This window comes from Acidovorax sp. SUPP3434, assembly GCF_030159015.1.
GTDB lineage: Bacteria > Pseudomonadota > Gammaproteobacteria > Burkholderiales > Burkholderiaceae_C > Paracidovorax.
In genome coordinates this window covers 56,061-110,887 of sequence record NZ_BQXL01000012.1, presented here as the reverse complement: position 1 = coordinate 110,887, position 54,827 = coordinate 56,061, and the positions used below count along the sequence as shown (strand labels likewise).

At 67.8% G+C, this 54,827-nt stretch carries 53 protein-coding genes and 2 riboswitches (2 of these 55 cut by a window edge); of the genes, 26 read left to right on the top strand and 27 right to left on the bottom strand.

Going from position 1 to position 54,827, the window contains the following annotated elements; translation table 11 throughout:
• From AVKW3434_RS17940 to rlmH, 5 genes are all read left to right on the top strand, one after another.
• Window positions 1–137: the final stretch of a YebC/PmpR family DNA-binding transcriptional regulator gene (locus AVKW3434_RS17940; RefSeq protein ID WP_284400361.1), read on the top strand. Its footprint begins 583 nt before the window's first position; only the last 137 of its 720 coding nucleotides appear in the window; the start codon falls outside the window, past its left edge; its stop codon occupies window positions 135–137.
• Window positions 138–219: 82 nt separating this feature from the next.
• The gene (gene purD, locus AVKW3434_RS17935; RefSeq protein ID WP_284400358.1) at window positions 220–1,500 is read left to right on the top strand and encodes a phosphoribosylamine--glycine ligase; all 1,281 of its coding nucleotides are present in this window, start codon (window positions 220–222) and stop codon (window positions 1,498–1,500) included.
• Window positions 1,500–2,465, top strand: a complete 966-nt coding sequence (gene hemF, locus AVKW3434_RS17930; protein ID WP_284406923.1) for an oxygen-dependent coproporphyrinogen oxidase — start codon at window positions 1,500–1,502, stop codon at window positions 2,463–2,465. Before purD ends, hemF begins: the two co-directional genes overlap by 1 nt.
• A gap of 192 nt (window positions 2,466–2,657) precedes the next feature.
• A complete protein-coding gene (rsfS, locus tag AVKW3434_RS17925; RefSeq protein ID WP_284406922.1) occupies window positions 2,658–3,485 on the top strand; it encodes a ribosome silencing factor in 828 nt (275 codons plus the stop codon).
• A gap of 19 nt (window positions 3,486–3,504) precedes the next feature.
• Window positions 3,505–3,972 (top strand): 23S rRNA (pseudouridine(1915)-N(3))-methyltransferase RlmH, encoded by a 468-nt coding sequence (gene rlmH, locus AVKW3434_RS17920; RefSeq protein WP_054255308.1) that lies wholly within the window; start codon window positions 3,505–3,507, stop codon window positions 3,970–3,972.
• 24 nt (window positions 3,973–3,996) lie between these two features.
• On the opposite strand, the gene AVKW3434_RS17915 is transcribed toward rlmH, so the two are convergent.
• Window positions 3,997–4,659, bottom strand: coding sequence for a GNAT family N-acetyltransferase (locus tag AVKW3434_RS17915; RefSeq protein ID WP_284406920.1), 663 nt, complete (start codon window positions 4,657–4,659; stop codon window positions 3,997–3,999).
• 80 nt (window positions 4,660–4,739) lie between these two features.
• Here AVKW3434_RS17915 and AVKW3434_RS17910 point away from each other — a divergent pair, with 80 nt between their 5' ends.
• The 5 genes from AVKW3434_RS17910 to AVKW3434_RS17890 all read left to right on the top strand — a co-directional run bounded on the left by AVKW3434_RS17910 (window position 4,740) and on the right by AVKW3434_RS17890 (window position 8,697).
• Entirely contained in the window at window positions 4,740–5,357 is a 618-nt protein-coding gene (locus tag AVKW3434_RS17910) for a Maf family protein (RefSeq protein ID WP_284406932.1), read from the top strand.
• Window positions 5,358–5,433: 76 nt separating this feature from the next.
• Window positions 5,434–6,921: a ribonuclease G gene (gene rng, locus AVKW3434_RS17905; protein ID WP_284400347.1), complete on the top strand. Its 1,488-nt coding sequence runs from the start codon at window positions 5,434–5,436 to the stop codon at window positions 6,919–6,921.
• A gap of 103 nt (window positions 6,922–7,024) precedes the next feature.
• Entirely contained in the window at window positions 7,025–7,651 is a 627-nt protein-coding gene (locus AVKW3434_RS17900) for a TetR/AcrR family transcriptional regulator (protein ID WP_284406919.1), read from the top strand.
• Complete coding sequence (locus tag AVKW3434_RS17895) at window positions 7,648–7,989, top strand: DMT family transporter (RefSeq protein WP_284406918.1); 342 nt, start codon at window positions 7,648–7,650, stop codon at window positions 7,987–7,989. Before AVKW3434_RS17900 ends, AVKW3434_RS17895 begins: the two co-directional genes overlap by 4 nt.
• A gap of 6 nt (window positions 7,990–7,995) precedes the next feature.
• A complete protein-coding gene (locus tag AVKW3434_RS17890; RefSeq protein ID WP_284406917.1) occupies window positions 7,996–8,697 on the top strand; it encodes a pentapeptide repeat-containing protein in 702 nt (233 codons plus the stop codon).
• 143 nt (window positions 8,698–8,840) lie between these two features.
• On the opposite strand, the gene AVKW3434_RS17885 is transcribed toward AVKW3434_RS17890, so the two are convergent.
• The 6 genes from AVKW3434_RS17885 to lptF all read right to left on the bottom strand — a co-directional run bounded on the left by AVKW3434_RS17885 (window position 8,841) and on the right by lptF (window position 14,610).
• Window positions 8,841–9,452: a hypothetical protein gene (locus AVKW3434_RS17885; protein ID WP_284406916.1), complete on the bottom strand. Its 612-nt coding sequence runs from the start codon at window positions 9,450–9,452 to the stop codon at window positions 8,841–8,843.
• A 243-nt stretch (window positions 9,453–9,695) separates the two neighbouring features.
• Complete coding sequence (locus tag AVKW3434_RS17880; protein ID WP_284406915.1) at window positions 9,696–10,868, bottom strand: pyridoxal phosphate-dependent aminotransferase; 1,173 nt, start codon at window positions 10,866–10,868, stop codon at window positions 9,696–9,698.
• Window positions 10,869–10,956: 88 nt separating this feature from the next.
• Window positions 10,957–11,898: a CysB family HTH-type transcriptional regulator gene (locus tag AVKW3434_RS17875; protein ID WP_092743937.1), complete on the bottom strand. Its 942-nt coding sequence runs from the start codon at window positions 11,896–11,898 to the stop codon at window positions 10,957–10,959.
• Between the two features lie 125 nt (window positions 11,899–12,023).
• Window positions 12,024–12,398 carry a sirohydrochlorin chelatase gene (locus AVKW3434_RS17870; protein ID WP_284406914.1) on the bottom strand — a complete coding sequence of 125 codons (375 nt, stop codon included), beginning with the start codon at window positions 12,396–12,398 and terminating at the stop codon, window positions 12,024–12,026.
• 17 nt (window positions 12,399–12,415) lie between these two features.
• Window positions 12,416–13,519 carry an LPS export ABC transporter permease LptG gene (gene lptG, locus AVKW3434_RS17865; RefSeq protein WP_272563755.1) on the bottom strand — a complete coding sequence of 368 codons (1,104 nt, stop codon included), beginning with the start codon at window positions 13,517–13,519 and terminating at the stop codon, window positions 12,416–12,418.
• Window positions 13,516–14,610: an LPS export ABC transporter permease LptF gene (gene lptF, locus AVKW3434_RS17860; RefSeq protein WP_284406913.1), complete on the bottom strand. Its 1,095-nt coding sequence runs from the start codon at window positions 14,608–14,610 to the stop codon at window positions 13,516–13,518. The genes lptG and lptF overlap by 4 nt, the downstream gene beginning before the upstream one ends.
• A 23-nt stretch (window positions 14,611–14,633) precedes the next feature.
• On the opposite strand from lptF, the gene AVKW3434_RS17855 reads away from it, so the two are divergent.
• From AVKW3434_RS17855 to AVKW3434_RS17840, 4 genes are all read left to right on the top strand, one after another.
• Window positions 14,634–16,145, top strand: coding sequence for a leucyl aminopeptidase (locus AVKW3434_RS17855; RefSeq protein ID WP_284406912.1), 1,512 nt, complete (start codon window positions 14,634–14,636; stop codon window positions 16,143–16,145).
• 19 nt (window positions 16,146–16,164) lie between these two features.
• Window positions 16,165–16,599, top strand: coding sequence for a DNA polymerase III subunit chi (locus AVKW3434_RS17850; RefSeq protein ID WP_284406911.1), 435 nt, complete (start codon window positions 16,165–16,167; stop codon window positions 16,597–16,599).
• Window positions 16,599–17,123 (top strand): hypothetical protein, encoded by a 525-nt coding sequence (locus tag AVKW3434_RS17845; protein ID WP_284406910.1) that lies wholly within the window; start codon window positions 16,599–16,601, stop codon window positions 17,121–17,123. The genes AVKW3434_RS17850 and AVKW3434_RS17845 overlap by 1 nt, the downstream gene beginning before the upstream one ends.
• A gap of 160 nt (window positions 17,124–17,283) precedes the next feature.
• Window positions 17,284–18,414, top strand: coding sequence for a branched-chain amino acid ABC transporter substrate-binding protein (locus AVKW3434_RS17840; RefSeq protein WP_272563750.1), 1,131 nt, complete (start codon window positions 17,284–17,286; stop codon window positions 18,412–18,414).
• A 133-nt stretch (window positions 18,415–18,547) separates the two neighbouring features.
• Here the strand turns inward: AVKW3434_RS17840 and AVKW3434_RS17835 are convergent, their stop codons facing one another.
• The gene (locus tag AVKW3434_RS17835; RefSeq protein WP_272563749.1) at window positions 18,548–19,555 is read right to left on the bottom strand and encodes a D-2-hydroxyacid dehydrogenase family protein; all 1,008 of its coding nucleotides are present in this window, start codon (window positions 19,553–19,555) and stop codon (window positions 18,548–18,550) included.
• 350 nt (window positions 19,556–19,905) lie between these two features.
• Between AVKW3434_RS17835 and AVKW3434_RS17830 the strand changes: the two genes are divergently transcribed.
• Window positions 19,906–21,609, top strand: a complete 1,704-nt coding sequence (locus tag AVKW3434_RS17830) for a long-chain fatty acid--CoA ligase (protein ID WP_284406909.1) — start codon at window positions 19,906–19,908, stop codon at window positions 21,607–21,609.
• Between the two features lie 18 nt (window positions 21,610–21,627).
• Here AVKW3434_RS17830 and AVKW3434_RS17825 read toward each other — a convergent pair whose 3' ends face one another.
• On the bottom strand, window positions 21,628–22,011 hold the full coding sequence (locus AVKW3434_RS17825; protein WP_284406908.1) for a PilZ domain-containing protein: 384 nt from the start codon (window positions 22,009–22,011) through the stop codon (window positions 21,628–21,630).
• 120 nt (window positions 22,012–22,131) lie between these two features.
• Between AVKW3434_RS17825 and AVKW3434_RS17820 the strand changes: the two genes are divergently transcribed.
• Window positions 22,132–22,881, top strand: a complete 750-nt coding sequence (locus tag AVKW3434_RS17820) for a 2OG-Fe dioxygenase family protein (protein WP_284406907.1) — start codon at window positions 22,132–22,134, stop codon at window positions 22,879–22,881.
• Between the two features lie 135 nt (window positions 22,882–23,016).
• On the top strand, window positions 23,017–23,454 hold the full coding sequence (locus tag AVKW3434_RS17815; protein WP_272552433.1) for a universal stress protein: 438 nt from the start codon (window positions 23,017–23,019) through the stop codon (window positions 23,452–23,454).
• A gap of 125 nt (window positions 23,455–23,579) precedes the next feature.
• On the opposite strand, the gene AVKW3434_RS17810 is transcribed toward AVKW3434_RS17815, so the two are convergent.
• The 10 genes from AVKW3434_RS17810 to gcvT form a co-directional block, all read right to left on the bottom strand.
• Window positions 23,580–24,563 carry a Bug family tripartite tricarboxylate transporter substrate binding protein gene (locus AVKW3434_RS17810; protein WP_284406905.1) on the bottom strand — a complete coding sequence of 328 codons (984 nt, stop codon included), beginning with the start codon at window positions 24,561–24,563 and terminating at the stop codon, window positions 23,580–23,582.
• A 126-nt stretch (window positions 24,564–24,689) separates the two neighbouring features.
• Complete coding sequence (locus AVKW3434_RS17805) at window positions 24,690–25,448, bottom strand: SDR family NAD(P)-dependent oxidoreductase (protein ID WP_284406904.1); 759 nt, start codon at window positions 25,446–25,448, stop codon at window positions 24,690–24,692.
• 133 nt (window positions 25,449–25,581) lie between these two features.
• Window positions 25,582–26,283, bottom strand: coding sequence for an RluA family pseudouridine synthase (locus AVKW3434_RS17800; protein ID WP_284406903.1), 702 nt, complete (start codon window positions 26,281–26,283; stop codon window positions 25,582–25,584).
• Window positions 26,267–28,462: a PAS domain-containing hybrid sensor histidine kinase/response regulator gene (locus AVKW3434_RS17795; RefSeq protein ID WP_284406902.1), complete on the bottom strand. Its 2,196-nt coding sequence runs from the start codon at window positions 28,460–28,462 to the stop codon at window positions 26,267–26,269. The genes AVKW3434_RS17800 and AVKW3434_RS17795 overlap by 17 nt, the downstream gene beginning before the upstream one ends.
• Window positions 28,463–28,653: 191 nt before the next feature.
• Window positions 28,654–30,015: an MFS transporter gene (locus AVKW3434_RS17790; RefSeq protein ID WP_284406901.1), complete on the bottom strand. Its 1,362-nt coding sequence runs from the start codon at window positions 30,013–30,015 to the stop codon at window positions 28,654–28,656.
• An 80-nt stretch (window positions 30,016–30,095) separates the two neighbouring features.
• Complete coding sequence (locus AVKW3434_RS17785; RefSeq protein WP_284406900.1) at window positions 30,096–31,115, bottom strand: MerR family transcriptional regulator; 1,020 nt, start codon at window positions 31,113–31,115, stop codon at window positions 30,096–30,098.
• Between the two features lie 22 nt (window positions 31,116–31,137).
• Complete coding sequence (locus AVKW3434_RS17780; RefSeq protein ID WP_442867280.1) at window positions 31,138–31,485, bottom strand: FKBP-type peptidyl-prolyl cis-trans isomerase; 348 nt, start codon at window positions 31,483–31,485, stop codon at window positions 31,138–31,140.
• A 174-nt stretch (window positions 31,486–31,659) separates the two neighbouring features.
• Window positions 31,660–34,581, bottom strand: coding sequence for an aminomethyl-transferring glycine dehydrogenase (gene gcvP, locus AVKW3434_RS17775; RefSeq protein WP_284406899.1), 2,922 nt, complete (start codon window positions 34,579–34,581; stop codon window positions 31,660–31,662).
• 49 nt (window positions 34,582–34,630) lie between these two features.
• Entirely contained in the window at window positions 34,631–35,005 is a 375-nt protein-coding gene (gcvH, locus tag AVKW3434_RS17770) for a glycine cleavage system protein GcvH (protein WP_284406898.1), read from the bottom strand.
• An 80-nt stretch (window positions 35,006–35,085) separates the two neighbouring features.
• Window positions 35,086–36,219 carry a glycine cleavage system aminomethyltransferase GcvT gene (gcvT, locus tag AVKW3434_RS17765; RefSeq protein WP_284406897.1) on the bottom strand — a complete coding sequence of 378 codons (1,134 nt, stop codon included), beginning with the start codon at window positions 36,217–36,219 and terminating at the stop codon, window positions 35,086–35,088.
• 47 nt (window positions 36,220–36,266) lie between these two features.
• Window positions 36,267–36,380, bottom strand: a riboswitch (glycine riboswitch).
• Between the two features lie 23 nt (window positions 36,381–36,403).
• Window positions 36,404–36,491, bottom strand: a riboswitch (glycine riboswitch).
• 280 nt (window positions 36,492–36,771) lie between these two features.
• Between gcvT and AVKW3434_RS17760 the strand changes: the two genes are divergently transcribed.
• Window positions 36,772–37,230 (top strand): Lrp/AsnC family transcriptional regulator, encoded by a 459-nt coding sequence (locus AVKW3434_RS17760; protein ID WP_272563736.1) that lies wholly within the window; start codon window positions 36,772–36,774, stop codon window positions 37,228–37,230.
• 121 nt (window positions 37,231–37,351) lie between these two features.
• Here the strand turns inward: AVKW3434_RS17760 and AVKW3434_RS17755 are convergent, their stop codons facing one another.
• Window positions 37,352–37,954 carry a lipocalin family protein gene (locus tag AVKW3434_RS17755; RefSeq protein ID WP_284406896.1) on the bottom strand — a complete coding sequence of 201 codons (603 nt, stop codon included), beginning with the start codon at window positions 37,952–37,954 and terminating at the stop codon, window positions 37,352–37,354.
• A gap of 194 nt (window positions 37,955–38,148) precedes the next feature.
• On the bottom strand, window positions 38,149–39,855 hold the full coding sequence (locus tag AVKW3434_RS17750; RefSeq protein ID WP_284406895.1) for an electron transfer flavoprotein-ubiquinone oxidoreductase: 1,707 nt from the start codon (window positions 39,853–39,855) through the stop codon (window positions 38,149–38,151).
• A gap of 139 nt (window positions 39,856–39,994) precedes the next feature.
• Here AVKW3434_RS17750 and AVKW3434_RS17745 point away from each other — a divergent pair, with 139 nt between their 5' ends.
• The 5 genes from AVKW3434_RS17745 (at window position 39,995) to AVKW3434_RS17725 (ending at window position 45,122) form a co-directional block, all read left to right on the top strand.
• A complete protein-coding gene (locus AVKW3434_RS17745; RefSeq protein WP_272563733.1) occupies window positions 39,995–40,777 on the top strand; it encodes an SDR family oxidoreductase in 783 nt (260 codons plus the stop codon).
• A gap of 10 nt (window positions 40,778–40,787) precedes the next feature.
• Window positions 40,788–41,705, top strand: a complete 918-nt coding sequence (locus tag AVKW3434_RS17740; protein ID WP_284406894.1) for a DMT family transporter — start codon at window positions 40,788–40,790, stop codon at window positions 41,703–41,705.
• Between the two features lie 154 nt (window positions 41,706–41,859).
• On the top strand, window positions 41,860–42,579 hold the full coding sequence (locus tag AVKW3434_RS17735; protein ID WP_284406893.1) for an autoinducer binding domain-containing protein: 720 nt from the start codon (window positions 41,860–41,862) through the stop codon (window positions 42,577–42,579).
• Window positions 42,580–42,835: 256 nt separating this feature from the next.
• Window positions 42,836–44,362: a catalase KatB gene (gene katB, locus AVKW3434_RS17730; RefSeq protein ID WP_272569385.1), complete on the top strand. Its 1,527-nt coding sequence runs from the start codon at window positions 42,836–42,838 to the stop codon at window positions 44,360–44,362.
• Between the two features lie 115 nt (window positions 44,363–44,477).
• On the top strand, window positions 44,478–45,122 hold the full coding sequence (locus AVKW3434_RS17725; protein ID WP_284406892.1) for an ankyrin repeat domain-containing protein: 645 nt from the start codon (window positions 44,478–44,480) through the stop codon (window positions 45,120–45,122).
• 81 nt (window positions 45,123–45,203) lie between these two features.
• Here the strand turns inward: AVKW3434_RS17725 and AVKW3434_RS17720 are convergent, their stop codons facing one another.
• A complete protein-coding gene (locus AVKW3434_RS17720) occupies window positions 45,204–46,109 on the bottom strand; it encodes a metal-dependent hydrolase (RefSeq protein WP_284406891.1) in 906 nt (301 codons plus the stop codon).
• Window positions 46,110–46,447: 338 nt separating this feature from the next.
• Here AVKW3434_RS17720 and AVKW3434_RS17715 point away from each other — a divergent pair, with 338 nt between their 5' ends.
• Entirely contained in the window at window positions 46,448–46,870 is a 423-nt protein-coding gene (locus tag AVKW3434_RS17715) for an acyl-CoA thioesterase (RefSeq protein WP_284406890.1), read from the top strand.
• A gap of 42 nt (window positions 46,871–46,912) precedes the next feature.
• On the opposite strand, the gene garD is transcribed toward AVKW3434_RS17715, so the two are convergent.
• From garD to AVKW3434_RS17700, 3 genes are all read right to left on the bottom strand, one after another.
• Window positions 46,913–48,508 carry a galactarate dehydratase gene (gene garD, locus AVKW3434_RS17710; RefSeq protein WP_284406889.1) on the bottom strand — a complete coding sequence of 532 codons (1,596 nt, stop codon included), beginning with the start codon at window positions 48,506–48,508 and terminating at the stop codon, window positions 46,913–46,915.
• 78 nt (window positions 48,509–48,586) lie between these two features.
• Complete coding sequence (locus AVKW3434_RS17705; RefSeq protein ID WP_284406888.1) at window positions 48,587–49,741, bottom strand: L-talarate/galactarate dehydratase; 1,155 nt, start codon at window positions 49,739–49,741, stop codon at window positions 48,587–48,589.
• 58 nt (window positions 49,742–49,799) lie between these two features.
• Window positions 49,800–50,759, bottom strand: a complete 960-nt coding sequence (locus AVKW3434_RS17700) for a Bug family tripartite tricarboxylate transporter substrate binding protein (RefSeq protein WP_284400249.1) — start codon at window positions 50,757–50,759, stop codon at window positions 49,800–49,802.
• 307 nt (window positions 50,760–51,066) lie between these two features.
• Here AVKW3434_RS17700 and AVKW3434_RS17695 point away from each other — a divergent pair, with 307 nt between their 5' ends.
• Window positions 51,067–52,074 carry a LacI family DNA-binding transcriptional regulator gene (locus tag AVKW3434_RS17695; protein WP_284406887.1) on the top strand — a complete coding sequence of 336 codons (1,008 nt, stop codon included), beginning with the start codon at window positions 51,067–51,069 and terminating at the stop codon, window positions 52,072–52,074.
• Between the two features lie 125 nt (window positions 52,075–52,199).
• Window positions 52,200–52,862: a TetR/AcrR family transcriptional regulator gene (locus AVKW3434_RS17690; RefSeq protein WP_284406886.1), complete on the top strand. Its 663-nt coding sequence runs from the start codon at window positions 52,200–52,202 to the stop codon at window positions 52,860–52,862.
• A gap of 33 nt (window positions 52,863–52,895) precedes the next feature.
• Here AVKW3434_RS17690 and AVKW3434_RS17685 read toward each other — a convergent pair whose 3' ends face one another.
• Window positions 52,896–53,654: a DJ-1/PfpI family protein gene (locus AVKW3434_RS17685; protein WP_284406885.1), complete on the bottom strand. Its 759-nt coding sequence runs from the start codon at window positions 53,652–53,654 to the stop codon at window positions 52,896–52,898.
• A 401-nt stretch (window positions 53,655–54,055) separates the two neighbouring features.
• Window positions 54,056–54,827, bottom strand: the 3' portion of a protein-coding gene (locus AVKW3434_RS17680) for a multicopper oxidase family protein (RefSeq protein WP_284406884.1). Its footprint extends 1,133 nt past the window's final position; 772 of the gene's 1,905 nt are visible here — the last part of the coding sequence; the start codon falls outside the window, past its right edge; the stop codon is at window positions 54,056–54,058.

Genomic DNA, 54,827 nt, shown 5'->3' with positions numbered 1-54,827 from the left:
AGGTGGCCGAGGTCACCATGCGCGCCGAAAACACCATCGAGCTCGAAGGCGACGACGCCGCGCGCATGCAAAAACTCCTCGACGTGCTGGAAGACCTGGACGACGTGCAAGAGGTCTATCACAACGCTGCCTTATGAACATGAGCCTGAACCTCTGCAATCGATCCCTGCCCGCCGAAGGGCCCACCTGCCTGCCGCCAGCGGCCCATCGGAGTCCGGTATGAAAGTCCTTGTGATTGGCGGCGGCGGCCGTGAACACGCCATGGCCTGGAAGCTTTCGCAGTCTCCCAAGGTCACGAAGGTCTATGTGGCGCCGGGCAACGGCGGCACGGCCCTGAACCCCAAGCTCGAGAACGTGGCCATCACCGATGTGCGCGAACTGCGCGCCTGGGCGCATGACCAGAAGATCGCGTTGACCGTGGTCGGCCCCGAGGCGCCTCTGGCCGCCGGCGTGGTGGACGAATTCCGCGCGCACGGGCTGCGCATCTTCGGCCCCACGAAGGCTGCCGCGCAGCTCGAAAGCTCCAAGGCGTTCTCCAAGGCCTTCATGCGCCGCCATGGCATTCCCACGGCGGACTACGACACGTTCACCGACCCGGCGGCGGCCCATGCCTTCGTGGAGCGGCTGGGCGCCCCGATCGTCATCAAGGCCGACGGCCTGGCGGCCGGCAAGGGCGTGGTGGTGGCCATGTCGCTGCAGGAGGCCCACGACGCGGTGGATTTCATGCTGGTGGACAACAAGTACGGCGTGACGCACAACGAAGGCGGCGCACGCGTCGTGATCGAAGCGTTCCTGCAGGGCGAAGAAGCCAGCTTCATCGTGCTGTGCGACGGCAAGAACGTCACCGCCCTGGCGACCAGCCAGGACCACAAGCGCCTGAAGGACGGCGACCAGGGCCCCAACACCGGTGGCATGGGTGCGTATTCGCCCGCGCCCGTGGTGACTGCCGACGTGCACGCCCGTGCCATGCGCGAGATCATCCTGCCCACCATCCGTGGCATGGAAAAGGATGGCATTCCGTACACGGGCTTCCTGTATGCCGGCCTGATGATCGATTCGACCGGCCACCCCAAGACGCTGGAGTTCAACTGCCGCATGGGTGACCCCGAGACGCAGCCGATCCTCATGCGCCTCAAGAGCGATTTCGTCGATGTGCTGGGCGCTGCAGTGGACGGCAAGCTCGACCAGGTCGAATTGCAATGGGACCGCCGCACCGCGCTGGGCGTGGTGATGGCCGCGCACGGCTACCCGGAAGATCCGCGCAAGGGCGATGCGATCACGGGCCTGCCTGCGGACGCCGACGAAGCCATGGTGTTCCATGCCGGCACGGCGCTGAAGGACGGCGTGCCGCACACCACGGGCGGACGCGTGCTGTGCGTGACTGTGCTGGCCGACAGCGTGAAGCAGGCGCAGCAGCGCGTGTACGACGTGGCCCGTGGCATCCATTTCGATGGCGCGCAGTACCGCCGAGACATCGGCCATCGCGCGGTGAAGAGCTGATGGCGGCACCCGCACCGGCGCCTGCCCTGAACGCGGTCGATACGGCCACCCGCGTGCGGGCCTACCTGGAAGGGCTGCAGGCGCGCATCACCTCGGCCCTGGAAGAGATCGAAGGGCCCGCGGCGCGCGGCGGTGGCCGGTTCCTGAACGATGCGTGGCGCAAGACGCCGGGCGAACCGCTGCAGGGCGACGGCATCACCCGCATTCTGGAGGGTGGCCGGGTGTTCGAGCGCGCGGGCTGTGGCTTCTCGCACGTGCGGGGCGCCACGCTGCCGCCATCGGCCACGCAGCACCGGCCCGAGCTGGCCGGCGCACCGTTCGAGGCCATGGGGGTATCTCTGGTGTTCCACCCGGTCAACCCCTATGTGCCCACGGTGCACATGAACGTGCGCATGATCGTGGCGGCTCCGGCCGAAGGCGCTCCGGTGTGCTGGTTCGGCGGTGGCATGGACCTCACGCCCTACTACGGTTTCGAGGAAGACGCGGTGCACTTTCACCGCGCCTGCCGCGATGCGCTCAACCCCTTCGGCGAGGGCCTGTACCTGCGTTTCAAGCGCTGGTGCGACGAGTACTTCTACCTCAAGCACCGCAACGAGCAGCGTGGCGTGGGCGGCATCTTCTTCGACGACTTTTCCGAGCTGGGCTTCGAGCGCAGCCTGGGCATGGTGCAGTCCGTGGGGGACGCGTTCCTGGGCGCCTACCTGCCCATCGTGCATCGGCGCCAGGCGATCCCGTTCGGTGATCGGCAGCGCGAGTTCCAGTGCTACCGGCGCGGTCGCTACGTGGAGTTCAACCTGGTGTGGGACCGGGGCACGCACTTCGGCCTGCAGTCGGGCGGGCGCACCGAATCGATCTTGCTGTCGATGCCGCCCATGGCGGGCTGGTCGTACCAGCGCCAGGAGGCTCCAGGCTCGCCCGAGGCCGAGCTCACGCGGCGCTTTCTGGTGCGGCGGGACTGGCTCTGACCCAGCCCGTGCGTTCGCAAAAAGGCCGAAAGCTATAATTTCAATAGCTGCTCGCGCTCATGCCATGAGCGCCGAAGGCCAAAAACACCCTTGATGTGCGCGGGATGGCCGAATCGCCACCCGGGCCCGCCGCATTGGCCGATGCCCGGGTTGCACGCTATATTGGCCCCATCCTTTTTAGACAAACGCCTGATGACCACCTCCTCCAAATCGGAATCCGCTGCCAAAAAAGACGTCACCAAGCTCCAGCGCGCCATCGTCGATGGCCTGGAAGACGTCAAAGCGCAAGACATCCAGGTGTTCAACACCGAGCACCTCTCGCCGCTGTTCGAGCGCGTGATCGTGGCGTCGGGCACCTCCAACCGCCAGACCAAGGCGCTGGCGGCCAGCGTGCGCGATGCGGTGCGCGAAGCGGGCTTCGGCAAGCCCCGCATCGAGGGTGAGGACAACGGCGAGTGGATCATCGTGGACTGCGGCGCTGCCGTTGCGCACATCATGCAGCCGGCCATCCGCCAGTACTACCGCCTGGAAGAGATCTGGGGCGATACCCCCGTGCGCCTGAAGCTCGGCGCTGCCAAACCCAAGGCTGTGGAAGGCGCGGCAGGCACTGCCAAGAAAAAGCCCGCCGCCAAGAAGACCGCCGCCGCTCCCGAACAACCCGCCCGCAAGCCCGGCGTGAGCAAGGTCGCCGCCAAGGCCCCCGCTGCGAAAGCCCCGGCCAAGACTGCAGCCAAGACGACCGGAAAGCCGGCCGGCCGTGGCGCCGTGAAGCAGGCCGCACCTGCAAAGACCACCGCTAAAACGGCGGCCAAGACGACCGCCAAGTCGGTGGCCAAGGCGCCCATCAAGACCCTGGTGGTCAAGCCCATCGCCAAGAAGACGGCGGGCAAGCCCGCCGCTAAGAAGGCTCCGGGCCGCTCCACCGCCGCTGCGGCCCCCAAGGCGGCGCCCCGTGCTGGCACCGTGAAGACGGCGGCCAAGCGCCCCTCCGCCAAGAAGTCGCCGACCCGCAGGGGCTGAACCAGCGCCTGAGCGATCGATGAAGTTGCTGATCGTGGCCGTGGGCCAGCGGGTGCCCGACTGGGCGCAGACGGCCTACGACGACTACGCCAAGCGGTTTCCCCCGGAACTGAAGGTCGAGCTCAAGGCGGTGAAGACCGAGCCGCGCGGCTCCAAGACGCTGGAGACACTCTACGCCGCCGAGCGCGAGCGCATCGAGGCGGCCATACCCCGCGGCACCCGCGTGGTGGCGCTGGACGAGAGGGGCACGTCCCTCACCACCAAAGCCCTTGCAGAGCGCCTCAAAGGCTGGCAATTGGGGGGCGACGACGTGGCCCTGGTCATCGGTGGGCCCGATGGCCTGGACCCCGCCTTTCGGCAGGCTGCGCACGAGCGCATACGGCTGTCCGACCTGACCTTGCCGCACGCCATGGTGCGGGTGCTGCTGATCGAGCAGCTTTACCGGGCGTGGTCGGTGAACGCGGGGCACCCCTACCACCGCGAATAAGCGGCTGACGGCCCGGCGGTGTTGTCAGGCCTCGGCCAATTCTTCGGCCCGCGCAGCCGTTGCGCAGAGGGTGGCGGCTTGTACTTGCGCCTGCAAGGCATAGGCGGGCGCGAACTCCGTGGCCAGCAGGCTGAAGGACAGCAGATCATGGTGCCGTCCGCTCCAGAATCCTGCACTGCGCAGCAGCCCTTCCCGCTGGAACATCCAGCGCTGCAGAATGCGGATCGATGGCAAGTTGTCGGGATGCACCGTGGCGCTGATGCGCATCAGCTGGAGATGAAGGAAGCACCAGTTCAGCACCCTGCCGATCGCTTCGTTCATGAAGCCCCGGCCCTGGTAGGGCGCCGCCAGTTCATAGCCCAGTGCGGCGCTGAGCGTGGCGGCGTCGCATTGCGTGAAGTTGCATTGCCCGATCATGCCCGGCGCGTCCTTGCGCTCGATGGCCCAGCAGAACCCCGGAACGGGCCGCTGCGTCAATTGATCGGTCCAGTTCACGAAATCCATCGCACCCTCCAGGTCATGGATCGCGTTGTAGCCGGCCCACTGCCTCGATTCCGCATCCGCATGCATGGCGAGCATGGCCGGGGCATCGGCCACCACCATCTTGCGCAGCCTGAGCCGCGGTGTCTCCAATGTGGGAAAGAAGGTCATGCGCCATTCTTGAAAAAGACAGTAGCGCAGGGCCACCGGTTCCCGAAGCAGCAGACGGCGAACCGAAGCGGCGCAGCGAGAGCGATCGGCTATCCTCGCGCTCCGTGCCGTCCTCTATTCCTTCCTTCATCTATCTCGCATCCCAAAGCCCGCGCCGCCGACAACTGCTCGATCAGTTGGGGGTTCGCCATGAACTGCTGCTGCCCAATGCCGATGGCGATGTGGCCGAAGACGCAGAGGCCATTGAGGTGCCGCTGGCCAGCGAGGCGCCCGCCCGCTATGTGCAGCGCGTCACGGGTCTCAAGCTCGATGCGGCCGTCGCCCGCCGTGCCCGGCGCGGGTTGCCGGATGCGCCCATCCTTTGCTCGGACACCACGGTGGCCTGGGGCCGCACGATCTACGGCAAGCCCGAGGATGCCGCTGATGCGCGCCGCATGCTGGGCGAGTTGTCGGGGCGCACGCACCGCGTGCTCACGGCGGTGGCCCTGCAGCACGGCGAAACGCGGTCGGTCGCGCTGTCGGTCTCTAAAGTGACCTTTGCTACTTTCACGCCCGCCCAGATCGCGGCATATGTGGACAGCGGCGAGCCCATGGGCAAGGCCGGGGCGTATGGCATCCAGGGGCCCGCGGCGCAGTACGTGTCGCACTTGGCCGGCAGCTATACCGGCATCATGGGATTGCCCCTGTTCGAGACGGCGCAACTGCTGCGCTCGGCCGGCATGCTGCGCGACTGAATGGCGATGTGGGTTCGGTGAGCCCGCCATTCAGGCAGGTTTCAGGCATCATGGGTGGCCACTTTTTTCCGACCCCATGCAACAAGACATCCTGATCAACTGGTCCCCCCAAGAAACCCGCGTGGCGGTGGTCGAGCACGGCGCGGTGCAGGAACTGCACGTGGAACGCACCCTGGAGCGGGGCCTGGTGGGCAACGTGTATCTGGGCAAGGTCTCGCGCGTGCTGCCCGGCATGCAGTCGGCGTTCATCGACATCGGCCTGGAGCGCGCGGCGTTTCTGCACGTGGCGGACGTGTGGCACCGGCAGGAAGGCGGCGAGGCACCCATGTTCGCGCGCAAGGGCGAGCCACCGGTGCCGATCGAGAAACAGGTGTTCGAAGGTCAGTCGCTCATGGTGCAGGTCATCAAGGACCCCATCGGCACCAAGGGCGCGCGCCTTTCCACGCAGATCAGCATCGCGGGACGGCTGCTGGTGTTTCTGCCCCAGGACGACCATGTGGGCGTGTCGCAGAAGATCCCCGCCGACGAGCGCGATGCCCTGCGCGGGCGGCTGCAGGCACTGGTGGGCGACAAGGCGTCGGGCGGCGGCGGCGGGTTCATCCTGCGCACCAATGGGGAGGACTCCACCGACGCCGAGCTGGCCGAAGACATTGCCTATTTGCGCAAGACCTGGGCGCGCATCAAGGACGCCTCGCTGCGTCTGCCACCCATGTCGCTGCTGCACCAGGACCTGAGCCTGCTGCAGCGCGTGCTGCGCGATCTGGTGGGGGAGGAGACGGCCACCATCCGCATCGACTCGCGCGAACAGTTTTCCGCACTGCAGGCCTTCGGGCACGAGTTCATGCCGGCTGCAGCGCCCAAGCTGCAGTTGTACAAGGGCGAGCGGCCCATCTTCGACCTGTATGGCATCGACGAGGAAATTGGCCGGGCACTGGGCCGGCGCGTCGATCTGAAGTCGGGCGGCTACCTGATCGTGGACCAGACCGAAGCACTGACCACCATCGATGTGAACACGGGCGGTTACGTAGGTGCCCGCAATTTCGATGACACCATTTTCAAGACCAACCTGGAGGCGGCGCAGGCCATCGCACGGCAGTTGCGGCTGCGCAACCTGGGCGGCATTGTGATTGCGGACTTTATCGACATGGCGCGCGAAGACCATCAGCAGGCCGTGCTCGCGGAATTCAAGAAGCAGCTCGCGCGCGACCGGGTCAAGACCATGGCCGGGGGCTTTTCGCAATTGGGCCTGGTCGAGATGACGCGCAAGCGCACCCGCGAATCCCTGGCCCACATGCTGTGCGAACCCTGCGAGCATTGCCAGGGCAAAGGCATTGTGAAGACCGCGCGCAGCGTGTGCTACGACATCCTGCGCGAAATCTTGCGCGAGGCGCGCCAGTTCAACCCGCGCGAGTTTCGCGTGGTCGCCTCGCCGCGCGTGGTGGAGCTGTTCCTCGACGAGGAGAGCCAGCATCTGGCCGGGCTGTCGGACTTCATCGGCAAGCCCATCTCGTTGCAGGCCGAAACGGCGGTGGGGCAGGAGCAGTACGACATCGTGCTGCTTTGAGAAGCGGGCTTGCCGCCCCAACCGGCCAACTTGCAATCCTTATCGGGGCGCGGTCAAGCGGCCTCTGGATCAGCCCCGGAAAACACAAGGGATCGGTAGCGCCATGGTGGATGCCGAAGCCATAATAAACAATCCATCTGGATGGTTTGTATGTATGTCTGAAGCCCATAAACGCCTGAAACAACCCGAGTGGGTGCGAACCCAGTTGCTTGCCGTGGCAGCCGATCTGCTGGTGCAGGATGGCCCGGAAGCGGTCACTCTGGACGCCGTCGCGCACCGTGCCGGCGTGACCAAAGGTGGCTTGCAGCACCACTTTCGAACCAAGCAATCGCTGCTGGATGCGCTGTGCGATCAGTTGTTCGATGCATTCGACGTGTTCTACGCCGCGGCACTCGAATCCGAGCCCGAAGCTCCAGGGCGGCACGCGCGGGCCTACCTGAAGACCTGTTTTCAAGGCGGCCAGACTGCCGAAGAGCGCCTCACGCAGCGTGCCATTGCCTTGCTGGCCTTGGCGTTGCCAGCCTGCCGCGAGCGCTGGAGCGCCAAGATGCGCGTCCTGCTGGCCGAGGACCGTGCCGACCCCGCCGCCACGGACCGATTGTTCCTGTGCCGCCTGGCGGCCGACGGTTTCTGGTTCGACCAGTTGCTGGATGTCTACGGCACGCCGCCAGACCGCAAGGACCGCCTTCTTTCCCTTCTGCTCGAACTCACCCGAGGAACCGCGCCATGACCGTGCACCCCAGCTATCTCATCTTGGGACTGGCCATCGCTTTGGAGGTCGTGGGCACCACCGCGCTCAAAGCGTCTGACGGCTTCACCCGCCTGGTGCCCAGCCTGCTCACTGGGGTGGCGTATGCCGCCTCTTTCTATGCACTCTCGCTGGCCTTGAAGACGATTCCGGTGGGGGTCGCCTATGCCATCTGGTCGGGCGTTGGCATCGTGCTGATTTCGGCGGTGGGCTGGGTGGTGTTTCGGCAGCGGCTCGATGCGCCGGCGATGGCTGGCCTGGGGCTGATCATCGCGGGGGTGCTGGTGGTCAATCTCTTTTCCAAGAGCACGGGGCATTGAGTCGTGATGGCCCGTTCCGAAAGGGATTCCGCGCTTTTCAGCGACCAGGTTTTTTCGCGCGATGCGTTGGTGGCGGCCCTCGCAGGCCCGCACGGGGCGCTGGTATTCGAGCACTGCCGGTTCGACGGAGAAGACCTTTCCGGCCTGGACCTGGGCGGTGCCCGGTTCCTGGATTGCACCTTCGCCGAGACCCGCTTCGAGAAAGCGATGCTGGCAGATTCGCGCTGGCTCGATTGCAAGGCGCGGCAAGCGGATTTCAGCTTGGCCGATCTGTCCGGCGCCCGGCTGTGCAGCAGCGATTTCAACAACACGCGTTGGACCCGCACCAAGCTGGCGGGCGTGCTGTTCACCGAGGCCAAGCTGACGGGGGCGCATTTCAATCAGGCGAGCACCTTGGGGCTGGAGTTTCACCAGTGCCGACTGGTGGGCGCGGACCTGCGCGGCCTTTCGTTCCGCAAGCGCAGCCTGGAGCAATTGGATCTGTCCGAAGCCGACCTGGCTGGATGCGATTTCCGCGACGCGGTCTTCGAAGGCGGCAGCCTGCGGGATGCGAACCTGAAGAATGCGCGCTTCGACGGCGCGGACCTGCGTTCGGTGGACCTGGGCGGCCTGACGGTGACCACCGTGGCCCAATCGTTCAAGGGTGCGATGCTGTCGATGGATCAGGCCGCTGCACTCATCGGTGGCCTGGGCGTCCGCGTGGGCTGAAAGGGCAGGGTGGGCCGTCAGCGCTTTTGGCAAGCCATCGAATGCGCGCCAGCCTCCTGCTCGCGCTTTGCCTGCGGGACTGGCTGGCCGACTGAATTCGCTGGTTTTCGCGCGGCAAGACATTCACGGACGGCGCATGCCACTTAACGCGGGCAGCCGCCACGGGGGCCGGCGCATGGCAGTGGACCCGGCTGAATGCCCCTGGCGTGGCGGTGGTGCAAAAAAGCCATGAGCCCTGCCGTGCCAGCGGCTGCCAGGAGCAGCAGCGCCACATAGACGCCAAGCGCATGTCCGAACGCCACGGTGTCGTTCCATGAACGTGCGATACCGAGAAACGATGCGTATAGCCACGAGATCGAAGACACGGTGGCAAATCCGGTCAGCAACAGCACCCGGCCCAGAGGCCACTGCAGGAAGACCGTGCCCTGCTGCATGTAGGGAAACGCGAAATGGTGCATGAGCATTCCGTTCAGCGTCAGCACGCACACGGTGAGCACTTTCATCCAGAGTTTCTCGTTGGCCAGATACCCGGGGTACTGTGCTTGGCCGACGTAGAGAAAGCCCAGCCCGGTCACCCACAGCACGCCCAACGCCACCGTCATCGTTCGCTTGGTATGGAGCAGGTTCTCCCATTGCTGCGCTGAAATCGGGCGGTGGACGGAGCGAAGAAACCGGAAGTCATACTCCAGCATCTTTCCCACGGCAACGGCCATGGCGAGCAGGTGAACGAAGACGAGCGCATTCTTGAGGAGCATGGCGTGACGCACGGGGCGCCTTGAGAGGTGTCGCAGCGTGAGTGCCCCAACCGTCCGTTTTTGGTTGCCTGCAGGTCCGCAGAATTTGCAGAGGACACCTGACGGCTTCCATCAGCCCACTTGTTCGCGGCGTCCCATCGCGCCCCATGGCGCCTTTGCTGATGCCCTGTCGCACAGGGCTGGCTTTTCTCGACTGGCTGCGCGACGCGTTGGCGGGTCAACCAGAATGATCGCCGTTTGTGATCAGAGCTTGCGCAGCCGCTGCAGTGCCTGGCGCAGCGTGTCGTCCTGCTTCGCAAAGCAAAACCGCACCACGCGCTGGTCGAACCCGTCGCCATAGAAAGCCGACAGCGGGATCGCCGCCACGCCCACCTCGCGGGTCAGCCACTGGCAGAAGTCGGACTCGTTCAGATCGCTCACCGCCGAGATGTCCACGCACTGGAAGTAGCTTCCCGTGCTGGGCAGCAACCGAAGGCGAGAGCCTTCCAGCCCCTGGCGGAACAGGTCGCGCTTGGCCTGGTAGAACGCGGGCAGTTGCAGGTAGGGCGCCGGGTCCTGCAGATAGGCCGCCAGGCCGTGCTGCATCGGCGTGTTCACGGTGAACACGTTGAACTGGTGCACCTTGCGAAACTCCGCCGTCAGCGCGGCCGGAGCCGCGACGGTGCCGACCTTCCAGCCGGTGACGTGGAAGGTCTTGCCGAAGCTCGACACGATGAACGCGCGTGCTGCCAGGCCGGGAAAGCGTGCCGCGCTCTCGTGCTGCGCGCCGTCGAACACCATGTGCTCGTACACCTCGTCGCTGATGAGCAGCACATCGGTGGGGGCGAGCAGTTCTTCCAGCGTGCGCATGTCCTCGGCCGTCCAGATGGTGGCGCTGGGGTTGTGCGGGCTGTTGATGATGAGCGCGCGCGTGCGCGGCGTGATGGCCGCGGCGATCTTGCCGAAATCGGGCCGGAAACTGCCCGGCGTGAGCGGCACCCGCACCACCGTGCCGCCTGCCAGTTCCACATTGGGGGCGTAGCTGTCGTAGCAGGGGTCGAGCACGATCACTTCGTCACCCGCATGCACCGTCGCCAGGATGGCGGTCAGGATCGCCTGGGTGGCGCCAGCAGTGATGGTGATTTCCGTGTTGGCGTTATACCGGCGGGCATGGAGCGCTTCTATCTTGGCAGCCACTGCTTCGCGCAGCGCAGGCACGCCTGCCATGGGCGGGTATTGGTTGTGCCCGGCGCGCATGGCGCGGTCCACGGCATCGATCAGCGCCGGGTCGCAGTGGAAGTCCGGAAAGCCCTGGCCCAGGTTCACGGCGCCATGCTCGGCCGCCAGGGCCGACATCACCGTGAAGATGGTGGTGCCCACCTGGGGCAGTTTGCTGGGAAAGGCGGGTGTGCGCGGTGCGATGTCGGTGGAATTCATGGCGCGAGGGGCTGGCTGGAAAGACGGTCTGGGAAAAGAGCGGGTTCGATGCGGAACGAAAGCCGCTCGGTATGCGGGCGGTGCGGGTTCAGAGTTCGTAGTCGTTCACGTGGCCGGTCATGGCCCGGGCGATGAGTTCGCGGTTCAGGCGGTCGCTCAGCAGCTCGGCGAACTTGTAGACGAAGTTGCGCAGGTAGGCGCCACGCTTGAACGCCACGCGTGCCACGCTCTGGCCGAAGAGGTGACCCACGGGCCGCACCACCAGGTCGCCCAGCGGGTCGTCGCGCATCGCCATCTCGGCCACGATGCCGATGCCCAGGCCCAGGCGCACGTACGTCTTGATCACGTCGGAGTCGATGGCCTCCAGCACGATGCGCGGCTGCAGCTTGCGGGCGGCGAACGCTTGGTCGATCTTGCCCCGGCCGGTGAACGACGGGTGGTAGGTGATGAGGGCTTCGTGCGCGATGTCGTCCAGGCCCAGGCGCTCCTTTTGCGCCAGCGGGTGGGCGGTGGGCATCACCAGCACATGCTGCCATTCATAGCAGGGCAGGGTGACCAGATCGGGATAGTCGGCCAGCGACTCCGTGGCCATGCCGATCTCGGCCACCTCGTCGATCACCATGCGCGCCACCTCGTGCGGCGTGGCCTGGTGCAGGCTGATGTTCACCTTGGGGTACGCTTCACGCAGCTTGGCCACGGGCAGGGGCAGCACGTAGCGCGCTTGCGTGTGGGTGGTGGCGATGCTGAGGGTGCCGCTGTCCTGCGCACTGAACTGCTCGCCGATGCGCTTGAGGTTGCCGACCTCGCGCATGATCAACTCGATGCTCTTGAGCACGTGCTGGCCCGGCTCGGTGATGCGCTTGAGCCGCTTGCCGTGGCGCGCGAAGATGTCCACGCCCAATTCCTCTTCCAGCTCGATGATGGCCTTGGAAACGCCGGGCTGCGAGGTGTGCAGCGCCTTGGCGGCTTCGGTCAGGTTGAGGTTGCGGCGCGCGGCTTCCTGAACGAAGCGGAATTGGTGCAGATTCATATCGTATCGCTGCTAAAGAAGGCGATCATTATGCTGCAGCTGTCTAAGGAAAAACAGCGGCTGTCCAATTTTTGAAAGGGCCCGGGTGGCGTCCGGCAGGCCGTCTTCCCGCCTGGATGTCCGTGTCAGGCCGAGCCGGCGATCTCTGCCATCAATGCGGTCATGCGCGGGTCCTCACCGATGGCGCCCTGGACTTCGAACTGCACGTCGGGGTGGGTGGCGCGCAGGGTCTGTACCAGGAGCGGAAGGTCCTCGCGGGCGTGCTTGCCCGTGCCCAGGAACATCGGCACCACCGTCACATGCCGGGCACCTTCGTCCACCAGCGACTGCACGGCCTGCTCGAGGTCGGGCGTGGTCAATTCGAGGTAGGCGCAGCGCACCCGCAGTTCGGGGCGATGCTGCTGCAGGTGGGCCTGAACGGCCTCCATGGGGGCGCGCCACAGCGGGTCGCGCGAACCATGGGCGAACAGCACGACGCCTCGGGGTGGATTGGCAGTCAACGCGTGCGCTCCTCGGGTCACCGGCGCAGCACCAGCCAGCCGAAGGCGGCCAGCGAAAGCACCGAATAGATCAATCCCGGCGCCGCCGCAGTGAGCCAGGGCGACCAGTTCTGCAGGTTGCCCGCATAGCCGAAGACGTTGTTCAGCAGGAAGAAGCTGATGCCAGCCATCACCCCGCCGAACACGTAGCCCGCGATGCCGCCGGAGCGAAAATGCAGGTAGGCGAAGGGCAGCGACAGCACCACCATCACCAGGCAGCTGAGCGGGTAGAACACCTTGCGCCAGAACTCGATCTCATAGCGCTGCGCCGACTGGCCGTTGGCCTCCAGATGGCGTATGTACTGGAACAGGTCGATGGTCGCCATGCGGTCGGGCTTGAGCAGTGCCGCGGACACCATGTCGGCGCTGATGCGCGTGGGCCAGCGCAGTTCGGCCTCCTGCAGGCGCTCGACCCGTGCCTCCGCCTCACCGCTGCGATGGAACACGCTGCGCTTGACCTGTTTCAGCTCCCATTGGTCGCTGCCGACCGTGCCGCTGGCGGCCTGCAGAGTGGAGGCCACCCGGCCGTCCGCATCGAACTCGAACACGCGGATGTTGAGCATGCCGCCATCGGGGCTGAGCGCACGCACGTTCACCGCCATCGAATGGGTGCCCTGGCGCTCCTTGAGCCAGGCGCCCGTCGCGCCGGTGGTCAATTGCCCCAGGTGCCGCGCCTTGACCAGTTGCGCCGCGCGGTCGGTCATGGGGGCGATGTAATCGCCGACGGCGAAGGTCAGCATGACGAACCCCAGGCCCAGCACCAGCAGCGTGCGCAACGCGCGCCAGGGCCCCAGGCCGCTGGTGCGCATGATGGTGAACTCCGAGCTCTGTGCCAGCCGCGCCATCACGAAGATCGTGCCGATCAGCACCGTGATCGGCAGCAGCTCGTAGAGATGGCTGGGAATGCTGAGCGCGACGAACAGCATGGCATGGGACAGCTGGTAGCCGTCCGGCCCCGTGCGGCCCACCCAGCGCAGTTCATCGACCATGTCGAAGAAGAAGAACAGCGCGAGAAAGCCCAGCGTGACGAAAGCCACGGCCGACAGGGCTTCGCGGTAGATCAGGCGGCGGATGGTTTTCATGCGCGGCCTCCGCGGCGCCACAGCATGCTGGGCGACCAGCGATGGTGGCGCGCCGTCAGCAGCGCCAGGCCCAGGGCCAGCGTGCCCCCGTGCAGCAGCAGCATGAACGGCACCACGCCGAGCCGTCCGGAACTGATCCAGCTTTGTCCCAGGGTCATGAGGTTGTAGTAGACGACGAAGGCGAACAGCGCCAGCACCAGGCTGCTGCTGCGACCGGCGCGGGGGTTCACGCTGGACAGCGCGAGCCCCATCACCACGAAATTGAGGGCGGCCACCGCCAGGCCGAAACGCCAGCCCAGTTCGGCGCGGAAGGCCGGCTCGGCCGAGGCCAGCAGGGCAGGGGTGGAGATGGTCTTGACGGCCTGTTCATCCTGCGCGCCCGGGGGCGCCGATCCGATGCGCGTGCCGTATTCGATGAACTCGCTCACCTTGAGCCCGGGCTTGTCCACGGTGGTCTCCAGGCGCTGGCCGTCGCTCAGCAGCACCATGCGCTCGCCGTTGCGCGTCTCCAGCCGGGCGCTGCGGGCGGATGTCACGGTCTCGCGGCCGCGCTCGGTCGAGGCGATGAAAACGTTGCTGGCCTGTTCGTTGTCCGGGCTTTCGCGGTCGATGAAGAACACGCGGCTGCCGTTGGCGGACTCCTGGAATTCACCGGGCGCGATGCGGTCCACGTCCCCGCGCTGTTCGTACTGCACCTTGAGGGCCTGGATCTGCTGGTTGGCCCAGGGCCAGATCACCAGGGCCAGGGTGGCGATGACCAACATCACGGGCCAGGCAAAGCGCAGCAGCGGGGTGAGCAGGTTGATGAGCCCGCGGCCGCTGGCGAACCAGATCACCATCTCGCTGTCGCGGTACATGCGCGAGAGCGTTCCGACCACGGCCACGAACAGGCTCAGGCTCAGGATGGTGGGCAACTGCCCGAGCACGGTGAAACCCATGACGAGCATCACGTCGGAGGGATTGACGCTGCCGCGCGAGGCCTGGCCGAGCGTGCGGATCAGCATCATGGTCATGACCACGGTGACCAGCACCACCAGGGTCGCGCCGAAGCTGCGCGCCAGCTCCTTGCGAATGGATGAATCGAATAACATTGGCTCGAAGGAAAACACCGATTATGAACTTCGATCTGAAGACCCTGAGCCTTGACGGCGCCGCCGCCGAGAAATGCGACCTGCTGGCCATCGTGGTGGCCGACGGCGCGAAACCCGCCGGCGGTGCGTTGCCCAGCCTGATCGCCCATGCCCTCAAGAACGGCGACTTCGACACCAAGGCCGGCAAGAGCCTGCAGCTTTACCAGATGCCCGCCGTGGCTGCACGCCGCGTGGTGCTGCTGGGCGGTGGCGACGGCTCCGCGCGCGCCACGCGCCAGGCCATCCTGGCTGCGGCCTCTTTGCTCAAATCCCCCCAGGTCAAGCGCGCTGCGGTGTGCTTTGCCGCGCCCCCCGCCAGCGGGGCCGTCTGCGCCGCCGTGCAGGCGCTGGCTGAAGCCACCTACATCTATACCGCCACCAAATCCAAGACCGAGCCCCGCGTGCTGTCGCGCGTGGTAGTCGGCGTGGCGGACGCCGCTGCGGCCAAGTCCGAGTTCGCGCGTGGCACGGCCCTGGTGTCGGGTATCGAATACGCCCGTGAATGGGCCAACCGCCCGGCCAACCATGCCACGCCCACGCTGCTGGCGGGCGCCGCGAAGGCACTGGCCAAGTTCCCCTCCATCCAGTGCAAGGTGATGGGCCCCGCCGAAGCAGCCAAGCTGGGCATGGGTGCCTTCCTGGCGGTGGCGCGCGGCTCGGAAGAGCCGCTGCGCTTCATCGAGCTGCGCTATGAGGGCGGCGCGCGGGGGCAGGCGCCCACGGTGCTGATCGGCAAGGGCATCACCTTCGACACGGGCGGCATCTCGATCAAGCCCGCGGCCGAGATGGACGAGATGAAGTTCGACATGGGCGGCGCCGCCAGTGTGCTGGGCGTGTTCCGCGCCCTGGCCGAGCTCAAGCCCGCCATCAACGTGGTGGGCCTCATCCCCGCGTGCGAGAACATGCCCGATGGCCGTGCGGTCAAGCCCGGCGACGTGGTCACCAGCATGAGCGGCCAGACCATCGAAGTGTTGAACACCGACGCCGAAGGCCGGCTGGTGCTGTGCGATGCCATCACCTACGCGGCGCGCTTCAAGCCGGCGGCCATGGTGGACATCGCCACCCTGACCGGTGCCTGCGTGGTCGCGTTGGGCGGCCTGCGCAGCGGCCTGTTCGCCACCGACGACGCGCTCGCGCAAAGCCTGCAGGCGGCTGGTGACGCGGCGCTCGACCCCTGCTGGCGCATGCCGCTGGACGACGAATACGGCGACGGGCTCAAGAGCAACTTCGCCGACATGGGGAACGTGGCGGGGCGGGCCGGTGGCGCCATCACGGCGGCCAAGTTCCTGCAGCGTTTCGTGGGCGACACGCCCTGGGCGCATCTGGACATCGCCGGCACGGCCTGGAAGGGCGGTGCCGCCAAGGGCGCCACGGGCCGGCCGGTCGGCCTGCTGGTGCAATACCTGCTCGATGCGGCCGCGCAACCCCGGGCCAAGGCGCCTGCCCGCAAGCCGGCGGCCAAGGCCGCACGCGCGCCGCGCGTGGCGGCCCGCTGATCGCACCGACCGGTTGGCCATGACGGAAATCGCCTTCCACTTCAACGCGCCGGACAAGCTGGCCTATGCCTGCCGCTTCGCGCGCAAGGTGCTGCGCAGCGATGCCCGGCTGGTCATCACGGGGCCGGAGTCCGCGCTCGACGGCCTGGACCGCGCGCTCTGGGCGATGGCCCCGCAGGATTTCGTTGCCCACTGCAACGAGCGCGACGGTGAAGACCTCCGCGAGGCCTCGCCCGTGCTGCTGGCGCAGGACCTGCGCCTGGCGACCCACCATGAGGTGCTGCTGAACCTGGGCGGCACGGTGCCGCCAGGTTTCGAGCGGTTCGGCAAGCTGGTGGAAGTGGTGAGCGCGCACGACGAGGCCGACCGCAGCGGTGCGCGCGACCGGTGGCGCCACTATGCGTCGCGCGGCTACCAGATCGTGCGGCACGACCTCGTACTGAAAGGCGCGTGATGTCTTCCCCACCCAAGGCGCCCCCCAGATTTGTGCCCACGCTCACCGATGTGGTGCAGCTTTCGGACGGCGTACCCGGCGTGGGGCAGCCGGGCCCCGCGATGCCCGGCTCCCCACCCCCCGCAGCGCCTGCGGTTTCGCCGTCGTTCTCGAAGCCCCCGGTGGTCGCCGGGTTGCCGCCCCGGCCGGTGCTGTCCCCTGTCGTGGCGCCGTCCATGGCGCGGTCCGTGGTGCCGCCCGCTGCGCCGGTAGCGCCCCGCGCCCCGGTGCCTTCGCCCATGGACTTCGGGCGGTCGGCGGAAGGCCTCAAGGACATCGAAGAGGTGGTGATCCACCGTGTCATGCAGCGGGTGGACGTGGTGCTGGATCAGCGGCTGCGCGAGGCGATCGCCACCGTCGTCCTGGAGCAGACGCGCTCCATCGTGCCCCGGTTGCGCGAAGAGGTGGAGTCGGTGGTGCGCCATGCGGTGTACGAAGCCGTGGCCGAAGAGCTGGCCGGACACGCCGGAACGCCCCCCGTTTGACTTCTGCTGCAGGTGCGTTGGGTCAGTGACAGGGTATTCCCCTGTGGTTTCTGCCGCATGTCATCGTGTTCCCTAGTGATCTGGCCCATAAATTGCGATATGTTTCCGGCGTTGAGACACAACAATACTTCTCAGCGCTCACCCCTTAATGGAGATTCATATGCAACTGAAGTTGAAACTGACCGTGGTTGCCGCTATCGCGGCTTTTGCCGGCGCGGCCTCTGCACAAGAGCAGGTGGTCAAGATCGGTCACGTGGGACCGGTCTCCGGCCCACAAGCTCACTACGGCAAGGACAACGAAAACGGCGCCCGCATGGCAGTTGAAGAACTGAATGCCCAAGGCGTCACGATTGGCGGCAAGAAGATCAAGTTCGAACTGCAGGCGGAAGACGACGCTGCAGATCCGAAGCAAGGCACCGCCGCCGCACAGAAGCTGTGCGATGCGAAGGTTGCTGGCGTGGTGGGCCATCTGAATTCCGGCACGACCATCCCTGCCTCCAAGGTGTACAACGACTGCGGCATTCCGCACGTCACCGGCGCCGCCACCAACCCCAACCTGACCAAGCCAGGCTACAAGACGACGTTCCGCATCATCGCCAACGACAACGCCCTGGGCGCTGGCCTGGCGTTCTACGCGGCCGACACGCTGAAGCTCAAGACCGTGGCCATCGTCGATGACCGCACGGCATACGGCCAGGGCGTTGCCGACGTGTTCAAGAAGACGGCGGCTGCCAAGGGCATGAAGGTGGTGGACGAGCAGTTCACGACCGACAAGGCCACCGACTTCATGGCCATCCTGACGGCCATCAAGTCCAAGAACCCCGATGCGGTGTTCTACGGCGGCATGGACCCCCAAGCCGGCCCCATGCTGCGCCAGATGGAACAGCTGGGCATGGGCAACGTGAAGTACTTCGGTGGCGACGGCATCTGTACCGCTGAAGTGGCCAAGCTGGCCGCCGGCGCCAAGACGCTGAACAACGTGGTCTGCGCCGAAGGCGGCGCTTCGCTGGCCAAGATGCCTGGCGGCACCGCATGGCGCGCCAAGTACGACGCCAAGTACCCCAACCAGTTCCAGGTGTACAGCCCCTACACCTACGACGCCACCATGCTGCTGGTCGATGCCATGAAGCGTGCCAACTCGTGGGATCCCAAGGTCTACATCCCTGAACTGCAAAAGTCCAACTACAAGGGCGTGACGGCCAACATCGCCTTCGAGCCCAATGGCGAACTGAAGAACCCCGCCATCACCCTGTACGTGTACAAGGACGGCAAGAAGACGCCTCTGAACTGAGCGCGCAGCGGCACCGCCGGTTGAAAGACCGGTGGTCCACGCCAAGCAAAAGGCCTCCGGTTCGGAGGCCTTTTTTCATGGTGCGGCCGAAACGGGTCGCGCTCGATTCCGGTGTGGCCGGGGGATGGGCGCTTCAGCGCCGGACCTGCAGCGCGCCCGGGTTCACGATGTTGGTGGGCGTGCCCCGGATGTAGTTGACGACGTTGTCGAACGCGGCCCCGAAGTACAGCTCGTAGCTGTCCTGCTCCACGTAGCCGATGTGCGGCGTGCAGATGCAGTTCTCCAGCCGCAGCAGGGCATGGCCCTGCAGGATCGGCTCGCTCTCGAACACGTCCACGGCGGCCATGCCGGGGCGGCCGCGGTTCAGGGCGGCGATCAGGGCATCGGCCTCGATCAGTTCGGCGCGCGAGGTGTTCACCAGCAGCGCGGTGGGCTTCATGCACGACAGGTCTTCCAGCCGGATGATTCCGCGCGTCTCGTCGTTCAGGCGCAGGTGCAGCGAGATGACGTCGCATTGGGCGAAGAACTCCTCGCGCGTGGTCGCCACCTGCAGCCCGTCGCTCAGGGCTTGGGCGCGCGAGGCCTCGCGGCCCCACACCCGCACGTTCATGCCGAAGGCCCGGCCGTAGCCGGCGACGATCTGCCCGATGCGCCCATAGCCCCACAGGCCCAGCGTCTTGCCCCGCAGCACGGTGCCGACGCCGAAGTTGGGCGGCATCGACGCCGCGCGCAGGCCCGACTGCTGCCAGGCGCCATGCTTGAGGTTGGAGATGTACTGGGGCAGGCGGCGCATCGCGGCCATGATGAGCGCCCAGGTCAGTTCAGCCGGTGCCACCGGCGATCCCACGCCTTCGGCCACCGCGATGCCGCGCTCGGTGCAGGCCGTCACGTCCACGTGCGGGCCGATCTTGCCGGTCTGCGCGATGAGTTTGAGGCGCGGCAGCTTCTCGACCAGCTGGCGCGAGATGTGGGTGCGTTCGCGCACCAGCACGATGATGTCCGCGTCCTTCAGGCGCACCGAAAGCTGGCCCAGCCCCTTGACGGTGTTGGTGTACACCTTGGCGTTGTAGGGGTCCAGGCGTGCGGCGCAATGCAACTTGCGCACTGCGTCCTGGTAGTCGTCGAGAATGACAATGTTCATGTTGTCCGTAAAACCCGCAAGCTGCGGGGCAGGGCCTGTGGGAGGACCCTGCCGCAGAAATCGAAAGAATCGTGCCGCGCGGCCTGCCGGGCCCGGGCGGTGCCGGCGGGGCAGGGCGCTTGGCCCAGCCGCACATTGTCGTTGATGCGCGCGGCCGCGTCGCCGCGCAAGCCCGCTCAAAGCGCCGGTGCGGGACACGCGGTTACAAAAGTCTCCGTCCTGGCACCATTGCCGCACCTCGGCGGGCCATGGGCAGACCGGGTCGCCCACGCGACCGGCCGTAGGGGGCATCCCCGATGCCGGGCCCGGGGCAGGTCACTAGGCTGCAAGCGAAAGGAACCGAATCGCCCATGCCTGCCCACCACGCCTTCTGGCCCCGACGCCTGCCGCACGCGCTCACGCCGCCCGCCACCTCCCTCTGGGACAACCTGGCGATCAGCGCCCGCCGCTACCCGGACAAGCCGGCGCTGGTGTTCTTCGGGCGCACGCTGACCTACCGCGCGCTCGCCGACGGCGCCGAACGGATGGCCGCGCACCTGCATGCCCTGGGCGTGCGTCAGGGCGACCGGGTGTTGCTGTGCATGCAGAACTGTCCGCAACTGGTGCTGGCGCACTTCGCCATCCTGCGGGCCAATGCGGTGGTCGTGCCGGTCAACCCGATGAACCGGGCGCAGGAACTCACCCACTACATCACCGACCCCGACGCACGCGTGGCCATCACCACGGCCGACCTGGCCCCTGAACTGCTCCAGGCCAGCGATGGGCTGGTGCCGGGCGCGGGCCTGGCCCACCTGGTGGTGGCGCAGTTCACCGATGCGTTCTCGCCCGAGGAGGCCGGCGCCGATGCGATTCCGCCGGCGTGGCGCGACTGGCTCTGCACCCGCCACCCGCTGCCGGCCCTGGCCGGTGGCCAGGTGCATGCCTGGACGGATGCGCTGGCCTGCACGGCGCCCGCCCCGGATCTCACGGTCGGCCCCGAAGACCTGGCCGTGCTGCCCTACACCAGCGGCACCACCGGCCTGCCCAAGGGCTGCATGCACCCGCACCGCAGCCTGATGCACAACGCCGTGGCCAGCAGCCTGTGGGGCACGGCCACGCCCGAGAGCGTGACGCTGGCCGTCGTGCCCATGTTCCACATCACCGGCATGGTCAGCGTCATGCATTCCTGCATCTACGTGGGGGCCACCCTGGTGCTCATGCCGCGCTGGGACCGGGACCTGGCCGGGCGGCTCATTTCCCGCTACCGCGTGAGCAACTGGACCAACATTCCCACGATGGTGATCGACCTCATGGGCAGCCCGAGCTTCGGCCAGTACGACCTGTCCAGCCTGGTGTACATCGGCGGCGGCGGGGCGGCCATGCCGCAGGCGGTGGCGCAGCGGCTGTTCGAGCAGTACGGCCTGCGCTACACCGAGGGCTACGGCCTCACCGAGACCGCCGCGCCGTCGCACACCAACCCGCCGGACCATCCCAAGCAGCAATGCCTGGGCATTCCGTTCATCAGCACCGATGCCCGCATCATCGACCCCGACACGCTGCAGGAGCTGCCCGCCGGCGAGCAGGGCGAGATCGTGATCCACGGACCGGGTGTTTTCAGCGGCTACTGGAAGCTGCCAGGGCCCACGGCCTCGGCCTTCATCGACCTGGACGGCAAGCGGTTCTTCCGCTCGGGCGATCTGGGGCGGGTGGACGACGAAGGGTATTTCTTCCTGACCGACCGGCTCAAGCGGATGATCAACGCCAGCGGCTTCAAGGTCTGGCCGGCCGAGGTGGAGGCGCTGATGTTCCGCCACCCGGCGATCCAGGAGGCCTGCATCATCGCCGCGCGCGACAGCTACCGCGGTGAAACGGTCAAGGCCGTGGTGGTGCTGCGCCAGGAGCACCGTGGGCAGGTGACCGGCGAGGACGTCATCGCCTGGTGCCGAGACCACATGGCCGTGTACAAGGTGCCGCGCGTGGTGCAACTGGTGGACGCGCTGCCCAAGAGCGGCAGCGGCAAGGTCATGTGGCGGGCCTTGCAGGAGGCCGAGCTGGCCAGCCCTGCCGCTGCCTGATGGGCAGCGCCGCGCCGCTCATTGCGCCGCGTGCGCGGCAATGAGCTCCGCCAGGTCCCGCTCCAGCAGGGCGGGGTCGCCCAGTTGCAGCTCGATCACGCGGCGCAGGTGGGTCACGCTGTCCAGGTCCATCGTGCGGCACTGCAGGCCGGCATGCGGGCCTTCGATGTGCACGATGTCGCCGGTCATGGCGATGTGGTCGTTGTCGGCCGACAAGGCGATCACCAACTGGCACGGCGCGCCGGCTGGCAGTCGGGCGGCCGCGGGCTCCGCACCCAGGGCGAGCAGCGCGCCTTGCAGCGACAGGTCCAGCACCTGCACGTCGAACGTGCCCAGGCCGGTGGTGAGCAGCGCGGGTGCATCGAAAGCCACACGGACGTAGTGGCGGCGTTCATGGGGCATGGCGGATTCCTGGAATGGCGAAGGCCCCGCCATGCTACTGCACGGTTGTGATGCCGCCAGCGGATGGCTGGCACTTTTGCGCCAGGTTCCAGGGGCAGGCCGGGTTAAGCTTGGCCGCCTATGGCGCACATCACCTTCTCCCCTCCGTACTTGCCACCGGACCAAGTGGCAAGCCATCTGCGCAGCGCCGGCTATGCCGTGCTGCGGCCTGCCGACACCGCTGCGTGGATCGGTTGCCCGTTGGACGAGCTCCAGGCGCTGCACGCCGACTGGAGCGGCCTGCCGCCCGATGAGTTTCTGAAGGACGGCGGGCGGTACCGCCGCCGCCGCCACGCGAGCTTCGTCGCCGATGGCGACAGCGTGCAGGCGGTGCCCCACCGCGCGCACTGGCAGCCGGTGGAATACAACGCGCTGCACGGCGGCATGCAGCGGATGTTCGCGCCGATGCTGGACACCACCGTGGCGCGCCCGGCGTGGCGGCAATTGATCGCCGCGCTGGCCCGCGTGTCGCAGCAGGCCCTGGCCGCGCAGCCCGAGCGCTGGTTCGTCGAGGCGCACCAGTTCCGCATCGACACCACCGACGGCATCGGCCGGCCCACGCCGGAGGGCGCGCACCGCGACGGCGTGGACCTGGTGGCGGTTTTCCTGGTCGGCCGCGAGCGGGTCAAGGGCGGCGAGACGCGTATATTCGAAGCGTCCGGGCCCAGCGGGCAGCGCTTCACGCTCAGCGAGCCCTGGTCGCTGATGCTGCTGGACGATGCGCGCATGATCCACGAGACCACGCCCATCCAGCCGCTGGCCGACGGTGGGTTCCGCGACACGCTGGTCGTGACCTGCCGGCGCGGAGGCTTCCAGGACGCGCCGGCCTGAAGGCCATGACTTGATGCGGATCAACGGCCGGCCAACCGGTCGCCGCGACACTGGGGCCTGACGCGGGCACGGATCGCGCAGGCGATCCCCCCGGCCCAGGCCCTGCCTGATCCATCAACCGAAGGAGAAGTAACCATGTTCAAGCACATCCTGATTCCCGTGGACGGCTCGCCGACCTCCATGACCGCGGTGTCCAAGGCCGCCGGCCTGGCCAAAGCGTTCGGTGCGGCCGTGACCGCCGTGTACGTGGTGGACCCGTACCCGTTCACGGGCGTGGGCGCGGACTTTGCCTATGGCCAGTCGCAGTACCTGAGCGCTGCCACGGCCGAGGCCAACGTGGCGCTGGACGGCGTCAAGAAGGCCATGCAGGAAGCCGGCGTGCCGGTGACGGCGGTGGTGGGCGAGGGCCATGCGGTGCACGACGGCATCCTGCGTGCGCTGGAGACCAGCCAGGCCGACCTGATCGTGATGGGCTCGCATGGCCGCCGCGGCCTGGAAAAGCTGGTGCTGGGCAGCGTGACGCAGCGCGTGCTGGGCGCGGTGCACGTGCCCGTGCTGGTGGTGCGCGACTGATCGCCATTCGATGCCATGGGGGCCGGCGTTGACCCGGCCCTCAAAGCAAAACGGCTCCCTCGGGAGCCGTTTTGCATGGGGCGCGTTGCCTGCAGGCAACAGGGGGCACAAGGCCCGTGCCGCACCTATTCGATCTTCGCGCCGGAGGCTTCCACGATGCCCTTCCACTTCGCGTAGTCGGTCTTGAGCAGCGTGGAGAACTGCGCGGCCGACAGCGACTCGGGCTCGGCGCCCTGCGCCTGGATGGCGGCCTGCATCTCCGGCGAGGCCAGCAGCTTGTTGACCTCGGTGTTCACCGTGGTCACCACGTTGGCGGGCGTGCCGGCCGGCGCGAAGATGCCGTACCACGAACTCACGTCGAAGCCCTTGTAGCCCGACTCGGCCACGGTGGGCACGTCGGGCAGCGACGAGCTGCGCTTGGCCGAGGTGACGGCCAGCGGGCGCAGCTTGCCCGACTTGATCTGGCCCATCGCCGAGGGCACGGAGGACACCAGCAGGTCCACGTTGCCCGCCAGCGCGTCCATCAGCGCGGGGTTGGAGCCCTTGTACGGAATGTGGCTCAGCTTGATGCCTGCGGCCTTCTCGAACAGGTCGCCGGCCAGGTGGATGGTGGTGCCGTTGCCGGGCGAGCCGTAGGTGATCTTGCCGGGTTCGGCGCGGGCGGCGGCCACTACGTCGGCCAGGGTCTTGAAGCGGGAGTTGGCGCCGGTGGCGATGATCACCGGCGTGTAGGCCACGTGGGCCACGGCGATCAGGTCCTTGGTCGGGTCCCAGGGCAGGTTCTTGTACAGCCAGGGCGCGACGACCAGGTTGTCCTTCTGGCCCATCACCAGGTCGTAGCCGGTGGGGGCGGCCTTCACGGCCTCGGTGATGCCGATGGTGCCGCCGGCGCCCGCACGGTTGTCGGGCACCACGGTCCACTTGGTCACCTCGGTCAGCTTGGTGGCCACCAGGCGCGAGAGGATGTCGGTGCCGCCGCCGGGCGGGAAGGGCACGATCAGGCGCACCGGTTTGGTGGGGTAGGTGGCGGCGGGCGGGGCCGTCTGCGCCTGGGCGGTGGCGCCCAGCGCCAGGGCGAGCGCGGTGAAGGAAAGCAGGCTGCGGATCATCGGTCGTGTCTCCATTTTTTGCGGGGGAAGTTCAAGCCAGTCGATGCAAGGCAAAAATGGCCTTCAGCGCAATATTATCTAGGGCATATTGCTATTGAAAGCATAGCGTTTGCACGGGGGTGGCCCTCAGGCGTCGCGCACGTCGGCCACGGGCGTTTGGCCGAAGTCGGCACGCTCCAGCCAGGCCAGCACGCGCGCTGCCGCATCGGCGGGCGAGGTGAGCTGGCCGCCCGCCTTGAGGTTGGCGAAGTTCTGAACGTCGGGGAAGTCGGTGGCGCTCGCATCGCGCAGGTGGGCCTGCATGTCGGTGTCGATCACGCCGGGCGCGAGCGAGCACACCTTGGCGCCGTTCGGCTTGGCGGCCTCGTCCAGCGCCAGGCAGCGGGTGAAGTGGTCCATGCCCGCCTTGGCGGCGCAATAGGCGGCCTGCGAGGCCATCGCGCGGCGCCCCAGGCCCGAGGAGATGTTCAGCACCTTGCGCGGTACCGGCCAGTTCTCGGTGGCGCCCAGGAAGGCGCCGCTCAGCTGCATCGGGGCCTCCAGCCCGACGCGCAGCGCGTGCGCCAGGTCGGCCGGGTCGCTGCCCGAGAGCGGTGCGATGCGCGGGACCACGCCGGCGTTGTTGATGAGGGTGGCGCTGGCGTACTCGCCGGCCGGCACGTTGGCCAGCCAGGTGCGCAGGCGGGCCGCGGCGTGCAGGCCCTGGGACAGGTCCTGCTCCCACTGCTCGAGCGTGGCGCCGGCCTGGGCGGCTTCGGCGGCCAGTTCGGGATGGGCGTTGCGTGAGAGGGTGAGCAGCGCGTGGCCGGGCTGCAGCAGCTGGCGGGCCATCGCCAGGCCCATGCCGCGCGAGGCGCCGGTCAAGATCGTGAGGTGTTTTGGCATCCGGCGATGGTACTGCGTGGCCCACGGTCGTGGCCGACGGGGGCTTCGGGCGCGCTCCGGTTTCCGAGGCTCAGCATGCTATTAAAAATATAGCAATATGCCCTAGTGTTGATTGTGCTGGTGGCCCGAAACACTAAAAAGGCGTGGGGCACGAAAACGCCATGGGCTGCCCGGTGCGCGGATGCGTGAACGCCACCTGGCGCGCATGCAGCAGCAGGCGCGGCGCGCGGGCCTGCACCGCCGCGGGCGCGTACAGCGCATCGCCCAGGATCGGGTGGCCGATGGCCGCCAGGTGCACGCGCAACTGGTGGGTGCGGCCGGTCACGGGCTGCAGTTCGACGCGGGTGGTGTGGGCGGCGTCGTCATGGGCGATCACGCGCCAGTGGGTCAGGCTCGGCTTGCCCTGTGCGGCGTCGATCACGCGCAGCGGGCGGCGCTCCCAGTCGGCGGCGATCGGCAGGTCGATAGCCTGCCAGCCGCCGCCGGTCCCATCGGCGGCGGGCGGTGCGGGCGCGGGGCCCTGCACCACGGCCTCGTAGCGCTTGTCCACCTGCCGTGCGGCGAAGGCGTCGCCCAGCGTGCGCTGGGCCGTCGCATGCCGCGCCATCAGCACGATGCCGGAGGTCGCCTGGTCCAGCCGGTGCACCACCAGGGCGTCCGGCCAGTGCTGCAGCGCACGGGCGCTCAGGCAGTCCTGCTTGTCGGGGCCGCGCCCCGGCACGCACAGCAGGCCCGAGGGCTTGGCCAGCACCAGCAGGTCGTCGTCGGCGTACAGGCAATCGGGCGGCGGTGCGGCTTCCCCGGCGCCTGGCGCCGCCTCAATGGCGTCCGCCATCGGCCGGGTCATCGGGGCCCTTGGCCGTGCCATGCACCAGCTGGTGCACGGTGGCGCAAAGCTCTTCCACGTCGTTGGGCTTGTGGATCAGGGCGCTGGCGCCTTCGGCCAGGGCCGATTGTTCGATCTCCGCGGTGACGTGGCCCGAGGCCAGGGCCACCGGCAGGTCAGGGCGGATGCGCTTGGCCTCGCGCACCAGGTCCACGCCGCAGTAGCCGGGCATGTTGTAGTCGGTCACCAGCAGGTCGTAGTTGCGCGGGTCGGCGCGCAGGGCCTCGGTGGCTTCGTGCGGATCGGTGAACCCGGTCACCTGGTAGCCGCGGCGGCGCAGCAGGCGCCGCACGAGGAAGACCAGCGCCTCGTCGTCGTCCACGTACATCACGTGGCGCATGCGCTCGTCGGCGCTCTGCACGGGCGGCGGGGCGGCGGGCTGGGGGGCGTGCGGCGGTGCGCTCGGCGCCGAATCCGGCGCCACGGGGAAGTACAGCGTGAAGCGGCTGCCTTCGCCGGGAGCGCTGTGCACGTCCACCGCGCCCCCGTGCGTGCGCATCACGCCGTGCACCACGGCCAGGCCCAGGCCGGTGCCCTGGCCCACGGGCTTGGTGGTGAAGAAGGGCTCGAAGATGCGCTGCTGCGTGGCCGCGTCGATGCCCGGGCCGTTGTCCACCACGGTGAGCGCCACGTACTCGCCCAGGGGCAGGCCCAGGCGCTCGCACAGCCGCAGGTCGGGCTCCAGGGCCGAGGCCTCCATGCTGACGATGCCGCGCGCCTCGCCGATCGCATGGATGGCGTTGGTGCACAGGTTGAGCAGCGCCTGCTCGACCTGGGTGGCGTCGGCCAGCACGGGCGGCAGCCCCGCATCCAGGCGCATGCGCAGCTCGATGGCGGGCGGCAGGGTCACGCGCAGCAGCCGTTCGGTGTCGTGCATGGCGTCGTGCACGCTCACGGCAGTGCGCTGCGGCGGCTCGTTGCGGCTGAAGGTGAGGATCTGGCGCACCAGGTCGCGCGCGCGCCGGCCGGCCTTGTCGATCTCGCGCAGGCTCTCCAGCACGGGCGAGGCGGCATCGCAGTCGGCCTTGGCCAGCTCGACGTTGCCCAGGATGGCGCTCAGGATGTTGTTGAAGTCGTGGGCGATGCCACCGGCCATGGTGCCCACGGCCTGCATCTTGTGCGACTCGCGCAGCTGCGCTTCCAGCTCGCTGCGGTGGGCTTCGGCCTTCTTGCGGCCGGTGAGGTCGCGTGCGAAGACGGTGGTGGTCTCGCCCTCGGCATGGCGCTCGAACGACATGCTCACCTCCACCGCCAGCTCCTTGCCGCTGGCGGTGCAGGCCACCATCTCGCCAAGCACGGCCTGCGTGGTGAGCTGCGCGAACGCCAGCGCCTGCGCCGCATCGGGCAGGAAGCGGTCGAGCCGGCTGCCCATGGCGTCGGCCGTGGCGCACTGGAACAGCGCGGCGGCCGTGGGGTTGAAGACGGTGATGCGCTGGTGCTGGTCCACGCACAGGATGGCATCGAGGGCGGAGTTGATCACCGCCTCCAGCCGCCGCTCGCTGGCGTGCAGCTGGGCATTGCGCTCCTGCAGGGCCTGGGCGCTTTGCTGCAGCGCCTGGCGCTCGGTGAGCAGCGGTCCCTGGTCGATCACGGCGCACAGGAATTGCAGCACCGGAGGGCCGCTTTCCTGGGGCGCCTCGATGCGGGCGATGTGCAGGTCGCCGGTGATGGTGCCGCCCGAGCCCACGGGAAACACCACCTCGGTCGCCTCGCTGTGGCCGAGTTCGCGCGCCTGGGCGAAGGCCTCGCGCACGCGTTCGGCATCGGCCGCGCTCACGAACGGCATGAGCGAGGTGACGGGGCGGTCGGCCTCGGTGGGCTGAAAGGAGCGGTGCGCCATGGAGTTGGCCTGCACCACGATGTCGTGTTCGTCCAGCACCATGAGCGACAGCGGCACGCTGGCGAACAGCGTCTCGAAGCGCTCGGAAGCGCTTTCCGCCGCGGCCTGGCTGTAGCGCAGCACCTTGTTCTGCACCTCCAGCTCAGCCTGGTAGGCGCGCAATTCGCCGATCAGTGCGGCCACGGGGCCCTCGGCCCGGCTCGCGGGCGCACGGCGCTCGGGCGGGATGGGCGCGGGCGGGTTCTCCGAACCCGGAGGCAGGAGCAGGGAAAGATCAGGACGGCTCATGGGCGAGGCAGCGACGGCAGGCAGAGCGGCAGCGGCGCCAGCGCCGCACGGAAGGGGCTCAGTGTACGCCCGCCCCTGGGTGCCGGCCAGCCGGTGGCCTGCTGCGGGAAGTGCCTTTCGCGCGGCGGCGCGGCGCAGCCCTTTCCGGCCATCGGCAGCGTTCACCGGGCCGGTGGCCGCCACGCCGCGGTTCAGCGCGGCACGGTGCCCGGCGCGTCGTTCACCTGCCGCAACGGCGTGAGCAGGAAGGCCAGCGCTGCCACCGCCACCAGCGCGCCGCCGCAGGCCGCGAACAGCTGGGCCAGCGTGATGCCCTTCATGACCCAGCCCGTGACGGCGGCGGAGATCGGCGCCAGCCCCATGAAGATGAACATGAACAGCGCCATCGCCCGGCCGATGAGTGCCGGCGGCACCCGCTGCTGGATCCACGTGAAGATGCGCACCTGCATGAAGCCGCCCAGCAGGCCGATGGCCAGCATGAGCGCAACCCCTTGCCAGAGGGCGCCGATCACGCCCATGGGCATGAACAGCAGGCCGATGGTGGCGTCGAACGCCAGCAGCGTCATCCCCAGGCTGCCCCAGCGCAGGCGCGGCAGCATGCCCGAGGCCACCATGCCCGCGAGCGTGCCGGCACCGTGGGCACCCACCAGCGTGCCGAACGCGGCGGCGCCCAGGTGGGGCAGGCTGCTCGCCAGCACCGGCATGGCGATGTGCAGCGGCCCCATGATGAGGATGGCCACGGCGCTCCAGTAGAGAAAGCAGGTGCGCAATTCGCGGTCGCGCCAGAAGTGCGCCAGGCCCTGCGCCACCGAAGCCAGCACCGCCGGTGAAGCCGTGCCCGGCGTGGCCGGTGGGGTGGAGGCGGTGGAGCCGTCGGTGCGGCCGCAGGGGGCTGGCGCTGCAGCCAGCAGCCGCACCTTCGACAGGGTCCAGGCCGACACGCCGAAGCTGAGCGCATCGAGCCCGAAGGCAATACCGATGCCCGTCGTGTTGGCCATGGCGCCGGTGCCGGTGCCGTCGGCGCGACTGCCGTCGCCGAACAGGGCGATCAGCAGCCCGGCCAGCAACGGCCCCAGGAACATCGTGAGCTGCCGCAGGCCCATGCTGATGCCGTTGGCCGCCTGCAGTTGCGCACGCGGTACCACGTGGGGCAGCATGGCCGTGCCGGCCGGGATGCTGAAGGCGGTGGCCAGGCCGATGGCCAGCGACAGGGCATAGACCATCCACAGCGTGAGCGCACCCGCCAGCACCAGCCCGCTGAGCAGGCCCAGCAAGGCCAGGTTGGCGTACTTGGTGCGCATCAGCACCTGCTTGGGCGAGTGGCGGTCCACCAGGGCGCCGCCAATGAGGATGAACAGCGCGCGCGGCACGCTCATGAGGGCCAGCACCGTTCCGAGCACCAGCGTGTCGCCGGTCATCTGCAGCACGAGCCAGGGCAGGGCGATGAGCGTGAACTGGTCGCCCAGCAGGGTGAGGGCCGTGCCGCTGACCATCCAGCGGAAGTTGGAGTCCTGCAGCAATGCGGCGCGCGGGTGGTGGGGCGAAGGGGTCATGGGTCGGTCCGTTGGCTGCGCAGGGGCAGCGATGGGGGCCGACTGTGAAGCCTCACGTAGCGTGAGGGTCAAGCCTTTTTTCAGGGCGATGGCGCGGCGGCCGGCAGGCGCGGCACGGCGTGCAGGTAGTTGCGCACGGGCTCGCTCAAGGGGGAGCCGGCGCGCAGCAGGGGCTCGCTGGCCGATGCGCGCATCAGCTTGGCGCGCAGCCCGGCGTCGTTGCGGCAAAGGGTGGCGAACAGGGTGTCCCAGTGCGCAGCGGCATCCCTCGCCCGGGGATGGCCCGGGGGAATGCCCTGGTCCAGCAACTGCTGCACTTGCTGTTCCAACTGCTGCCATTGCGTGTGGTGTACCTGGCCCAGCCGGCGCAGGTCGTCACGGTCCAGGTAGCGCAGCAGCAGGTCCATGCGCAACTGGATGGCGGCTTCGATGTACCGGATCATGTCGCCCGGCGGCGCATGGTTGCGGCCCTGGGTGCTGGGCTCGGTGCGGAACATGTGGCCCCAGCGTTCCAGCAGGTCCATGTCGCCGTCCATCCAGTGCAGCATCAGCGCCATCCATCGGTAGGCCAGCGCCTGGACTGCGGGCGCATCGATGGGCAGGCCCTCGTCCATGGCCTGGCGCACCTGGTCCCTGACAACCAGCCAGTCCGCTTCGATCCGGTGCCAATGGGAGAAGATGTGCTTGAGCTCGGCCGCGCTGAAATATTTGCCGTAGGTTGCCATGAGCGCCAGCGCCTGCAGCCAGTCGCCCATGTCGGGCTCGGCGCCGGCCTCCAGCCCGTCGCGCAGCAGCGACAGGCGGCCGCGCAGCTCGGCGGCCTGCGCGATCTGCTGGTCGAGCGCGCGGATCTGCTGCCCGATGATCTGCTCGGGCGCCATGCCGTCGCCCGCCAGCAGGGCCGCGATGTCGCTGAGCGGCAGGCCCATCTGTCGCAGCGTCTGGATGCCGTGCAGCCGCTGCACGTCGGACGGGCTGTAGAGACGGTAACCCGCCTCGGACCGGCCCGAGGGCTTGAGCAAACCCACCTCGTCGTAATGGTGCAGCGTGCGCACCGTGAGGCCGGTGCGCCGGGCCAGCTCGCCGACCTGGAGCAGCATTGGTGGCGGGCCCTCGGACGGGTCAGCGGACCGAGATCAGTTCGATTTCGAAGTTCAGCGTGGCGTTGGGGGGAATGACGCCGCCCGCGCCGCGCTCGCCGTAGGCGATGGCCGGCGGGCAGGTCAGCTTGGCCTTGCCGCCCGGCTTCATGCGCTGCACGCCTTCGGTCCAGCAGGGAATGACGCGGTTGAGCGGAAACTCGGTGGGTTCGCCGCGCTTGTAGGAACTGTCGAACTCCTTGCCGTCCGGCAGCGTGCCCTTGTAGTGCACCTTGACGGTGTCCGTGGCCTTGGGCGAGGTGCCGGTGCCTTCTTTCAGCGACTCGTACACCAGCCCGCTGGGCAGGGTGACGGGGGCGGTCTGCGCCATGGCGGCGGGAACGATCACAAGCCCGGCAAGCAGGGCGCACAAGGAATTTCGCACGAAAGCATCTCCTGAAAAAAGGTAGCCCGCGATCTTAAAGAGTCTGCCCGCGGCCCTGTCACCTCATGTTGGAGGGCCAGGCCGGCCGGGCCCGTGGCGCGGCCGGCGCACGCCTCTCCGTCACGCGTAGTCGCTCACCGGAATGCAGCTGCACGACAGGTTGCGGTCGCCCCAGACGTTGTCCACGCGGCCGACCGGCGACCAGTACTTGCTGCGGCGCAAGGCGTCCACCGGAAAGGCCGCGGTCTCGCGGGCGTAGGGCCGCGTCCATTCCGGGGCGAGCAGGCTCTCGGCCGTGTGGGGCGCGTGCTTGAGCGGGTTGTCGTCCTGCGGCCAGGCACCGGATTCGATCTGGCGGATCTCCTCGCGGATGGCGATCATCGCGTCGATGAAGCGGTCCAGCTCGGACAGCGTTTCGCTCTCGGTGGGCTCCACCATCAGCGTGTTGGGCACCGGGAACGACAGCGTGGGCGCATGGAAGCCGTAGTCGATCAGTCGCTTGGCCACGTCCTCGGCCATCACGCCGCTGGTTTCCTTCAGGCCCCGCAGGTCCAGGATGCACTCGTGGGCCACGTGGCCGTTGGCGCTCGCGTACAGCGTGGGGTAGTGGTCCTTCAGGCGCGCACTGATGTAGTTGGCCGACAGGATGGCCGTCTCGGTCGCGGCCTGCAGGCCTTCGGCGCCCATCATGCGGATGTACATCCAGCTGATCGGCAGCACGGCGGCATTGCCCAGCGGCGCGGAGCTGACCGCGCCCACGCCGTTGGCGGCGGCGTTCGTGTCGGCGCCCAGGGCGCCTTGCGCGGCCGCGGTGCGGTGGCCTGGCAGGTAGGGCACCAGGTCGGCCACCACGCACACGGGGCCGACGCCGGGGCCGCCGCCGCCGTGCGGGATGCAGAAGGTCTTGTGCAGGTTCAGGTGGCTCACGTCGCCGCCGAACTCGCCGGGGGCGGCCACGCCCACCAGGGCGTTCATGTTGGCGCCGTCCACGTACACGCGCCCGCCGTGCTGGTGCACCAGCGCGCACAGTTCCTTCACCTGTGTCTCGAACACGCCGTGCGTGCTGGGGTAGGTGATCATCACGCAGGCCAGGTGCGCGCTGTGCTGCTCGCACTTGGCGCGCAGGTCGGCCAGGTCCACGTTGCCGTTGGCATCGCAGGCCGTCACCACGACCTGCATGCCCACCATCTGGGCGCTGGCGGGGTTGGTGCCGTGCGCGCTGCTGGGGATCAGGCAGATGTTGCGGTGGCCCTCGCCCTGGGCCGCGTGGTAGGCCTTGATGGCCAGCAGGCCGGCGTATTCGCCCTGCGAGCCCGCGTTGGGCTGCAGGCTGATGCCGGCGTAGCCCGTGGCCTCGCACAGCCAGGCGCGCAGTTGCTCGTCGAGCAGGCGGTAGCCCCGCTGCTGGTCGGCCGGGGCGAAGGGGTGCACGTTGGCGAATTCGGGCCAGGTGATGGGGATCATCTCGCTGGTCGCGTTCAGCTTCATGGTGCAGCTGCCCAGCGGGATCATGCTGCGGTCCAGCGCCAGGTCCTTGTCGGACAGCTGGCGGATGTAGCGCAGCATGCCGGTCTCGGAATGGTGGGTGTTGAACACCGGGTGCGTGAGGAAGGCGCTGGTGCGGCGCAGCCCCGTGGGGATCAGCGGCTCCACGCCCTTTTCGAAGGCGGCGAAGGTGGGCAGCGCCTGGCCTTCCTGGGCGAACACCTTCCACAGCAGCTCGATGTTGGCACGCGTGGTGGTCTCGTCCAGCGAGATGCACAGGTAGTTCTCGAAGTAGACGCGCAGGTTGGCGCCCAGCGAGACGGCGCGGGCCGCGATGGCTTGCGTCGCGCCTTCGGTGTGCAGCGACAGCGTGTCGAAGGCGGCCTGCGGGCGCAGCGGCGCACCCAGTTGCTCCAGCCCCTTGGCCAGGATGGCGGTGTAGGCGGCCACGCGCTGGGCGATGCGCATCAGGCCCTGGGGCCCGTGGTAGACGGCGTACATGCTGGCCACCACGGCGGGCAGCACCTGGGCCGTGCAGATGTTGGAGGTGGCCTTTTCGCGGCGGATGTGCTGCTCGCGCGTCTGCAGCGCCAGGCGGTAGGCGGGCTTGCCGTGCACGTCCACGCTCACGCCGACCAGGCGGCCGGGCAGGGAGCGCTTGTACTCGTCGCGGCAGGCCATGAAGGCGGCGTGTGGGCCGCCCGCGCCCATGGGCATGCCGAAACGCTGCGTGGTGCCCACCACGATGTCCGCGCCCCATTCGCCGGGCGGTGTGATGAGGGTGAGGGCCAGCAGGTCGGCCGCGGCGATGAAGGCCGCGCCCTTGGCATGCGCCTTGGCGGCATCGGCTGCCAGATCGTCGATGCGGCCGCTGGTGGCGGGGTATTGCGCCAGCACGGCGAAGTAGTCGCCGTCCAGCGCGTCATTCCACTCGGCCAGCGAATTGGCCAGCACCACCTCGATGCCCAGCGGCGCGGCGCGCGTCTGGATCACTTCGATGGTCTGCGGGTGCGCATCGCCGGCCACGATGAAGCGCGTGCTTTTCGATTTGACCGAGCGCTTGGCCAGCGTCATGGCCTCGGCCGCCGCGGTGGCCTCGTCCAGCATGGAGGCGTTGGCGATGGGCATGGCCGTGAGGTCGCACACCATGGTCTGGAAGTTGACCAGCGCCTCCATGCGGCCCTGCGAGATCTCGGCCTGGTACGGCGTGTAGGCCGTGTACCAGGCGGGGTTCTCCAGGATGTTGCGCAGGATGACGCCCGGCGTGTGCGTGCCGTGGTAGCCCTGGCCGATGAAGCTGCGCAGCACCTGGTTCTGTGCGGCGATGGCCTTCAGCTCGGCCAGTGCCGCGGCTTCCGTGGTGGCGGGCGGCAGGTCCATGGCCCGGCTGCGCGCGATGGAGCGCGGCACGATGCCGTCCACCAGCGCGCGGCGCGAGGCCTCGCCGATGGCGGAGAGCATGTGCTGTTCGTCCGCCCCGTCGATGCCGATGTGGCGGGGCAGGAACTCGGTGGCGTTTTCAAGCGCGCCAAGCGGCAGGGCGGATTGCATCAGCATGGAAGAGGACCGTGGACGGAAAAGGAAAAGGAAAGGGGAAGGAAAAGGCTCAGGCGTTCTTGGCGAAATCGGTGTAGGCCGTTTCGTCCATCAGGCCGGACAACTGGGCCGGCTCGGACAGCTTGACCTTGAAGAACCAGCCGGCGTTCAAGGGATCGGAGTTGGCGAGCGACGGGTCGGCGCGCAGCGCCTCGTTCACTTCCACCACCTCGCCCGAGACGGGCATGTACACATCGGCGGCGGCCTTGACGGACTCGACCACGCCGGCCACTTCGCCCTGCGAGAAGGTCTTGCCGACTTCGGGCAGGTCCACGAACACCACGTCGCCCAGGGCATCCTGGGCATGGACGGTGATGCCGACCACGGCGGCGTCGGCATCGGCGGCGTCGATCCACTCGTGATCGCGGGAGTATTGAACGGTCATGGGGGCTCCTGAAAAATGAAGAAAAGGAATCTGGAATGTAGCGGTGGCCGCCGCCTTGGCGGTGGCCCCGGCTGCCCGCTTCAGCCGCGGTAGTAGCGGGGCGCCACGAACGGCATCGCGCACACCTGCATGGGCACCGGCTTGCCGCGCACGATGGCCTGCACGCGGGTGCCGATGGCGGCCAGCGCCGGGGGCACGTAGGCCATGGCGATGGGCTGGTTCACGCTCGGGCCCAGCAGGCCGCTGGTGACCTCGCCGAGGGCCTCGCCCTCGGTGCTTTGCAGCGGGGTGTGCTCGCGCACGGGCACGCGCTCCAGCGCCGTGAGGCCCACGCGCTTGCGCGCCAGGGTGGCCGGGTCGTCGATCTGCGCGAGCACCTTGGCCGCGCCGGGAAAGCCGCCGGCCCGCGCACCGCCCGTGCGGCGCACCTTCTGGATGGCCCAGTTCAGGCCGGCTTCGGGGGGCGTGGTGCTGGTGTCGATGTCGTTGCCGTACAGGCACAGGCCCGCCTCCAGGCGCAGCGAGTTGCGCGCGCCCAGGCCGATCGGCTTCACTTCGGGCTGCGCGAGCAGGGCGCGCGCCAGCGCCTCGGCCTGCGATGCGGGCACCGAAATCTCGAAACCGTCCTCGCCGGTGTACCCGCTGCGGGTGACGAAGGCATCGCAGCCCGCGATCTCGTAGCGCCCGCCGGTCATGAAGACGAGCTGCTCGATGCCGGGTGCCAGCCGCGACAGCGCCGCGACGGCCTGCGGGCCCTGCAGCGCCAGCAGCGCATGGTCGGGCATGGGGACGACCTCGCAGCGCTGGCCGATGCGGGCCTGGATGTGCGCGATGTCGCCGGCCTTGCAGGCGCCGTTCACGATCACGAAGATGTCGGCCTCGCCCTGCTTGATGAACATCAGGTCGTCGATGATGCCGCCCTCGTCGTTCAGCAGCAGGCCGTAGCGCTGCTTGCCCACGGGCAGGTCGATCACGTCCACGGGAATGAGGGATTCGAAGGCGGCCGCGGCATCGCTGCCCACCAGGCGCAACTGGCCCATGTGCGACACGTCGAACAGGCCGGCGGCCTGGCGCGTGTGCAGATGCTCCGCCATCAGGCCGGCGGGGTACTGCACGGGCATGGAATAGCCGGCGAACGGCACCATGCGGGCCCCGAGTTCGAGGTGCAGGGCATTCAGCGGGGTGGTGAGCAGGGCGGCGTCGGCGGCGGACATGGCAATCTCCAGCAAGGGCAAATGGGAACGCGGCCATATGGCCACGCCTTTGCCCCGCTGTCCGCTTTACCTGAGAGATTCACCCACGTGCCAAGGCGGCGCGGGGCTTGCTCCTTCGGTGGGCCCGCGCACGCGGCGGACCTCTCTCCAGCAAGGGGAACGCCCGCATCCCTGCGGGCGTTTTGCCAGTCCTTTTGCCTGAGCGTTCGGGGTCACCCTGCGCCTTCGGCGGCGCCGGCAATCCCGGTGACGGGGCGGCGCTCTCTCCTGACCGGGCGGATTCTAACTGCAGCGCCGGTGCGCGCCGGGCGATCCGACCGCGGTGTGCGCGGGGGCTTGCCGTGTATCCAGAAGGCCATGCTTTCGAAAGCCAAGCGCCCCGGCGAACGGTAATCCGCCGGGGCCCTGCCTGTTTCGTGCGCCCCGGTAAGGGCGCCTTGATGGATGAAGTATGCGGTGCGGGCACTGGATGGATTTTCTAAATTTCTTCAAAAATGCCATATTTGCAGAAAATTCTTCTGAAATATGTGAATTGGGAGAACAATGCAGTGCATGGACCGCCTCGACAGAAAAATCCTCTCCGTCCTGCAGGCCGACGCCCGAGCCAGCCTGCAGGAGATCGGCAACGCCGTGGGCCTGAGCCCGTCGCCCTGCTGGGGCCGCATCAAGAAGATGGAGGAGGCGGGCGTGATCGAGGGCTACACCGTGCGCCTGAACCCGAAGGCGCTCGATCTGAACGACACGGTGCTGGTCCAGGTCACGCTCGACAGCCATTCGGACAACACGCTGGAGAAGTTCGGCGAAACGCTGGCCAGCATTCCCGAAGTCATCGAGGCGCACCTGGTGTCAGGCGACTACGACTACCTGCTGCGTGTCGTGGTCAAGGACACGCGCGATTACGAGCGGCTGCTGCGCGAGAAGCTCTACAAGATCAAGGGCATTCGCCACAGCCGGTCGAGCTTCGTGCTGCGCACGCTCAAGCGGGCCGACCTGCCCTTGTTCGCACAGTGACGGTCAAGGGGCTGCGCAGGGCTCCAGCGCGCTACGGCCAGCGGATTTTGCTGAAAAGTGCCGCTCGCCCTAGTTCTTATTGTCTCGGTTGCTATTGATTTTGTAGCGGTGGGGCGCTGCGTCAAGCTGCAATGCGCACGGCGCCGTCTTCGTCCTGCGGCACCCAGACGATGCGGTCCATGTCCACGCCCATCGCGCGTGCCTGGGCCAGCAGGCGGGGGCGCACGCCGCGGGGCAGGGTGGGGGTGCGCGAGAGGACCCACAGGTAGTCGAGGCTCGCGCCGACGACCATGGCCCAGCGGTAGTCTTCGTCCAGCGCCACCACGTGGTAGCCGCCATAGAAGGGGCCGAAGAACGATACCTTCAGCGAGGCTTGGTCGGGGCGGCCGATGAACACCGCCCGGCCGCGCGATTCGCGCCAGCGCTTGCGGGCCGGATCGAAGCCGCGGTTGAGCACCTGCACCGATCCGTCCGGCCCCCGGCTGTAGTGGGCGCTGGTCTGGACCAGGCCCTTTTCGAAACGGTGGTCGATGCGGGCCAGCTCGTACCAGTGCCCGGCATAGCGGTCCACGTTGAAATCCTCCACCACCTCGATGCCCCGCGGGGCCCGCACGGATGCGCTGGCCGAGAATGCCAGCGCTGCCCCCACGGCGGCTGCGCCCACGGCCAGGGGCCAGAGCGGGCGACGGTGGGTGCGGTAGCGTGGGGCGGGGGAACGGGCCATGGGGTCTCCTGCTTCGATGGCGTGGTGGGTTTCGATACTGCGCTGCAGTGCGCGGCGCGGAAAGGCCAGACAGTCTCGCCCGCAGGGCAGGGCGACCCTGTAGGCGCGTTCCTGCAAAGGCCGTCGGAATCCCCACGAAAAAAGGGCCTGCAAAGCAGGCCCTTCGGGTCGCCCTGGCGAGGGCGGGGGAGGCATCACATGCCGGAGTAGTTCGGGCCTCCGCCCCCTTCGGGCGTGACCCAGACGATGTTCTGCGTCGGGTCCTTGATGTCGCAGGTCTTGCAGTGCACGCAGTTCTGCGCGTTGATCTGCAGCCGCTGGGCATCGCCCCCCTTGGCCTCGTCGGGCACGAACTCGTACACGGCGGCGGGGCAGTAGCGCGCCTCGGGGCCGGCGTACTTGGCGAGGTTGATGTTGACCGGCACGCTCGGGTCCTTGAGCGTCAGGTGCGCCGGCTGGTTCTCGGCATGGTTGGTGTTGCTGATGAACACGCTGGACAGCCGGTCGAAGGTGAGCTTGCCGTCGGGCTTGGGGTACACGATGGGCTTGCACTCGGCCGCGGGCTTCAGGTAGGCGTGGTCGGGCTTGTCGCGGTGCAGCGTCCAGGGAATGTTGCCCTTGAGCACGAACTGCTCGATGCCGTTCATGAGCGTGGCGGTGGCCAGGCCCTTCTTGAACCACGCCTTGAAGTTGCGCGCCTTGTTCAGCTCGGCGTAGAGCCAGCTCTTTTCGAACGCCTCGGGGTAGGCCGTGAGTTCGTCGTGCTGGCGCCCCGCATGCACCGCGTCGTAGGCCGCCTCGGCCGCCAGCATGCCGGTCTTGATGGCCGCGTGGCTGCCCTTGATGCGGCTCACGTTGAGGTAGCCCGCCTCGCAGCCCACCAGCGCGCCGCCCGGGAACACCGTCTTGGGCAGCGACAGCAGGCCGCCGGCCGTGATGGCGCGTGCGCCGTAGCCGATGCGCTTGGCCGGCTTGATGCCCTTGGCCTCGTCGCCTTCCAGGTAGTAGCGGATGTTGGGGTGGGTCTTCCAGCGCTGGAATTCCTCGAACGGGCTCAGGTAGGGGTTGGAGTAGTCCAGGCCGGTGATGAAGCCCAGCGTGACCTTGTTGTCCTCGGCGTGGTAGAGGAACGCGCCGCCGTAGGTGTCGCTGTCCATGGGCCAGCCGGCCGTGTGCATGACGAAGCCGGGCTGGTGGCGCTTGGGGTCGATTTCCCAGAGTTCCTTCACGCCGATGCCGTAGGCCTGCGGGTCGCGCCCCTGGTCCAGCTTGAAGCGGCTGATGAGCTGGCGGCCCAGGTGGCCGCGCGCGCCCTCGGCGAAGATCGTGTACTTGGCGTGCAGCTCCATGCCCAGCTGGAAGTCGGCGGTGGGCTCGCCTTCCTTGCTCACGCCCAGGTTGCCGGTGGCCACGCCCTTGACCGAGCCGTCTTCGTTGTAGAGCACTTCGGCGGCCGGAAAACCGGGGAAGATCTCCACGCCCAGGTTCTCGGCCTGGGTGGTGAGCCAGCGCACCACGTTGCCCAGGCTCACGATGTAGTTGCCGTGGTTCTGAAAGCACTGCGGCAACAGGAAGTTTGGGGTGCGCCAGGACGACTTTTCGCCCAGGAAGATCATGGCGTCGTCGGTGACGGGCTGGTTGAGCGGCGCGCCCAGTTCCTTCCAGTTGGGGATCAGCTCGGTCAGCGCCTTCGGGTCCATGATGGCGCCCGACAGGATGTGCGCGCCGGTCTCGGAGCCCTTTTCCAGCACCACCACCGAGATGTCCTGGCCTTTTTCGGTGGCGAGCTGCTTGAGCCGGATGGCGGTGGCCAGGCCGCCGGGGCCGCCGCCGACGACCACCACGTCGTACTCCATGGCTTCGCGGGGGCCGTGTTGGGCGAGGATTTCTTCTGGGGTCATGGGTGTCTCGTGGTGGTTTGATAATGGGTGATCCGCCGCGGGCGACTGGCCTGCGCGCAGTCCGTCGGTCGGACAGATTGTATTCACGGAAAACCGACAATCGAACGATCGTTCTATTTTCTGACAAGAGAGACATCCCATGGCTTACAGCATCGATTTGGAAGGGCGCGTCGCCTTCGTGACCGGGGCATCGAGCGGGCTCGGCGCCCAATTCGCCCGCACGCTGGCCGCCGCCGGGGCGGGCGTGGTGCTGGCCAGCCGGCGCGTGGAAAAGCTCAAGGAGCTGCGCGCGCGCATCGAAGGCGAAGGCGGCGACGCCCATGTGATCGAACTGGACGTGACCGACCACGACTCCATCAAGGCGGCGGTGGCCCACGCCGAGACGGAGATGGGCTCCATCGACATCCTGGTCAACAACTCGGGCGTCTCCACCACCCAGCGCCTGCAGGACGTGGAGCCCGAGGATTTCGACTTCATCTTCGACACCAACGTGAAGGGCGCCTTCTTCGTGGCGCAGGAAGTGGGCAAGCGCATGCTGGCGCGCTCGCGCGGGGCGGCGCCGGGCAGCTTCACCGGCGGGCGCATCATCAACATCGCCTCGATGGCCGGCCTCAAGGTGCTGCCGCAGATCGGCGCGTACTGCATGAGCAAGGCGGCCGTGGTGCACATGACGCGGGCCATGGCGCTCGAATGGGGCCGCTTCGGCATCACGGTGAACGCCCTGTGCCCGGGCTACATCGACACCGAGATCAACCACCACCACTGGCAGACCGAGCAGGGCCGCAAGCTCCTGGACATGCTCCCGCGCAAGCGCGTGGGCCAGCCCAAGGACCTGGACGCGCTCATCGTCATGCTGGCCAGCGACCAGAGCCACTTCGTGAACGGCGCGGTGATCGCCGCCGACGACGGTTTCGCGGTCTGACCGCCGGCCGATGCTGACCGGAATCCTGGCAGGGCTCGCCGCGGGCGCGCTCTGGGGGCTGGTGTTCGTCGCGCCGCGCATGGTGGCCGGGTTCGCGTCGGTGGACCTCACCGCCGGCCGCTTCGTGGCCTACGGCGCCATGGCCGTGGGCATGCTGCTGTGGGGCCTGCGCCCCGGCACGCGCCCGGCGGTGCGCTGGCCGACGGCCCGCCAGGCCGGGGCCGCCCTGGGCCTGAGCGTGCTGGGCTTCACCGGCTACTACCTGCTGCTGGTGCTGGCGATCCGCGATGCGGGGGTGGAGGTGCCGGCCCTCATCATCGGCACCATTCCAATATGGGTGATGCTGCTGGGCAAACCGAAGGGGCTGCGCTGGGCGGCCCTGGTGCCGGGGCTGGCCCTGACCCTGGCGGGCCTGGCGCTGATGGCGTTCGCGCCGCACGGCGAGGGTGGATCGCCGGCGGCGGGCGGCGGTGCGTATTGGTGGCGCGGCATCGGCATCGTGCTGGTGGCGCTGGTCTTCTGGACGGCGTTCGCCATCCTCAATTCGGCCTGGGTGCAGCGCCACCCCGAGGTGGGCGCGACGCAATGGGCCAACTGGCTGGGCGTGGCCACGGGCCTGGGTGGATTGCTGCTGTGGGGGGTGAAGGGCACGCCCCTGGCAGAACTGGCGGCGCAGCCGGGTTTCGGCGCCTTCGTGCTGGTGTGCCTTGCGATCGGGCTGGGCGCGACCTGGCTGGCCACCATCCTCTGGAATGTGGCCAGCCAACGCCTGTCCGCCAGCCTGTGCGGCCAGCTGATCGTGAGCGAGACCCTGTTCGCTCTCGTCTATTCGTTCGCCTGGGACGGCCACTGGCCTGCGCCTGCCCAATGGGCCGCGTGCGCCATGTTCACCCTGGGCATTCTGGCCACCATCCAGGCCCACCGCTGAGTCCTGCCCGGCCCCGCCACGCGTCCGTGGATTCGGGCCGGGTTATGCGCGGTTTTCATATTGCGCATCCCAATCGGCATGGCGAAAGGGCGCCCTCCCAAAACATTGCTGGGTAGACTGATTAATAAATAGTTAATCAAAAAAAGGGGTGGTGATGGCAGCACAGTCTTGGCAGCGGGAGGTTTCCGAATGTTTCTCCAATGAGACCTGCAAGAACAGAATCTTCAGCAAAATCAAGTCCGCGGCGACGGAATTGGGTTTCGAGCGATGCGCGTATACCCTCTACATTCCCGTCCCCATCTCCCGCCCGCAGGTGGTCCAGGTGGACGATTTTCCGGAAGCGTGGCAAAGGCGATATTCCGTCGCCGAATACCACCATATCGACCCCACCGTGGCCCATTGCCGCAAATCCGAGCGGCCCGTGGTCTGGAGCGACGAGCTTTTCGCCTCGGCGCCCGAGCTGTGGCGTGAAGCGCAGTCCCATGGGCTGAAAGTCGGCTGGTCACAGGCCAACCAGAGCGCGGGCAGCCTGCGCGGCGTTCTGACCCTGGTGCGCTCCCGTATTCCCCTGGCGGAGGAGGAACTCAAGGCGAACGAGCCCCGCATGTCGTTCCTTGCAAGCGCCTCGTACGAAGCCATGGGCCGCGCGATGAAGGCTTTGCACGGCACCCGCCAGAAGGCGTTCCTGACCCCGCGCGAGCTGGAGGCCCTCAAATGGACGGCGGACGGGAAAACCATGGCGGATATTGCGCAGATTCTGGACGTGTCCGAAAACACGGTGCGGTTTCACCTCAAGAACGCCACTGCCAAACTGCAGACGCCCAACAAGACGGCGGCCGCGGTCAAGGCGGCGTTGCTGGGCTGGCTGGACTGACGGCAATTAACCGAAAGACCCCGGAAAGCGCTTCGGATATGTAATAAAAAGCGACCGGCGGGGTGTTTCGATTCGTAGATTGCTATTTTTTTAATAGCGCCCGTCCGCGCGCTTTCCGGCATTTACTGCACTCCATCCAAAGGGTTGTGAGGGGCCCATCGGCAATATTCATCGCGGCCATAGCCAAACCCCTCTTGTGAGCGACATTCCGCCACGTGGATCATTCGATTCCCTTAACGACTGGAGCGGAGTTTCCATGACAACCAGAAAAATCTTCACCGCAGCGCTGGTGCTGCAAGGCGCGCTGGTAGCGCCAGCGGCGTTCGCCCAATCCGCCCTCACGCGCGACAACGGCGCCCTGGTGGGCGACAACCAGAATTCGCAGACCGCCGGCCCGAACGGCCCCACCTTGCTGCAGGACGTGCAGCTGATCCAGAAGCTGCAGCGCTTCGACCGCGAGCGCATTCCGGAGCGCGTCGTGCATGCCCGCGGCACCGGCGTGCGCGGCGAGTTCGTGGCGACGGAAGACCTCTCTTCGCTGACCCAGGCCAAGGTGTTCAGCGCCGGCGAACGCACCCCGGTGTTCGTGCGGTTCTCTTCCGTGGTGCACGGCAACCATTCCCCCGAGACGCTGCGCGACCCCCGCGGCTTCGCCACCAAGTTCTACACGAGCCAGGGCAACTGGGATCTGGTGGGCAACAACTTTCCCACCTTCTTCATCCGCGACGCCATCAAGTTTCCAGACATGGTGCATGCGTTCAAGCCGGACCCCCGCACCAACCTGGACGACGATTCCCGCCGCTTCGACTTCTTCTCGCACGTGCCGGAGGCCACGCGCACGCTCACGCTGCTGTATTCGAACGAGGGCACGCCCGCCGGCTACCGGTTCATGGACGGCAACGGAGTGCATGCCTACAAGCTGGTCAACAGCCAGGGCCAGGTGCACTACGTGAAGTTCCACTGGAAGAGCCTGCAGGGGCTGAAGAACCTGGATCCCAAGCAGGTCGCCGCCGTCCAGGCCAAGGACTACAGCCACATGACCAACGACCTGGTCAATGCGATCAAGCAGGGCGATTTCCCCAAGTGGGACCTGTACGTGCAGGTGCTCAAGCCCGAGGACCTGAACAAGTTCGAGTTCAACGCGCTGGACGCCACCAAGATCTGGCCCGATGTGCCTGAGCGCAAGATCGGCCAGATGGTGCTGAACAAGAACGTGGACAACTTCTTCCAGGAAACCGAACAGGTCGCCATGGCGCCCGCCAACGTCGTGCCGGGCATCGAGCCCTCGGAAGACCGCCTGCTGCAGGGCCGCGTGTTCTCGTACGCCGACACGCAGCTTTACCGGGTCGGCACCAACGGTCTGAGCCTGCCGGTGAACCGCCCCCGCGTCGGCGTGAACAACGGCAACCAGGACGGCACGCTGAACTTCGGCCAGACGACCAGCGGCGTGAACTACGAGCCCAGCCGCCTGGAGCCCCGCCCGCAGGTCTCGGCGGCGCGCTACAGCCAGTTGCCGCTGTCCGGCACCACGCAGCAGGCCAAGATCGGCAAGGAGCAGAACTTCAAGCAAGCCGGTGACCTGTACCGCAGCTACGGCAAGAAGGACCGCGAGGACCTGATCCAGAGCTTCGGCGAATCGCTGGCCGGCGCCGATGCCGAGAGCAAGCACATCATCCTGTCGTTCCTGTACAAGGCCGATCCCGAGTACGGCACGGGCGTGGCCCGCGTGGCCAAGGGCGACCTGGCCCGCGTGAAGCAACTGGCCTCCGCGCTGCAAGACTGACGCGGAAATGCGATGCGCGCGGGTGGCCGTCCTGGCGCCCGCGTGCTGCATCCATCGAGGGGCGCCGCTGGTGGTGCCCCTCCCAAGACCGTCCCCCCATTCCAAGGAGATCGGCATGTCCCTTTCCCATCGATCGCGCCCCTGGGTGCTGGCAATGCTGTGCGTGGGCGCGATGGCGGCTGGCGCAGCGGGTGCGGCCCCCAGTGCGGTCCCAGGCACGGCAGCGGCTGCATATGCGTCGCCACCCGCAGCCGCGGCGGGGGCCGAGCCGGCAGCCCCGGCCGATCCGGCCCAGGTCCAGCGGCAGTTGCGCCGCTATTTCTTCGATGCGGCCCGCGAGGGCCGGCGCGACATGCTGGGCGAGTTCATCGCCGCCCGCTACGACCTCAATGTTCGCGATGAAAAAGGTTACACCGCGCTCATCCTGGCGGCCTACCACGGGCACCGCGAGGTGGTGGAGCAGTTGCTCAAGGCCGGTGCCGACCCCTGCGTGCAGGACCTGCGCGGCAACACCGCCCTGATGGGCGCGATCTTCAAGGGCGAGGTGGCGATCGCGCGGCGGCTGGTGCAGGCCGACTGCGCCCCCGATCAGCGCAACAACGCCGGCCAGACCGCCGCCATGTACGCCGCCCTGTTCCAGCGAACCGAACTGCTGCAGGCCCTGGCGGCCAAGGGCGCGGACCTCGGCGCCAAGGACGCGCGGGGCAACGATGTGTCGCAGCTGCAGCGCGGCGAATTCGCCGGTTCACCCGCGCGGTGAGCCTTTGCAGGGTTTCAAGCCAAATCGCCCTCCAGCGCAATGGGAACTAGGGCGTGTTGCTATAAAAATAATAGTGCCGAATCAGCCGCGCCCCACCACGCGAAAGCGCTCGGCGTTCGCCTGCAGCCATTGCTGGGCCAGCGCCTCGGCCGTGGGCGATGCGTGCTCCTGATCGGGGTGGAAGTCGCTGCGCAGGTAGCGCACCAGCGCCGGCAGCGAGCGCCAGGCCACGCCATCGCGCCCCCAGAAGAACCGCAGCGCACTCCAGGCCGTGGAGGGGCGCCACAGCGTGCCGTCGCGCTGCAGGTTCAGTACCGTCTGGCGCATCGCATCGACGGTGAACACCAGCGCCACATACAAGTACCAGCGCACCCGCCAGGCGTTGCTGCCGCCCGCGGCGCGGTAGAGATCGAAGGCGACGGCACGGTGCTCGGTCTCCTCGGCGGCATGCCAGCGCCACACGGTCTGCAGCGTGGCGTCGGCGCCATCGAGCCAGCGCGCATGGCGCAGCGTGCCGTCGGCCAGCAGGGCCGTGAAGTGTTCGTAGGCGCAGGTGACCGCCAGGGCGTGCAGCGGATTCTTGGTGCGCAGGTGCAGGCGGGCAATGCGTCCGCGCGCCCAATGCTGCCAGTGGTTCTGCAGGCCCTGGCGCTCCAGCTCGGCGTTGTAGAGCCCGTGCAGATGCCGGTGCGTGGCCTCCTGCCCGATGAAGCCGCGCAGCAGGGCCTGGAAGCGGGTGGCCAGCGGCCCATGGGGATTGCCCAGCAGCGGCGTGGCATCGCGCACGGAATCGATGAAGAACTGCTCGCCCACCGGAAAGCTCATCGACAGCGCATTGAAGAACTGCGTGCGGAAGGCATCGCCGCCGTGCCAGTGGCGGGCGAAGCCCTTTTGCAGGTCCACTTCGAGCTTGCGCACGGGGAGGGTGGCTGCGGCGGCGGCTGCTGCGGCGGGCGCGGGGTCGGGGGAGGCGGGGATCTCGGACATGGGAGGCGGCTTTCCAGAAACGGCGGTGGCCCGGCAACGCCGCCGGGCTCCGTTTCTGAGGATTATTCAGTTTTAGAGCGCGCGCGCTACTCGCCTCCTGCTCAGGTTTTTCGGGTTGGTTGGATCGCCTGGAACAAGGCCCCGGGACCGTGTGGATGCTGCGTTTCAGCCGTGGGCCGGTCGTGCGACCGTCTCGCTTTGGCCGCCATGCTCATGTTTGGGAAAAGGTCGCTGTGCAGCGACTGCCGTGCGATACGCTGTGCGGGTGGACGCTAGTCTTCGCCGGGCCGTCTGCAGCGCGTTCCGCCCCGCACGCCCGGCACCAACCGAGGCCGCCGATGAAGATCGAGATTCCCGAAGCCAAGACCCTCGTGCACACGATGCGCTTTCCCGTGCGCTGGGGCGACATGGACGCCATGGGCCATGTGAACAACACCGTGTACTTTCGCTATCTGGAGACGGCCCGCATCGACTGGCTGGTCGCGGCGGGCTGCAACCCCGACCCGCAGGGCCAGGGGCCAGTGATCGTGAATGCCTTCTGCAATTTCTACCAGCAGCTCGAATACCCGGCCGAGGTGCTGCTCAAGCTCTACGTGAGCGACCCGGGGCGCACCACGTTCGAGACCTGGGGCACCATGGAGCGCGCGGACCAGCCCGGCGTGGTGTGCGCGGCCGGCGGTGCCACGACCATCTGGGTGGACTTTCCGCGCAAGAAAGCCGTGGACCTGCCGGCCTGGGTGCGAGCGCTGGTCGGTGGGTAACGCTGCCGTCATCGCGTTCGACGGCCGGGGCCGCCGGGCCGCTCAGGTCACGGGCGCGGGATTGAACAGCACGAGGGCGTTGTGCAGCTTCCAATGCTCGGCCCAGGTCTTCTTGCGCCCGCTGGCCACCTCCAGCATCAGGTGGAACATCTCCCAGCCCACGTCCGCGATGGTCGCCTGCCCGTCCGCGATGCGCCCGGCGTTGATGTCCATCAGGTCGTGCCAGCGCCGCGCCAGGTCGCTGCGCGTGGCCACCTTGATCACCGGCACCTCGGCCAACCCGTAGGGCGTGCCCCGCCCGGTGGTGAACACGTGCAGGTTCATGCCGGCCGCGAGCTGCAGCGTGCCGCAGATGAAGTCGCTGGCCGGTGTTGCGGCATACAGCAAGCCTTTCTGCGTGGCCTTGTCCCCGGGCGAGACCACACCCGAGATCGGGGCGCTGCCTGATTTGACGATGGAGCCCATGGCCTTTTCCACGATGTTGGACAGGCCGCCTTTCTTGTTGCCCGGCGTCGTGTTGGCGCTGCGGTCCACCCGGCCCTTGTCCAGGTAGGCGTCGTACCAGGCCATCTCGCGAATCATGGCCTGGGCCACTTCCGGGGTGCTGGCACGCGAGGTGAGCTGGTCGATGCCGTCGCGCACCTCGGTCACTTCCGAGAACATGACGGTGGCGCCCGCCCGCACCAGCAGGTCGGTGCAAAAGCCCACGGCCGGGTTGGCGGTGACGCCGCTGAAGGCGTCGCTGCCACCGCACTGCACGCCGACCACCAGCTCGGCGGCGGGCACGGTCTCGCGGCGGCGGGCGTTCAGGCGCTCCAGGTGCTTTTCCGCCTGCCGCATGACGGAGTCGATCATGGACATGAAACCCACGTGGGCTTCGTCCTGCAGGCAGACCACGTCCAGCTTGGGCTCGGCGCTGGTGCCCACGTCGGCCACGCTGCGCTCGTCCACCAGGGGGATGCTGCCCGGGGGCAGCAGGCGCTCGGGCTGGAGCTTCTCGCAGCCCAGGCTGACCACCATCACCTCGCCGCCGAAGTTGGGGTTCAGGCTGATGTTGCGCAGGGTGCGGATGGGAATGACGGCGTCCGGCGCGTCGATAGCGACGCCGCAGCCGTAGGTGTGCTCCAGCGCCACCACGTCGTCCACATTGGGAAAGCGGGGAAGCAGTTCGGCCTTGATGCGCGCGACGGCGAATTCGGTGACGCCGGCCACGCACTGCACGGTCTGGGTGATGGCCAGGATGTTGCGGGTGCCCACCGATCCGTCTGCGTTGCGGTAGCCCTCGAAGGTGTAGCCGGTGAGCGGGGGCAGGGGCTCGGGGCGCACGGTGGCCAGGGGCAGGCCCTCCAGCGACAGGGCCTCGGGCATGTGCAGCAGGCGCTCGTGCACCCAGCTGCCGGCGGGGATGGGCTGGATGGCGTAGCCAATGGGCACGTTGTAGCGGCGCACGGCGGCGCCCTGTGGGATGTCTTCCAGGGCGACCTTGTGGGCCTGGGGCACGCGGTCGACAAGCGTCAGGCCCGAGGCCAGCACCGTGCCTGCGGGCAGGCCCCCGTCGTTGGCGACGATGGCCACGTTGTCGGCCGCGTGCATCTGCACGGTCAGGGGCGGGCGGGTGGGTGAAGCGGAATCGGTCATGGGGCGGTCGTCGTGGGTGGGGCGATGTTCTGGGGGCTTTGCATGCGGCATGCCGCTCGATTGTCGATGGCGCCGGGCTCACGCGCGGGTGCCGAACTCCGCTGTTTCGCGCGTCCAGCCGCGGGCCTGCTCGCTCAGGCTCAGGCCGAGGCCCGGGCGCGTGGGCACCATCATGCGGCCGTCGCGGATTTCCAGGCGCTCGTTGAACAGCGGCTCGAGCCAGTCGAAGTGCTCGACCCAGGGCTCGGTGGCATAGACCGCGCCCAGGTGCACGTGCAGTTCCATCGCGAAGTGCGGGCCCAGGCTCAAGCCCGCGTGCTCGGCCTGCGCGGCGATCTTGAGGAACGGGGTGATGCCCCCCACGCGGGGTGCATCGGGCATGAGGTAGTCGGCCGCGCGGTGGCGGATCAGCTCGCCGTGTTCGGCCGCGCTGGTGAGCATCTCGCCGGTGGCGATCGGCGTGTCGAACTGGGCGGCGAGCGCGGCGTGGCCTTCGAAGTCATAGGCGTCCAGCGGCTCTTCGATCCACACGAGGTTGAAGGGCTCGAAGACGCGGCACATGCGCTGCGCGGTGGGGCGGTCCCACTGCTGGTTGGCATCGACCATGATGGGCATGGCATCGCCCAGGTGCTTGCGGACCGCCTCCACGCGCTGGATGTCGAGCGCATGGTCGGGCTGGCCCACCTTCAGCTTGATGCCGCCGATGCCCCGCTCGCGCGAGGCGCTGGCGTTGCGCAGCAGCTGGTCCAGCGGCGTGTGCAGGAAGCCGCCCGAGGTGTTGTAGCAGCGCACCGAGTCGCGCTGCGAGCCCAGCAGCTTGGACAGCGACAGGCCCGCGCGGCGCGCCTTGAGGTCGTACAGCGCCACGTCGAAGGCGCCGAGGGCCTGCACCGCCATGCCGCTGCGCCCTACCGACGCGCCGGCCCAGCAGAGCTTGGTCCACAGACGGGAAATGTCGCTCGGGTCTTCACCCAGCAGCGCCGGCGCGACCTCCCGGGCGTGCGCGAACTGCCCCGGCCCGCCCGCCCGCTTGGAGTAGCTGAAGCCCAGGCCCCGGTGGCCGTCCTTGCTCTCGATCTCGGCGAACAGCATGGCGATCTCGGTCATGGGCTTTTGCCGTCCGGTCAGCACCTTGGCATCGCTGATGGGGTTGGCCAGGGGCAGGTAGCACGACGAGATGCGGACCCAGGCGATGCTGTCGCTGAAAGAGGAGGGAGACGAGGAAGCGGTCATGGTGCAGTGCAGGTCATTCGGGCAAAACGGGGCGCAGGCCAGGCGGGGCGGATGGGGGTCAGTCGATCGAAATCTTTCCGGTCTCGATCACCTTCTTCCAGCGGGCGAACTCCTGCTGCTGGAAGGCAGCGAACTGCTCGGGCGTGTTGGTGACCATCTCGAAGCCGATCGACGTGAACTGCTCGCGCACCTTCGGATCCTTGAGCGCCTCGACGAACGCCGCATGGGCCTTTTCGCGCACGGCGGGTGGCAGCCCCTTGGGTGCGACGATGGCCTGCCAGGAAGCGACCTCGACATTGGGCACGCCCGCTTCGGCCAGCGTGGGCACGTCGGGCAGCACCGGAGAGCGCTTGGCGCTGGTGATGGCCAGCGCGCGCATCTTGCCGGCCTTGATGTATTGCGACACGGCGTTGATGTTCTGGAACGAGGCATCCACCTGACCGCCGATCAGGTCGGTGTGGGCCGGCGCGCCTCCCTTGTAGGGAATGTGCACGCCCTTGGTGCCCGTCTGCTGCCAGAACAGCTCGGCGGTGAGGTGGTCGCTCGACCCGTTGCCGGCCGAGGCGAAGCTCATCTTGCCGGGGTTGGCTTTTTCGTAGGCGATGACGTCCGCCACGGTCTTGTGCGGAGAATTGGCAGGCACTACCAGCACGTTGGGCGACTGCACCGCCACGGTGATCAGGTCGAAGCCATGCAGCGCGTCGTACTGCAGGCCCTTGAGCAGGTGCGGCACGATGACCAGCGGGCCCAGGGAGGTCACGAGGAAGGTGTAGCCATCGGGGGCCGCCCGTTGCACGAACGTGGCGCCGATCGTTCCCGTGGCGCCGGGCTTGTTGTCCACCAGGAAAGACTGCTTGAACTTCTCGGTCAACCGGGGCCCCACGGCGCGTGCGACCTGGTCGGTCGATCCGCCGGGCGGGAAGGGCACGACCAGGGTCACGGGTTTTTCGGGCCAGGCCTGTGCCTGGGCGCCGAGGGCCAGAATGCCGAGGGAAATGGCTGCCAGGAATCGTTTCATGATTTGTCTCCTTGATGGAAATGCGAACGTTGTCATTTTTGGTTGGAAGGTGAGGCACCGCCAAAAACATTACAGGATCGACATGTTTTTATGATTTTTCCAGGTGCGCTGTGTGCGCGCATTGGAAATGATATCGTTATCATTTCCGGCCGGCAAGCTTTTCTGTTGGGGGTTTTCCCCTTGTCCGTGGCTGCCGCTGGCGTCCGGGACGTGCTCTGGAATGCAGCGGTGCACTGGCCACGGGCGGTGGCGTGGAATGCGGTATGGTCCTCGTCTTTCGCCCGATCGGTGTGCTCCGAAACCCTCCATGAACGCCCCCTCCAACTTCAAGGCGGCCACGCTTCACGACGTGGCCAAGGCCGCTGGCGTGTCGTTGATCACCGCCTCGCGTGCGCTGAGCAATCCGGGGGTGGTGTCCGAGAAGACGAAGGCCCGGGTGCAGCAGGCCGTCGAGGCCACGGGCTACATCCCCAACCTGTTGGCAGGGGGGCTCAAGTCCCGCCGCAGCCTGATGGTGGCGGCTGTGGTCCCGGCGCTGTCGGTGTCGCAGTTCCTGCCCACCGTGCAGAGCCTGACGACCACGCTGGCTGCCGAGGGGTACCAGCTCATCCTGGGCCAGACCGCCTACGACGCCGAGCGCGAGGAGGCCGTGCTGAACACCATGATCGGCCGCCAGCCCGACGGGCTGGTGATGACCGGGCTGGTGCAATCGCAGCGCGCGCGCGACCGACTGCGCCGATCCGGCATTCCCGTGGTGGAAACCTGGGACCTGAGCGACCGCCCCGTGGACATGGTGGTGGGCTTTTCGCACCTGAAAGTGGGCAGCGCGGTGGCGGGGTTCTTTCTGTCCCGGGGCTGGCAGCGCGTGGGAATCGCCACGGGCGGCGACCACCGTGCCATGCTGCGCCGCGAGGGTTTCGTCGCCACCCTGGGGCGGGACGTGCCGACCGCCACGGTGCCCGCACCCAGCAGCCTGGCGCTGGGGCGAAGGGCCCTGGCGGAGCTGCTGGCGCAAGAGCCGCGGCTGCAGGCCGTGTCGTGCAGTTCGGACACGCTGGCGCACGGCGTGCTCGTCGAGGCCTCGGCCCGCGGCCTGCGGGTGCCGCAGGACCTCGCCATCTGCGGCTTCGGCAATGCCGATTTCAGCGAGCACATGCTGCCTTCGATTACCACCGTGCATGTCGATGGCCCGGAGATCGGTCGGCTGTCGGCGCAACTGGTCATCGACCGCTGCCGCGGCAACGCGGGCCCGCAAACCATCTTCGATCTGGGCTTTCGCCTGATTGAGCGGCAATCGACGGCACCCGCCGGCTGAAGGGGCGGATGGTTGGGTCAGGTGACGCTCGCACCCTTGCCGCCGCCACCATTTCTGAGCACCATTCACATTCAGTTTCCGGGGCTTGGCCCTGCCGTGCCGCGTCCACCGCTCGAAAGCCGCCTTTGAAGAAATCTCCATCCCCCGACAGCTCCTCCGGCATGCGCCGCCAGCCCACGCAGGCGCGGGCGCGCCAGACCATCGAGGCCATCTTCGGCGCCACCGCCCAGATCGTGGAAAAGGAAGGCGAGGAGGGCGTCACCACCAACAAGGTCGCGCAGGTGGCAGGCTTTTCCATTGGCACGCTCTACCAGTATTTCCCCTCGAAGGAGGCCATCGTGCTGGCCATGGTGGAGCGCGAGCGCAACCGCGTGCAGCAGCAATTGCGCGAGCTGTTGGACGAGGCCGTGGCCCAGCGGCGTGAGGTGCGGGCCGTGCTGCGCGACGTGGTTCGGCTGTTGGTGGCGGCCTTCGGCACCGGCGGCCATTCGCGGGTTCGGCGCGGCATGGTGCGGCTGGGCTGGCGCATCGACCACCACGACCGCGTGACGGCCGCGCTGCGTGAAGGGGCGGAGCGCAATGCCCTGGCGCTGGCCCGCCTGATCGAGGTGGGCGATACCTCGGTGCGCGCTCCCACGCCGGCCATGATGTTCGTTGCCACGCGCGCCATCATGGGCGCCATCCGCAGCGCCGCGCTGGAGGACTCGCCCCTGCTGGGCCAGCCCGCGTTCGAGGACGAACTGGTGCGCATGCTGTGGGGCATGTTGCGCGCCGACGCGGGGGATTAGCGCCACCCCCTTTTGCTGCCGTCGGCAGAGGACTCAGGAAGAAGGCACCGCAGCCTGCTGGGGGTAGAAGATGGGTTGCGCCGGATCGCGGTGCCAGTCGTACTCGGCGGCGAGGGCGGCCGTTTCGGCCACGGCACGGCCAGCCAGGCGAGCAACCAGGTGCCAGGCCATGTCGGTCCCTGCGGACACGCCCGCCGAGGTCACGTACTTGCCCGCGTCCACCCAGCGCGAAACGTTGTCCCACAGCACCGCGGGACCGAAACCCGCCACCCAGCCGAAGGCCTGGTGGTTGGTGGCGGCCGGCCGCCCATCCAGCACGCCGGATTGCGCCAGGATGGCCGCGCCGGTGCAGACCGAAGTGACCACGGCCACGTGCTGGTCCATGGCCTGCACCCATTGCAGCAAGGCCTGGACGGCTGCGGTGTCCGGGTCCATCAGCAAGGTGCCGACCCCTTGTCCGCCGGGAATCATGAGCAGGTCCAGCGGCTGCTCCAGCGCCTCGTCGCGGAACAGATCCGGCGCCACGCGGGGGCCGTTGAAGCTGGCCACCGGCCCGGGAACCGGCGCAGGGCTGGCACCGTTCGCGGCCGGCCTGCACTCGTTGGAGATCAGCACGATCTCGAACGGCAGGGCCGGCGCGTTGGCATAGGAGGTGCCGATGAAGCGCGCGATGGAAAACGCCTCGATGAAGCCCCACACGTCGAGCGGCTCGAACTGGGGAAACACCAGGATCCCGATGCGTTGGGTGCGTGGAAAGGCCGTGGCAGGTGTGGAATGGGATGCTGCAGGCATGGTCATTTGGTGGGAAAGAGTTCAATGGCAAGGGCGGCTCGCCCGCACTCGTGGGGGCTGCCGTCGATGGGAAAACCGATCAGAAGGCAGGCCGGCTGCCCAGCCGGGGCAGGGGGGCATCACCTGCCAGGGAGGCGAGAAACCACTGGCTGCGCTGTGGCTGCGCCGCGGTGAAGGGGCGCAGTGGGTGCACCGCGAAGCGCGGTGATCTCCCGTCGGCCACGCGCGTTCCCGGACGGGCAGATGCGGTCGATGTTGCCGGTGCATCATGAAGATCAGGTCCCCCGGGGCATCAGGCCCGAGAACGTGGTGATGGCCGGCGGCGACCGCGGATTTCAGTGCGTTTCTCTTGCTGATCATGTGGAGGTTCTCCGGTGTCGGGGGGGCGTCGGGCCGTGAGGTCAGTGGTGGCCCTTGCTGGCCCCGCCAGCGCCGTCCGGCAGGGCCACCCGCACGATCTGCATCATTCCCTGGTCTTCGTGGTCCAGGATGTGGCAGTGCAGCACGTAGTCCCCGATGTAGCGCTGGTAGCGCGTTCGCACGATCAGCGTGTACTTGCCGTTGGGCTTTTCCTTGGTTGCGATGTTCTTCACCCAGAGCGTGTCTTTCCACACGCCCTTGAGAGCGCGGTATTGCGGGTCGACGGTGCCGTCCGCCTTGTCGTCGCCATCCGGTCCGGACACGTCCTTGCCGTCCGGGTCGAGGATCTTGACGATCTGGAACGGGTTCACATGGATGTGGAACGGATGGCTCACGAAGTCCGATTGCAGCGTCCATTCATCCACCCCGCCCAAGGTCAGCACGCGGTCGATGCGGTTCGGATCGAAGGGCTTGCCGTTCACCTGGAACTGGATCGGTTGGGCGTTCAGGTCGATGTTGAATGCGAGGGTCTGCGTGCCCGTGACTTCGCTGTCCTGCACGGTGGGGTGGGGCACGAAGCTGGTGAGCTTCAGTCCATCCTTCAATTCAGCGCTGACCTGGGCCCGCACGTCCGAGGGCAGGTTGACGACGGCAGCCGCGGCCAGTTCCGCTGCAAGGTACGCCGAAATGTTCTGCGGAACGGGATTGCCGGGGGCGACCTTGCTCACGGTGCCCAGCAACTGGCGCGACGGGGGCGCCTGGTTCACGCTGGCCGAAGCGGGTGAGGCGGCGTCGATCACGCAGTAGTCGCCT

Bases quoted from the DNA above. Each gene is read 5' to 3' on its own strand.
- purD (WP_284400358.1), top strand. From the start codon at position 220: ATGAAAGTCCTTGTGATTGGCGGCGGCGGCCGTGAACACGCCATGGCC.
- hemF (WP_284406923.1), top strand. From the start codon at position 1,500: ATGGCGGCACCCGCACCGGCGCCTGCCCTGAACGCGGTCGATACGGCC.
- rsfS (WP_284406922.1), top strand. From the start codon at position 2,658: ATGACCACCTCCTCCAAATCGGAATCCGCTGCCAAAAAAGACGTCACC.
- rlmH (WP_054255308.1), top strand. From the start codon at position 3,505: ATGAAGTTGCTGATCGTGGCCGTGGGCCAGCGGGTGCCCGACTGGGCG.
- rng (WP_284400347.1), top strand. From the start codon at position 5,434: ATGCAACAAGACATCCTGATCAACTGGTCCCCCCAAGAAACCCGCGTG.
- AVKW3434_RS17900 (WP_284406919.1), top strand. From the start codon at position 7,025: ATGGTGGATGCCGAAGCCATAATAAACAATCCATCTGGATGGTTTGTA.
- AVKW3434_RS17895 (WP_284406918.1), top strand. From the start codon at position 7,648: ATGACCGTGCACCCCAGCTATCTCATCTTGGGACTGGCCATCGCTTTG.
- AVKW3434_RS17890 (WP_284406917.1), top strand. From the start codon at position 7,996: ATGGCCCGTTCCGAAAGGGATTCCGCGCTTTTCAGCGACCAGGTTTTT.
- AVKW3434_RS17885 (WP_284406916.1), bottom strand. From the start codon at position 9,452: ATGCTCCTCAAGAATGCGCTCGTCTTCGTTCACCTGCTCGCCATGGCC.
- AVKW3434_RS17880 (WP_284406915.1), bottom strand. From the start codon at position 10,868: ATGAATTCCACCGACATCGCACCGCGCACACCCGCCTTTCCCAGCAAA.
- AVKW3434_RS17875 (WP_092743937.1), bottom strand. From the start codon at position 11,898: ATGAATCTGCACCAATTCCGCTTCGTTCAGGAAGCCGCGCGCCGCAAC.
- lptG (WP_272563755.1), bottom strand. From the start codon at position 13,519: ATGAAAACCATCCGCCGCCTGATCTACCGCGAAGCCCTGTCGGCCGTG.
- lptF (WP_284406913.1), bottom strand. From the start codon at position 14,610: ATGTTATTCGATTCATCCATTCGCAAGGAGCTGGCGCGCAGCTTCGGC.
- AVKW3434_RS17855 (WP_284406912.1), top strand. From the start codon at position 14,634: ATGAACTTCGATCTGAAGACCCTGAGCCTTGACGGCGCCGCCGCCGAG.
- AVKW3434_RS17850 (WP_284406911.1), top strand. From the start codon at position 16,165: ATGACGGAAATCGCCTTCCACTTCAACGCGCCGGACAAGCTGGCCTAT.
- AVKW3434_RS17845 (WP_284406910.1), top strand. From the start codon at position 16,599: ATGTCTTCCCCACCCAAGGCGCCCCCCAGATTTGTGCCCACGCTCACC.
- AVKW3434_RS17840 (WP_272563750.1), top strand. From the start codon at position 17,284: ATGCAACTGAAGTTGAAACTGACCGTGGTTGCCGCTATCGCGGCTTTT.
- AVKW3434_RS17835 (WP_272563749.1), bottom strand. From the start codon at position 19,555: ATGAACATTGTCATTCTCGACGACTACCAGGACGCAGTGCGCAAGTTG.
- AVKW3434_RS17830 (WP_284406909.1), top strand. From the start codon at position 19,906: ATGCCTGCCCACCACGCCTTCTGGCCCCGACGCCTGCCGCACGCGCTC.
- AVKW3434_RS17825 (WP_284406908.1), bottom strand. From the start codon at position 22,011: ATGCCCCATGAACGCCGCCACTACGTCCGTGTGGCTTTCGATGCACCC.
- AVKW3434_RS17820 (WP_284406907.1), top strand. From the start codon at position 22,132: ATGGCGCACATCACCTTCTCCCCTCCGTACTTGCCACCGGACCAAGTG.
- AVKW3434_RS17815 (WP_272552433.1), top strand. From the start codon at position 23,017: ATGTTCAAGCACATCCTGATTCCCGTGGACGGCTCGCCGACCTCCATG.
- AVKW3434_RS17810 (WP_284406905.1), bottom strand. From the start codon at position 24,563: ATGATCCGCAGCCTGCTTTCCTTCACCGCGCTCGCCCTGGCGCTGGGC.
- AVKW3434_RS17805 (WP_284406904.1), bottom strand. From the start codon at position 25,448: ATGCCAAAACACCTCACGATCTTGACCGGCGCCTCGCGCGGCATGGGC.
- AVKW3434_RS17800 (WP_284406903.1), bottom strand. From the start codon at position 26,283: ATGGCGGACGCCATTGAGGCGGCGCCAGGCGCCGGGGAAGCCGCACCG.
- AVKW3434_RS17795 (WP_284406902.1), bottom strand. From the start codon at position 28,462: ATGAGCCGTCCTGATCTTTCCCTGCTCCTGCCTCCGGGTTCGGAGAAC.
- AVKW3434_RS17790 (WP_284406901.1), bottom strand. From the start codon at position 30,015: ATGACCCCTTCGCCCCACCACCCGCGCGCCGCATTGCTGCAGGACTCC.
- AVKW3434_RS17785 (WP_284406900.1), bottom strand. From the start codon at position 31,115: ATGCTGCTCCAGGTCGGCGAGCTGGCCCGGCGCACCGGCCTCACGGTG.
- AVKW3434_RS17780 (WP_442867280.1), bottom strand. From the start codon at position 31,485: ATGGCGCAGACCGCCCCCGTCACCCTGCCCAGCGGGCTGGTGTACGAG.
- gcvP (WP_284406899.1), bottom strand. From the start codon at position 34,581: ATGCTGATGCAATCCGCCCTGCCGCTTGGCGCGCTTGAAAACGCCACC.
- gcvH (WP_284406898.1), bottom strand. From the start codon at position 35,005: ATGACCGTTCAATACTCCCGCGATCACGAGTGGATCGACGCCGCCGAT.
- gcvT (WP_284406897.1), bottom strand. From the start codon at position 36,219: ATGTCCGCCGCCGACGCCGCCCTGCTCACCACCCCGCTGAATGCCCTG.
- AVKW3434_RS17760 (WP_272563736.1), top strand. From the start codon at position 36,772: ATGGACCGCCTCGACAGAAAAATCCTCTCCGTCCTGCAGGCCGACGCC.
- AVKW3434_RS17755 (WP_284406896.1), bottom strand. From the start codon at position 37,954: ATGGCCCGTTCCCCCGCCCCACGCTACCGCACCCACCGTCGCCCGCTC.
- AVKW3434_RS17750 (WP_284406895.1), bottom strand. From the start codon at position 39,855: ATGACCCCAGAAGAAATCCTCGCCCAACACGGCCCCCGCGAAGCCATG.
- AVKW3434_RS17745 (WP_272563733.1), top strand. From the start codon at position 39,995: ATGGCTTACAGCATCGATTTGGAAGGGCGCGTCGCCTTCGTGACCGGG.
- AVKW3434_RS17740 (WP_284406894.1), top strand. From the start codon at position 40,788: ATGCTGACCGGAATCCTGGCAGGGCTCGCCGCGGGCGCGCTCTGGGGG.
- AVKW3434_RS17735 (WP_284406893.1), top strand. From the start codon at position 41,860: ATGGCAGCACAGTCTTGGCAGCGGGAGGTTTCCGAATGTTTCTCCAAT.
- katB (WP_272569385.1), top strand. From the start codon at position 42,836: ATGACAACCAGAAAAATCTTCACCGCAGCGCTGGTGCTGCAAGGCGCG.
- AVKW3434_RS17725 (WP_284406892.1), top strand. From the start codon at position 44,478: ATGTCCCTTTCCCATCGATCGCGCCCCTGGGTGCTGGCAATGCTGTGC.
- AVKW3434_RS17720 (WP_284406891.1), bottom strand. From the start codon at position 46,109: ATGTCCGAGATCCCCGCCTCCCCCGACCCCGCGCCCGCCGCAGCAGCC.
- AVKW3434_RS17715 (WP_284406890.1), top strand. From the start codon at position 46,448: ATGAAGATCGAGATTCCCGAAGCCAAGACCCTCGTGCACACGATGCGC.
- garD (WP_284406889.1), bottom strand. From the start codon at position 48,508: ATGACCGATTCCGCTTCACCCACCCGCCCGCCCCTGACCGTGCAGATG.
- AVKW3434_RS17705 (WP_284406888.1), bottom strand. From the start codon at position 49,741: ATGACCGCTTCCTCGTCTCCCTCCTCTTTCAGCGACAGCATCGCCTGG.
- AVKW3434_RS17700 (WP_284400249.1), bottom strand. From the start codon at position 50,759: ATGAAACGATTCCTGGCAGCCATTTCCCTCGGCATTCTGGCCCTCGGC.
- AVKW3434_RS17695 (WP_284406887.1), top strand. From the start codon at position 51,067: ATGAACGCCCCCTCCAACTTCAAGGCGGCCACGCTTCACGACGTGGCC.
- AVKW3434_RS17685 (WP_284406885.1), bottom strand. From the start codon at position 53,654: ATGCCTGCAGCATCCCATTCCACACCTGCCACGGCCTTTCCACGCACC.